We start from the raw sequence: 42,232 nt of genomic DNA, 5'->3' as shown, positions 1-42,232 counted from the left end.
GCGTTCCTTTCAACGCTTGTGCTGTTTGGCCCCCTGAACATAGCAATTAGCTCTCTTCCATATACCCGTTCTAAACCTTGAACTTGTTCTAATCCAGGTAATCCTTAAGCTTGCGGCTGCGGCTGGGATGGCGAAGCTTCCGCAGCGCTTTGGCTTCAATCTGTCTAATCCTTTCACGGGTCACCCCGAATTCCTGTCCCACTTCTTCCAGGGTGCGGGCTCTGCCGTCATCAAGTCCGAAACGCAGCCGCAGCACTTTTTCTTCCCGGTGGGTAAGCGTCTCTAACACCTCTTCCAGCTGCTCCTTCAAGAGGATGAAGGAAGCCGCTTCCGCAGGCGCCGGAGCATCCTCGTCTTCGATGAAATCCCCGAGGTGGCTGTCTTCTTCCTCGCCGATCGGCGTTTCCAGGGAAACCGGCTCCTGGGCTATTTTCAGTATTTCCCTTACGCGCTCGACAGGAATGTCCATTTCAGAGGCTATTTCCTCAGGGGAAGGGTCCCGGCCCAACTCCTGAAGGAGCTGGCGGGATACGCGAATAAGCTTGTTGATTGTTTCCACCATGTGAACAGGTATGCGGATCGTTCTGGCCTGGTCGGCAATAGCCCTGGTTATAGCCTGCCGGATCCACCAGGTGGCGTATGTGCTGAACTTGTAGCCTTTCCGGTAATCGAATTTTTCCACGGCTTTGATCAACCCCAGATTACCTTCCTGGATCAGGTCAAGAAACAGCATGCCGCGTCCCACATAACGCTTGGCAATGCTGACCACCAGTCTAAGATTGGCCTCAGCCAGCCGGCGTTTGGCTTCCTCATCGCCCTGTTCCATGCGTTTGGCTAGCTCCACTTCTTCTTCTGCGGACAGCAAGGGAACCCTCCCGATCTCCTTGAGATACATGCGAACAGGGTCATCTATTCCTACACCTTCCGGAACGGAAAGATCAATCTCAATTTCTCCCTCTCCCTCACCGTCAACCGGCGGTTCTTCCATATCCACCGGTTCCACAGGTTCTTCAAGAACCTCAATGTCGCCGGGATCGGGTACAACATCTATGCCCATGGCATTCAACTGTTCATAAATATCATCTATTTGTTCAGGAGTGATATCAACACCCTGCAATGCGGACATTATTTCGCCATAAGTCAATACTCCACGGCTTTTCCCTTTTTGAATAAGTTCTTTTACTCCTTCAATTTTCACTTGTTCGATTTCTTTTTCAGTCTTCATAACTAAATCCCTCCCTTCCGCAGGGTCGTTGCCAGGCTGTGTTTTTCCTTTACCATCTGCTGTATTTCAACCATCAATTCCAGGGATTTACTGACATCGCCCATTTTTTCGAACTGGGACATGCGGCTGTTGTTTTCTGCTATCTTCCTGTTAAGCAGTTCGGTTTTCAAAAGCACCAGGCAGTCCTTAAACACTCTCTCCCAACCTTCAGGGACCTCATCTGCCAACAGAATTCCCGATAAAGCATCCCGGGAAGCGCTGTTTTCCAGCAGGCTCATTAAATCGTCCGCTTTTATATTATGACCAGCCTGGAAGATTAAATAATTGTTTTGATAAATTTCTTTCAACAATTGATCGCTGAAGAGTTCTTTTCCTCCCCATTTTTCTATTTCCGTCATGGTTTGAGGGTTTTCCAGGGAAATCCTGATCAGGAACCTTTGGGCCTTTTCCCGGGCAGACAGCGGTCGAGCCTGCCGGGCACTGTTTTGGAGAGCAGGGCTGTCTTGGGAAAATGTTTTCCTTATTTCGGCATGAATCGCTGTTTCCGGGAAGACAAGCCGTTCGCTTACCATCTGGATAAAAGCCTGGCGCGCAACAGGGCTTTGCGTTTTCATGATGTCGGGAATAAGAGACTGCACAATCCTGACTTTGCCCGGTACAGTCTGGGCATCACACCGCTCAATCAATTTGCTCAATTTATATTCCAAAAGGGGCTGGGCTCGTTCAACAAGCTCTGTAAAGCTTCCCTTCCCCTCTTCTTTAATAAATTCATCCGGATCCTTCGCTCCCGGAACGGATATGACCGAAACCTGGCACCCTTGTTCCTGCAAGATATCAAGACCCCGGAGCGTTGCCTTTTCGCCGGCCTGGTCCGCATCAAAACAGATGACTGCCTGGTAGCTGTAACGCATCAACAACCGGGCCTGCTCAACGGTTAAGGCTGTACCCAGCGTGCCCACTGCATTGTATATCTCATTTTGATGCGCTGTTATAACATCCATGTACCCTTCCATAATTACGGACTTGTCTTGGTTGCGGATGGCTCCCCTGGCCAAATTCAAGCCGTACAGGTGCTTGCCTTTCGAAAAAAGGGGTGTTTCCGGAGAATTAAGATACTTCGGCTGGGAATCGTCCAAAACACGGCCGCCAAAGCCAACAACCCTTCCGGCTTCATCCGTAATGGGATAAATGATGCGGTGGCGGAAGCGGTCAACAGTTCCGCCTTTTTGCGTCTTTACGGCAAGTCCCAACAGCAGGAGTTCCTGTTCCGAACACCCTTGCTCCAACAAAAAACGGCTGAGTTCATCCCAACCGGGAGGCGCGTACCCAAGCGCAAATTTTTCCAGGGTATTTTTGTTAAGTCCCCTATTTTTCAGGTATGATAAGGCTTCCGCCCCTGTTTTATCGTACAGCTTTCCGGAATAAAACCGGGCTGCTAGTTCATTGATATGATAGTACCTTTTTTTTAATGATTCCTGTTTCTTTTTTTCCGGAGAAACGGCAGAGACCGGGATCAGGAGGCCGTAACGTTTGGCCAGAAAGGAAACCGCTTCCAGGAAACTCATGGCGCTCTTCTCCATGAGAAAGGTAAAAACATTTCCGCCCTTTCCGCAGCCAAAGCAATGAAAGATCTGTTTCTGAGGAGAGACAACAAAAGAAGGAGTTTTCTCCGCATGGAATGGACACAACCCGATAAAGTTTTGGCCCTGTTTTTTTAGCGGCACGAATTCCCTTATTATCTCCACAATATCCGCCCGGTGGCGCAGGTCATCAATAAATTCCTGGGGGATCTGGCCCATGACCTTTTTCACCACCTTATAACGCGTTTGTTCTTTTTTTCTTCATTTACAACCTTTTTTCCTGCTTTTTCGAAAAGATTTCAGACCAGGTCTAATTAAGATACAGCGTTTTTCATTGCAAATATTTATGATTTATTCGTTAAAAAAATTAAATTTCCTCTTTTTTTAGCCACATTTTTATACATATTATTTATTGTTTATTATTTAATCTTTCTATTTATGGCATTGTTTCCCACTATAACCTTTACTTAACGCTCGCCTGCGGCAGGACTTTATCCTTAAACAGCAGCACACAGTAATTGTCCGTCATCCCGGAAATATAATCGGCCACGCCCTGCTCAAGCCCTTCTTCTTCCGCAATTTCCCTGTACAGGCCGGGCAGTTCATCCGGATTTTCCATATAATAGCTGAATAAATACTCCACAATGTGGGCGGCACCATGCCTTTGCTTCTGGCAGTATGGCCCTTTATACACCGTTTCAAACATAAACCTGCGCAATCCCTGGAGAGCCCTGTTTATTTCAGGGCTCAGGCTGACTTTTATTTCGCCCCGGGCCAAATTTGACCTCGTAGTAAGGACGAGGTCTTTTACCAGGGTTCCGACTCTTTCGCTGTGGCTGTATCCCAATATATCCAGGAACTCTTTGGGTATATCATCCAAAGTGAGTACGGAGGCCCTGATGCTGTCATCTATATCGTGCTGGACATAGGCAATTTTGTCGGCATACCGCACGACCTGCCCCTCCAGGGTCTTACAGGCGCTCTCTCCCCTCCCAAACCCGCTGTGATGTGCTATCCCGTCCAGCACCTCCTGGCTGAGGTTTAAACCGGGTCCCGCCCTGCCCTGTTCGATCCGGGTCAGTACGCGAACACTGTTTAAATTGTGTTTAAAACCGCCGGGCAAAAGCCTGTCCAAAACCTCCTCGCCAGTGTGAGCAAACGGCGTATGTCCGACATCATGGCCGAGGGCAATGGCTTCAATCAAATCAAGATTCAGCCGCAGCGCTTTGCCCGCAGTTTGAGAAATCTGGTTCACTTCCAGGGTATGAGTCAGCCTTGTCCTGTAGTGGTCGTTGCCCATGGCAATAAAAACCTGTGTTTTATGTTTCAAGCGGCGAAAAGACTTGGAATGAATTATGCGGTCCCTGTCCCTCATGAAGCAGGTCCGGATGGGATCAGGTTCCTCGGGCCGTTGGCGGCCCACCGACCTGGAAGCGAGCATGGCATAAGGACTGAGAGCTGTTTCTTCGAAGGCTTCGATTTCCTGGCGAATGGACATTTCTTCGCTCCTACTCTCGCAGTACCCTGGTTTCTCGGGCAACTTCAAAAATCCTTTTAGCCAGGACCGCAATCCTTTCCAGCGCCTGCTTATCCTCCTGGGCCGGGCGCTGGGCGGCAACCCCGAAATGACCGCAGTCATGACCAGCATGACCCGGACCTACGATTGTCATACCCTGTACAAGCATCATTTCCTGGATGACTCTTATTGTAAGTTCTTGCCCGCCGAAACGGGATGCTCCTACGGCCACAGCTCCGCCGGCAACGTTTAGCAGCTTCTTTTCCGCACGAAGCCGGCGGGTCTGGTCCCAAAAAGCCTTCAACTGGCCGGTTATACTGCCGAAATAAACCGGCGAGCCGACCAGCATGCCGTCTGCTTCACTTAACAGGTTGAGCGCATCCTCAAAAGAAGTCCCGGCCATGCAGGTCCCCTGGCACGGCGTGGAACAAACAGTACAAAAAGGAACCGCCAGGTCTTTTAAAACCTCGGCTGCGTGAATAATTTCCGTTTTTGCTCCCAGCCTTGCGGCCTGTTCCAGCCCTTTGTTCAATAAAAAAGCGGTGGATCCCTCTTTGTTGGGACTTCCGTTAATACCTACGATCAGCATTGTCGGCGACCCCTTGCGGGGCCTTTCACCTTCCTCTTTCTTTTTCTTCATTAATTTTAATATTAGTTTTCATCCTGTTACTTTACATTAATACTCCTTAAATAATGAAAATCCTCTTTTTTCTTAACCAACGAATTTCGACATTTATGACGGATTTAAGCAAAATAAGGCCTGTAGGCTCCTGGCACCCAAACGGAATGATGTTTGCCCATTAATATTAACGCAGTATATAAACACAACAAGAACGGGGGCGTCTCACAATAAAACTTTGGAGCCGCCCCCTTCTCATGGAATCATAAACTTCCCTGACTAGCCGTGCCTTATTTGGGCCTGGGCCGCCGCTATCATAATAGACCAATCACCGTTTTTTACATTATGGAACACTTTTTGTTTTCTATTTCCTCCATTATATTAATTTTCATTTATAAAAATACTATTACATGCATTAAGGACTTCTGTAGCTATTGTTACTGCCTTTTTTGCATCCTCACATGAAGCTTCCGGCCAATCTCCGGGATAACGGGATTCCACGCTCCATTCAGTTAACCATGTTAAATCAAAACTTTCAAACTTTGCACTTACTTTTTTAGGTAATGTCTCTGATAAAGCATCAAGGTCATGAGTTCTTATTACATCCAATCCTTTTAACACTAAAATTGCTTTCAGAGCTTTTTCAGCACTTTGTTGAGCTAAAAAACAAACGGTCCGGGGAGCCACGTCATCATGCGAAAGTAATATTGATGCTGCCTGTAAATCGTTTTTCGCATATTCAAACCACCGTAATGCCAGTTGTCTATTGGTCAATTCGCTCATAAACGACCCTCCCCTCCTTTAATGCGGTTCCATAAATATATCCTGGCAAATCTTTTTTTTGCTCAATCTCTTCTTTTGAGGCAACTATAACGTCTTTAGGAATACCAAATCCCTTTAATTCTCTTCTCATAGCTACTTGGATATCTCTTTTTGAGCCTTTATAAGAGGTGATTACCAAAAAATCAATATCGCTATCTTTGGTGGCTTCATTCCGTGCCCAAGAGCCAAAAACAATAATTTTTTCCGGTGAAAAGGCATTTACAATTCTCTCAGCCATGGATTGAACAATATGCTTAGTAATCATTTATACAATCACCCACATTCTGTTTCATTGTAAAATTATACCACATGAATGTTGTTATCTCAACATCCAAGCAGGGACTAGACAAGGTGTCGCGGACAAATCGCACCAATCCCCGCATGCCCAATATACGGACCGCGTCTACCAGGTAAATAGAATTATGGGCCAGAACATTTAAGAGATGCCCAAGACGCATTAAGTAGTCACCCCTGAAATATTTCTAAAAGAATTTTCTCAGAACATTGACATACACAACTCTATAAAAACTGACCCAGGGCGAAAAATGCTATATGATACACAGCACTGTTTCCATCCATCTAGCGCTCGGCACAACCAAATCCTAGCTCCCCGAATTGAAAAAGAGAGGGTACTATCTCTTAGTTTACTAATAGACAATGCCCTCTCTCTTTTTTACAAAACTTCTTACAGCCTTCATAGGTAAGGCCTTACCCAACTATTCTAAGCCTTACTTGATTGGTCTTGGGTTGATAACCTGGGCCTGGGCAGCCGCCAGCCTGGCGACGGGCACCCGGAACGGCGAACAGCTCACATAGTTCAGACCGGCCAGGTGGCAAAACTCGATAGAATTCGGTTCGCCGCCGTGTTCCCCGCAGATGCCGATTTCCAGCCCCGGTTTTTTCTCGCGGCCCTTCTTTACAGCCATTTCCATCAACTGCCCCACCCCTTCCCGGTCCAGGACAATGAAGGGGTTGTTTTTCAGGATTTTTTTCTCAAGGTAATCGTTCATGAACTTGCCCTCCGCGTCGTCGCGGCTGAAACCCAGGGTAGTCTGGGTCAAGTCGTTTGTCCCAAAGGAGAAAAAGTCGGCCACCTCCGCCACTTTATCGGCCGTCAGGCAGGCACGGGGCAGTTCGATCATAGTGCCCACGGTAAAGTGAAATTCCACCTTGTATTCGCTCATAACCTGGCGGGCCACCTCCTCAATTTCCCCGCGCAGGAGAGCCAGCTCGTTCTTGTCTATCACCAGGGGTATCTCCACTTCAGGCCAGACCTTATATCCTTCCTTCACCAGCCGGGCTGCAGCCTGGAAAATGGCGCGTGCCTGCATCCGGTAAATCTCGGGATACGAAACGCCAAGCCGGCAGCCGCGGTGGCCGAGCATGGGATTGAATTCGCGCAGGGACCTGGCCCTGGTGAGAACCGTCTGCAGAGCCATGATCCTTTCCGGATCGGCTTTGACCATCTTAAGCTCGCCGATTTCAGTAATGAGCTCCTCCACATCGGGTAAAAATTCGTGCAGCGGGGGATCCAGAAGCCGGATGGTGACAGGGAGACCGTTCATTACCTTGAGGATGCCGTAAAAATCCTCCTCCTGCATGGGCAAGAGTTTGGCCAGGGCTTTTTCACGGTCTTCTATATTATCCGCCATGATCATCTCCTGAACAACGGGAACGCGGTCCGGAGCCATAAACATGTGCTCCGTGCGGCAGAGCCCAATCCCCTCAGCCCCAAATTCCCTGGCCTTGGCAGCGTCCGGGGGATTGTCGGCGTTGGCCCTCACCTTAAGCCTTTTTATCTCATCGGCCCAGGAGAGTATTTCCTGGAACTCGGGGCTCAGTTCGGGGTCAATCAGCTTGACCTGCCCCAGCATCACTTTTCCGGTGCTGCCGTCAAGGGAAATGATGTCGCCTTCCCTGATAACCTGCCCGTCAACTTTGATTTCGCCAGCCTCATAATCTATTTTCAGGGCCTCGCAGCCGCAGACACAGCATTTGCCCATGCCGCGCGCCACCACAGCCGCATGGCTGGTCATACCGCCGCGGCTGGTGAGAATGCCCTGCGCCGCCACGATTCCGTGAATATCGTCGGGCGTTGTCTCCGTCCTCACCAGGATGACTTTTTTCCCTTCTTTGGCCTGGCCTTCCGCCCTGTCGGCATCCAGCACAACATGGCCTGAAGCGGCTCCGGGAGAAGCAGGAAGTCCCTTGGCAATCACTTTCACCTCCGAGGCCGGGTCGATCCTCCTGTGCAGCAGCTGGTCAAGGGAAGAAGGTTCGATGCGCATGATCGCCTCTTCCTTGCTGATAATCCCTTCATTCACCATATCCACGGCAATTTTTACCGCCGCGCCGGCTGTCCTTTTCCCGGTCCGCGTCTGGAGCATGTACAGCTTGCCGCGTTCTATGGTAAACTCAATATCCTGCACGTCGCGGTAATGCGTTTCCAGGATGCTGCAGATTCGTGTGAACTGGCTGTATATTTGCGGGTTTTCCCGGCTCAGTTGTTCAATCGATTGAGGTGTGCGTATCCCGGCGACCACATCCTCACCCTGGGCATTCATGAGGAACTCGCCGTAAAGCTTCTTCTCGCCGGTGGACGGATTGCGGGTGAACGCCACCCCCGTCCCCGAATCGTCGCCCATGTTCCCGAAGACCATGGCCTGCACGTTCACCGCCGTGCCCAGATCTTGCGGGATGTTGTTTATCTTGCGGTACACCTCGGCCCGGGGATTGAACCAGGAATTAAAGACAGCGCGGATGGCCATCAAGAGCTGTTCCCTTGGTTGTTGGGGAAAGCTCTGACCTTTGGTCCTCCTGACAATACTTTTGTAATCTTCGATCAGTTTTTCCAGCGCCTCCGGCGTCAGGTCCTTATCCACCTTAACGCCTGCTTCTTCCTTTCTCTTTTCGAGGGCGGTTTCGAACTGAAAGTGCTCTACGCCCATCACCACATCGGCAAACATCTGGATAAAGCGCCGGTAGCTGTCAAGGGCGAACCGCCTGTTCTGCGTGGCGCGGCTCAAGCCTTCCACTGTCTCATCGTTCAAACCAAGGTTGAGGATTGTATCCATCATCCCCGGCATTGACACAGGAGCACCCGAGCGGACAGAAACCAGAAGCGGGTCATGCAGGTCGCCGAACTTCTTCCCGGCCTGCTCTTCCACTGCGGCCAGCTTTTCCCACAACTCCTCTTCCAAGCCGGCAGGAAACGTTTTGCCCGCCTTAAAAAACTCTATGCAGGCCTTGGTGGTAATTGTCAAACCCGGCGGCACCGGCAGGCCGATATTCGTCATCTCCGCAAGGTTGGCCCCTTTTCCCCCCAGGAGATTTTTCATGCCGGCGCTTCCTTCTCTGAATAAATACACATACTTACTTTCTTTCACTTTGTTCCCCCCTGTAATATATCTGTAGGATGCGGCTGGCCGTCTCTTCCACGGCCTTATTGGAGACATCTATGACCGGGCACCCTATTTTGCTCATGATTTTCTCCGCGTACTCGATTTCTTTCAGTATCCTTTCCATGCTCGCATAGTCGGCGCTCGGCGCGAGTCCCAGCGATTTAAGCCTTTCCTGGCGTATGGGGTTAAGTATCTCTGGTTTTACAGTCAATCCCACTATCTTGCGGGGCGGGATGCTGAACAGTTCTTCCGGCGGCGAGACCTCCGGCACCAGCGGAACGTTGGCCGCCCTGATTCTCTTGTGGGCCAGGTACATGCAAAGCGGGGTCTTGGAAGTCCTGGAAATGCCGATAAGCACGATATCGGCGTAAAGGATGCCCCGCGGGTCTTTCCCGTCGTCATATTTGACCGCGAACTCTATGGCTTCCACCCTGCTGAAATAGTCCTCATCAAGCTTGTGCAGCAGCCCGGGTTCCAAGCGGGGCGGCGTTTGGGACAGCCTGGAAAAGGCATCAAGCATCGGCCCTAAGACATCCACCGCTAAAATATTGTATTCACGTGCTTTATCCAGCAGGCACTGGCGCAGCCTTGGCAAAACCAAGGTAAAAGCGATCATGGCGTTCTGCCCGGCCATTTCCGCTAAAATTTCCGCAATATGCTCTTCATCATTGACATAGGGGATCCTTTTTATTTCCACCTGCCCCGAATTGAACTGGCTGGCTGCGGCCTTCGCCACAAATTCGGCCGTCTCTCCCAAGGAATCAGAAATCACATATATTGTTGGCAGTGTTATAACATTTCCCCTCCTTCCATAAATTTACCCTGCCCTAATTCAACAAAAGCCCTGGTTATAGTGGTTTTTGTAATTCTGCCAATCACTTCAAATCCTTGCCGTCCCTCATTATAAGCAGGGCGGACCACCGGCAAAGAGTCTATCTCGTGGTCGACCATTTTCTTGGCCGCGGCCCACAGCGATTCTTCCGGTGTGGTCATGACGATATTGGGCATCCTGGTCATAACGACAGAAACCGGGACTTTTTGAATTTCAACCTGTCCCAGTGACACCTTCAGCAGGTCCTTGCGAGACACAACCCCTTCCAGCAGCCCGCCTTCGCTTACCACAAACAGGCTGCCGACATCCATCACAAAAAGGGTCACAATTGCGTCATAGACTGTTGATATTTCGCTGACAACAGCAGGAACCGCTTTCATGTCCTTAACCTTTATCTTGTTTATTTCTTCATACAGCCTGGAAGCAAGTCCTTTCCCCGAATAAGAATAACCCACCCGGGGCCTGGCTTCCAGCAGCCCGGCTCTGGTCAGCACGGTCAAATCCGGCCGCAGCGTTGCCTTCACATAACCGAGAATATCCGCAATCTCTTCTCCCTTAATCGGCCCATGTTCTTTCACGATCCTGACGATTTGCTCCTGCCGGTCTGTGAGCCGTATGGCTATCACCCCCAATATTGGGACACATCTTTGCTCTTTATATAATATACTATTTAAACCAGTTCCTGCAATAATGATATACTATTTATTTTTTTTATTTTATTAAGCTGTCACTAAAGGGAGGGCGCTATCCTGCTCAAATCCCCCACGCCGCGAGTGAGCTCCACAACTTTGTGCAGCAAGGCCAGGCGGTTATTGCGGACTTTTTCGTCGTCAACCATCACCAGCACCGCGTTGAAGAACCTGTCAACCGGCCCAGACAGGGGAGACAAAAGCCGGATAATCTCCACGAATTCCCGCTGTTTTTCCAGCCCCGGCAGCTTTTTCTCCACCTCTTGCAGGACCGCATATAGTTCTTTTTCCGCCTTATCAGCCAGGTGCTGCGGCTGTATGGGGCAAGCCGCCGTTTTCCTGGTGAGATTATAAGCCCTGGTAAAGGAGGTCAGCATTTCTCTGAAGCCAGGATCGTCCTTTGTCCTGCTGAGCGCTTCTGCCCTGGCCTTTACGGTAAGAAAATTGCTGTAGTCGACTCCCAGCACCGCCTCAATCACATCGTAACGGTGCCCTTCGTCACCTAGGATGTTTTTCAGGCGGGCCTGGAAAAACTCCCTGACTCTTTCGCGCATCTCTTCTCCCAATTCCCGATCAGGCAAAACCCCCCGGTAGTTTTCCAGCGCTTGGCCAATCAGATCATCCAAATTGAGTTCAAAACTGTGCCCAATAATTATATGGCATATGCCCATAGCTTGGCGCCTTAAGGCATAGGGGTCCTGCGACCCGGTCGGTTCAATCCCGATAGCAAAACAACCGGCAATAGTATCTATCTTATCAGCCAGGCTTACCAGGGCCCCCTCCACGCTCTGCGGTATGGCGTCACCCGCGAAACGCGGCTGGTAGTGCTCCATAATGGCGCGGGCAACCTCTTTTCTTTCCCCTGAAAGAACGGCATAATACTGTCCCATTATCCCCTGCAGTTCCGGAAATTCGTAAACCATGCTTGTAACCAGGTCAGCCTTGGCCAGTTGAGCCGCCCTCAGCGCGTTTTGCCCTGTTTCCGTGGTAAGCCCTAAGGCCTTGATATATGCCCCCACGCTGTTTATGATCCTTTCGACCTTTTGGGCAACCGTGCCCAGGCTCTCCTGGAAAACTATTTTTTCCAGGCGGGGAAGATACTGTTCCAATTTAACTTTCCTGTCATCATCCCAGAAAAAACGGGCGTCAGCCAGCCGGGCCCTGAGCACTTTTTCGTTTCCCGCGCTTACAATCTCCAGGTGAGCATCGTTCCCGTCGCGCACGGTTATGAAATGATTTAAAAGTTCTCCGCCGCTCCCTCTTACCGGAAAATAGCGCTGGTGTTCTTTCATGGGTGTTATAACTACTTCTTCCGGCATTGAAAGGTATTCTCGGTCAAAGCTTCCGGTCAGGGCCGTCGGCCATTCAAGCAAGTAAGTAATCTCCTCCAGCAGTTCTTCATCCATTTCCACCCTTCCTCCCACACGCTCCGCCGCTTCTTTTATCTGCCGCCAGCATTCTTCTCGCCGCAGCTTTGGCTCAACCATCACAAACCCTTCTTTTAGTTGTTCCACATAAGTCAAAGGATCGATAATCTCTATGCTTCCCCTTCCCAGGAAACGATGGCCCCTGGTAGTGCGTCCCGCCGTAAGTCCTTCCATTTCAAACGGGATGACTTCCCTGTCCAAAAGGGAAACCAGCCAGTGGATAGGTCGGGCAAAACGCATCTCTTTGTCCGCCCAGCGCATGGACTTTGGAAAACTCAGGCCTCTAATTAACTGAAGCGCTATCTCCGGCAGGACCTCTCTTGCTGCTCTCCCTTCAACCTGGCGCAAAGCAAAAACATACTCGCCGCTGCCTGTATTTTTTAAGATGAGCTTATCCAGGGAAACTCCCTGGCTGCGAGCGAAACCTTCAGCCGCCCTGGTTGGTTGCCCGTCCGGTCCAAACGCGGCTTTACGGGAGGGTCCCTTAACTTCTTCCTGCAGGTCTTCCCCCTTTTCCGCCAGGTCATAAACGAGCAGTGTTATACGCCTGGGCGTTCCCAGGGTGTGAATCTGTCCATACTTCAACCGGTACTCTCCAAACTTAATTGCCGCAAGTTCTTCCAGCTGGGCAAGCGTGCCGGGCATAAACCTGGCTGGTATTTCTTCAGTGCCTATTTCCAGCAAGTAATTGGCCATGGTTTTACGCCTCCTCCTTGGGAACGTTTAAACTATCCCCAGTGCTTTGTCGCGCGTTTTTAAGCAGTGGAAATCCGAGACATTCTCTTTGCCTGACGTAGGCCTGGGCACAGGCCCTGGCCATATTCCTGACCCGGGCGATAAACCCCGTTCTTTCCGTCACGCTGATCGCTCCCCTGGCATCCAGGAGATTGAAAGTGTGCGAGCACTTCAACACGTAATCGTAAGCAGGCTGCACCAGCCCTTCTTCGATAACGCGCAGCGCCTCTCTTTCAAAGGCATCGAAAAGGTTAAACAGCATAGCCGTATCGGCCACTTCAAAGTTGTAGCGGGAGTAATCAACCTCGCCCTGGTGATGTATATCCCCGTAAGTAATCCCGTTGACCCATTCAATATCAAAAACGCTCTCCTTTTCCTGGATGAACATGGCGATGCGCTCCAGGCCGTAAGTGATCTCTCCGGAAACAGGACGGCAGTCGATACCGCCGCACTGCTGGAAGTAGGTGAACTGGGTAATCTCCATCCCGTCCAGCCACACTTCCCAGCCCAGTCCCCAGGCGCCCAGGGTTGGTGATTCCCAGTTGTCTTCAACAAACCTGAGGTCGTGTTTCAACATGTCAATACCCAGCGCCTTTAAGCTTTCCAGGTATAGTTCCTGGATATTGTCCGGCGACGGTTTAAGAATCACCTGGTACTGGTAGTAATGCTGCAGGCGGTTGGGATTTTCCCCGTAGCGGCCGTCAGTCGGCCTCCGCGACGGCTCAACATAAGCGACGTTCCAGGGTTCGGGGCCAAGCACCCTCAAAAAGGTCGCCGGGTTCATGGTTCCCGCCCCTTTCTCCAGGTCGTAAGGCTGCTGGATAATGCAGCCCCGTTCACCCCAGAACTTGTTCAGGTTCAGTATGATGTCCTGAAAATACATGAATTCTCACACTCCTTTGCTTGAAACTATAAATTTTCCCAGCGCGCGGGTGTACAGCAGACCAAATTCTGTTAAGCTTAAAAGTCCCGTCCCTGCAGCTTCTTTGACAGCTGCAGGGACGGGACTCAAATTCCCGCGGTTCCACCCTGCTTGGCCGGCCGCCATAAGCGGTCGCCCCCTTTTTTTAAAAACCAGGCTCCAGGGCGCCTCATTTCTCCGTACCCAAGCCGGGCTTTCACCCTTCCCCGGCTCGCTTTGTTCAGGCAGATGGAGAATTCTCCCGTTCACAGCCCTTATGGAATTATGGATCAACAGCGATATTAATTTACCAGAGGTTCGTTAATTTGTCAATCCGTCAATTCCCTTTTTTTCCCTGCCCTAGCTAACGCTTGTCTGTTTTTTGCTTTTCCCTGCCGTCATCGTCCAAAAAACTCAGGTCGTGCCTCTCCACCTTGCCGTCGGGGCGAACAATTTCCAGGCTGTAGTTGTTGACAAGGGCGGCTACCGTACCTACCGCCACTATAAACAGCAGGGGAGGGATCAGGATTGCCCCGCCAACCCCGAGGGCGCCAATGGTGGCCGGGATTTCAAAAACAATTTTGTCCCCTTTTTTCAGCCTCACCTTGGTAACGTTGCCCTTCCTGATAATATCCCTGATGTAATCGGCAAGCTGTCTTCCCTTTTCGTCAAGCCTGTCATCCCACTTCTTGCTGTTTTTTTCCAGATAAATCAAAGCCTGCACCACATCCCCGCCGTTTGCGTCAAGGGCGTCTTTGGCCTGCTGGTATGTGACACCCATCCTTTCCCGTAAAAGGTCGATTTTGCTCAGTTCGTCCATAGTCCCACCTCCAAAATTTATTCTTCACCACATTAATATTTCCCTTTTTGCAGCGGCTTACCCTCTTTTAGTCCGCTTCCCGCATCATCTCTTTCAAAACCGGTGCAGATTTAAGGGGACGTTCCAACAGCAGGGCCAGGAACTCGTCCACCGCCTGCCCTAGGACTCCCAACCCCTGCGCAGACAGCTTTAGCCGGCCGATTTTGCTCAAATCCATCCGCAAAAGCTGCTGCCAAACAGCAAGGGCCTCATTCGAAAAACAGCACTGTTTCACCGCGGGCTTGGCCTGGCTGCATTCCCGGCACAGGATTCCGCCGAGTTGGGGAGCAAAGAGGACGTGAGAAGCCCCACCGGCCGGGCATCCGCAGGAAACGCACTTTTCCAGGCACGGCGTGTAGCCGAGCCGCGACAAAAGCTTTATTTCCAACCCCCTCACGGTGAGCTTGCGGGGCAAAAGGCACAGGGCATGAAACCCGGAAAGCGCCAGGTTAAACAGTTCCTGGTCTTTTTCGCCCTCTTCAATCATCGCGTCAAGCAGTTCGCTCCAGTACGAGGCCGCCGCCATCGCCGACATGTCTTCATGCAGGAGGACGAAAGCCTCCAGGCACTGGCTTTGGGTAACAACATCCAGGTTCCGGCCCTCGTAAAGGAGCATATCGTTATGGGTAAAGGCCTGAACACCGCCCCGCAGGCGGCTGTTCGGCTTGCGGACGCCCTTGGCGATAGCCGAAACCTTACCTTTTTCCCTGGTCAAAAGAGTAAGGAGGCTGTCTGCCTCCATGTATTTCCTTGCTCGCAAAACCAGCGCTTCTGTATGATAAAGAGCCACCATCTTTCACCCCAGTTCGCGCTTCTTTCTAAATATCCGGTTTGAAAACGCGGGGGAATCCTTCCTTATTTCCCGGAAAATGAGATAAGCGCCAATACGGCCGGTAGCCTGAAAAAAGTTCCAGAATACTTCCTGATAAGGCATAGCCAAATTCCTTTCCGATGTCTTGTGAGTATTCTTTTTTTATTTTTTCTCCCCGCATCGCCAGTATACTTATTTATATTTGCCAAACCAGCCTGTTATTGTCTTTAGAGCTTTCTTATTAGTTTTTATTATATCATAATCTTTTTATTTTAAAAAACAATATTCCACCGGCCGGCCGGCCGACCAACTATGCCGGTATATCCCCTCTCATTGCAGCCGGTTTCACAAAAGGTGGGATATAAGCAGTGTGGCCAGGGTGGAGTAGATGACAAGCCCGGTTATGTCAATGGCGGTAGAGATGAAGGGAGCCGACGCCACCGCCGGATCTATTCCTATCCGGCGAAAAAAAAGCGGGACGATTGTGCCCATTGTAGCGGCAGTAAACATGTTCCCCAGCATGGCCAGTCCCACAACCAGGCCGAGCATTGGTTTGCTCTGCCACCAGGAAGCCACTATGCCGACAATGAAACCTAACACGGCGCCGATTGCCAGCCCCGTCAAGGCCTCCCTCAAAATGACGCGCATTATGTCTCCAGACCTGATCTGGCCAGTGGCTATTCCGCGCACCGTGACGGTGGACGACTGCGTTCCCACATTGCCTCCCATCCCTGTCAGGAGGGGAATGAAGAAAGCCAGGGCTACCACGGCGCTTATTTCACCCGAAAAATGGCTGAGAACCTTTCCTGAGACCAGCCCTCCCAGCATAGTGATAAACAGCCATGGCAGCCTGGCTTTGAGCGATGCCCTGATCCTCAAAAAAAAGTCTTCCTCCTCTTCCTCTTCGACTTCGCCCGGAGCGCCGGCCAAGCGGTAAATATCTTCCGAAGCCTCCTCATTAATAACATCGATCACGTCGTCAAAAGTGATAATGCCCAGCAGGGATTTGTCATGGTCCACCACCGGCACCGCCAGGAAATCGTATCTGGAGACGATACGGGCCACTTCTTCCTGGTCCATATCCACCGGAACGCTTATCACATTACGGCGCATGATATCGCGGATAAGAGAATCCGGGGAAGCGATGATCAATTCCCTTAAGGAAATGACGCCTACCAGCTGGTTTTTCGTATTGATTACATACACGTAATAAACCGTTTCCGCATCGGGAGCTGTCTCGCGAAGCTCCTCAATGGCCTTTGCCGCTGTTATGTCTTCCCTGATGGCCACATACTCGAAAGTCATCAGGCCGCCGGCCGTATCTTCCCTGTACTTCATCAGCTCCCTGACATCCTGCTGGTCTTCCGTTTCCAGGAGTTCGAGATAGCGGGCCTGTTCAGTGTCGGAAAGCTCGCTTAAAAGGTCGGCAGCGTCGTCGGAAGACATCTCCTCCAGTATTTCGGATACCCTTTCTTCATGGAGGTTGCCCAGGAGTTCGCCCCCCAGCTCAGGATCCAGCTCATTGATTACCAGGGCCGCCGTCTCATTATCCAGGAGCGAAACAACCCAGCGCTGTTCCGTGGTTTCCAACTCCTCAAGAACCTCGGCAATATCGGCAACCTGCAGGTCGGCCAGGAGTTCCCGGGCCGCTTTTTCTTCCTGTTGAGCCGCATACATGCTTATTTTACTAGCAACGGTCTTTAGTTCTTTGAACATCCTGCTCCCTCCTTTTACCTTACCAGTTTTTGCCAGGAACAATAAATTAACCGGTATCAGTAATATATTATAATTATGATTATCATGCGCAGAAAACTTATTGACAGTAAAAATACAAGGTGTTATTTTAATGTTAGGTTATGCTAACTTTTGAGGTGGTCATAAAATGCCTGGTGCACCAGTTATTTCCAATGCGCTCGAGGACTACCTCGAGACCATTCTGAACCTTTCCGAGCAAAAAAGCGCGGTAAGGACCACAGACCTTGCCGTCCACATGCAGGTGGCCAAACCAACCGTCACCGAAACAGTAAAATCCCTGGTCAATCACGGTTTGCTCCGTCACGAAAAATACGGTCCCCTCGAATTGACGGAAAAAGGGCGCCAGAAGGCCCTAAAGATTAGATACCGGCACACCATCCTGAAAAAATTCCTAACCGACATCCTGGGGGTAAAACCTGAAACGGCTAACAGGGAAGCCTGCCTGATGGAGCATGCCATCAGTCCCGATACGGCTGACAAGCTGGCCCAATTTTTGGAAAATATTTGCAATAACGCAATTGAAAAAAAGTATTAGTATAACCAGTTCAGAAAGGATGATTCGTCTTGGCGGGAAATCTGACTCTGCGCAATCTGCCGCCCGGCCAGTCGGCAACAGTGGTTAAAATCAATGGGACAGGCGCGCTGCGCCGGCGAATAATGGAGATGGGCATTGTGCCGGGAAGCGTTATCAATGTGGTCCGCTACGCTCCCCTCGGAGACCCTCTGGAAATAAAGCTCAAGGGCTGTCTCCTCTCGCTCCGGAAAGAAGAGGCCGAACTGGTGGAAATAACCAAAGAGAATTAAAGAATAAAAGAATAAAAGAATTAGAGGTCAATTATCTATGAAGAAAAACATCACCATCGCCCTGGCGGGGAACCCGAACTCGGGGAAAACCACAATCTTCAACAACCTGACCGGTTCCCGGCAGCGAGTGGGAAATTATCCCGGCGTGACCGTGGAAAAGAAAGAAGGTAAAACCAGTTGCGGCGACACCGAGATAACCGTAATAGACCTGCCGGGGACGTACAGCCTGACGGCCTATTCTCCCGAAGAAGTGGTGGCCCGCCATGAGCTGCTGGAAGGAAACATCGACGTTATTGTCAACATCGTGGACGCCACCAATACCGAACGAAATCTCAACCTGTCCGTTCAGTTGAAAGAGCTGGGACTGCCTATGATCATAGCCCTGAACATGGTCGATATGGCGGACAAAGAGGGAATAGTATTCGACTATGACCTCCTCTCTTCGCTTATGGGAGCGCAGGTCATCCCGGTGGTGGGAACAAGAAACGAAGGAACCAGGGAACTTCTGGAGGCAGCCGTCCAGGCGGCCAGCGAACAAAAAAATCCTGCGGACAAACCCTTGCGTTATGACGACCGCATAGAAAAACAGATACTCCTGATCCAGGGGCTCATCCCCCCCGGTCTTTATGCCGGAAAAGAAAGAGGCGATGCCCTCCGGCGCTGGTCGGCAATAAAACTCCTTGAACATGACAGGGAGGTCATGAAGAAAATAGAAGCACTGCCGGAAAGCGGCAGGATAAGCGAACAAGTTGAAAAAAGCCGCCAGTTCCTGGCACAGCTTTACAACCAGGACCCCGAATCGCTGATCATTAACGGGCGCTACGCCTTTGTGCGAGGGGCCTGTCGTGAAGCCCAGAAGTTGACCCGCGAGGTCAGGGAGTCGCTCACGGACATTATCGACAGGGTCCTTCTCCACCGCGTGCTGGGAATCCCAGTATTCCTGGGGATGATGTGGCTCCTTTTCCAGTTCACCTTTGCCCTGGGAGCAGTGCCTATGGAATGGCTCGATGCGGGTTTTGTCAAGTTAAGCCTGCTCCTTGAAGACTTGCTTCCCGGAGGACTGCTCAAGTCGCTGCTGGTTGACGGCCTGATTGGCGGTGTCGGAGGGGTCGTCGTCTTTTTGCCCAATATTCTAATGCTTTACCTGGGGATCGCCCTGCTGGAAGGAACAGGATACATGGCCCGCACCGCTTTTGTTACCGACAAGTTCATGCACCTGGTGGGCCTGCACGGCAAGTCGTTCATCCCCATGCTGCTGGGTTTCGGTTGCTCGATTCCCGCCGTTATGGCCACCCGCACCCTGGAAGACAGCCGCGACAGGCTGGTGACGATACTGGTGGTTCCTTTAATGAGCTGCGGGGCGCGTCTCCCTGTCTATACCCTGCTTTCTGCTGCCTTTTTCGATAAAAGCAGGGCTGGCTCGATCCTTTTTTCCATTTATCTCATAGGAATCGTCCTGGCCGTGATCACGGCAAAAATCCTGCGCTCTTGGGTATTACCCGGAGAATCCGAGCCGTTTGTGATGGAACTCCCGGCCTACCGCATGCCTACGCTGAAAAGCGTTCTTGCGCAAATGTGGTTGAGGACCCGCCTCTATTTAAAAAAAGCAGGTACCCTCATACTGCTGGCCTCACTGTTGATGTGGTTCCTGTTCACCTTCCCTCTTGCGGGAAACAGCGGCAGCAGCCACACCAGCCCCGCCGTTCAGCTTGAACACAGCTATGCCGGGATGGCGGGACGCGTTCTGGAACCCCTGTTGAAACCCATTGGCTTCGACTGGAAAACAGGTATCGCCCTTATTTCAGGCTTTGCGGCCAAAGAAGTGATCGTGAGTACCCTGGGCGCCCTTTACAGCATTGAAGACACGGAATCCCTCTCCACAGCCGGTGAGGAACCGGTCAGGACCTTTGCCGAACGTGCGCGGCTCCAATCAGGGTTCACACCTTTAAACGCGTACGTGCTGATGCTGTTTGTCCTGATTTACGTGCCCTGCCTGGCCACCATCGCCGTGATCAGGCGAGAGACAAATACCTGGAAATGGCCGCTTTTTTCCATCGGTTACACGCTCGCGCTGGCATGGCTGATCTGCTTTTTGGTCTACCGGGCCGGTCTCCTGCTGGGCTTGGGAGTATAACACAGCGCAGCGCTGATGACAGCGGTAAAAGGCACGGCCATTACCATGCCGAGGCTGCCTGCCAGCGCGCGGATAACCTCGGTAGCGATTAAGTCCAGGTTGATATATTTCAGGTAAGGAATAGCGTTGGCCAGCAGCAGCAACATCAATGTAAGGGCGCTGCCGGTGTAGGCCAGGACAAGCGTGTTGGCCATCGTGCCGATAATGTCCCTGCCTATATTAAGCCCGCTCCTTGTTAACTGCACAAAAGAAAGGTCAGGATCAACCTCGTGTATTTCATTGACGCTGGAGGCAATGGACATGGCCACATCCATTACCGCCCCCAGCGCGCCGATCACTATTCCCGCGAAGAGCAGGCCCGAAAAGTCAAGTTTTCCCTCGGCAAAAGTGTAAAAGAACAACCTGCTCTCTTCGGAGCCCATCCCGTTAACCTTTGTTAACGCAATAATATGGCGGGCCAAAAGACCGCCAAAAAGCACTCCCACCATCGTGCCGGCAATCGCCGCCAGGGACTTGCGGGTTAAACCCGCAATCAAAAGAAGCGTGATGATGGTAATTCCCCCACTGACGAACAGCGTGACGGCAAGAGGATTCCTGCCGGCCAATAAGGCCGGCAGCATTATTTTGAGAATGGCCCAGCCCGTTATGAGAAGCGAAACGACCGTCTTCAGCCCCTGCCTGGCTCCAACCAGCAGTATGCCGGCGATAAACAGGGCAAACAGGTAGTATAAGTATTTTTCGCGTGAAAGGTTGGCTATATAGGCGTTTTTTAATACATAGTCCTCAACTTCCAGGCTGAGAACGACCTCGTCTCCCGGGTAAACAAGAAAATCATACGCCGGGTTACCGCCGTAATAATGCTCGGTGTCAATACAGCGCCCCCGGTAAGGGCCGCTGGTGATTTGCACCCTGACGGACCACTGTCTTTCGTCGGGCAAGCTCTTTTCTTCAGCCTGCAGCTCGATCTCTTTCGCCTCCAGAACAACTCCTTTAGCCATCGTTTCAGGTTCGCCCGTTCGCTCGTACCGCAGGGTTTTGCCATAAATTGAACCTGAAACGATTAACACCGCACAAATGAAGTAAGCCAGCGCGCGCCGCATTCTTACACGTCCTTTTAGCAGTTAATTACCAGTCTTTGTAGCCCAGCTCGCGCAGGCTTTTTTCCTTGCTGCGCCAGCCGGCTTTAACCTTCACCCAGAGTTCCAGGTAAACCCTGTTGCCAAAAAGCCTCTCCAGGTCAAAACGGGCTCTGCTGCCGATAAATTTAAGCATTTCGCCCTTTTTGCCGATCAGGATGCCTTTCTGGGACTCCCGTTCCACGTAAATTACGGCCCCAATATATAAAAGTCCCTCACTCCGTCGCTCCATTTGTTCCACTTCGACCGCAGTGGAATGGGGGACCTCCTCCCTGGTGGCTTCAATCACCTTTTCCCTTATAAACTCCGCTGCCAGAACCCGCTCCGGCTGGTCGGTGACAGCCTCGCCGGGATAATAGCGCGGGCCGGGAGGAATCCGTTCGATGGTTGTTTTCAGAAGAGAATCGATGCTCTCGCCCTTTAAAGCTGAAACAGGCACGATTTCCTGCCATTCTCCCTTTTTTTGATAGAAATCGATCAGGGGGAGCAGCCGGGGCTTATCCAGCAAGTCAATTTTATTAAGCAGCAAAAAGACCGGCGTTTTTACGTGTTTGAGCTTTTCCATGATAAAGGCATCCCCGCCGCCAAAAGGGACGGAGACATCAATAAGGTAATAGATCACATCAACTTCATTGAGGGTGTTCATGGACACCCTGACCATGTGCTCGCCGAGCCTGTCCTTTGGCTTGTGAATACCAGGAGTATCAAGGAAAACCATCTGCCAGCCTTCTCCCGTCAAAATCCCCAGTATTTTATTTCTCGTTGTCTGCGGTTTATCGGACGTTATGGCAATCTTATGGCCTACCAGGTTGTTCAGCAAAGTGGACTTGCCGGCATTGGGCCGGCCGATCAAAGCAATGAATCCCGAACGGTGCCCCTCACTCACAGTGCCTTCCCTCCCCCAGGTCAGGCTTGCCAAAGGCGAGGGGCAGCAGTTCCTTCAAGCTCGTTACCTTTGTTGTCCCTTTATTGTTGGCCAGGACAACCGTCATTTCAGGCGAAAACTCGGCCAGCGCCTGCCGGCAGGCGCCGCACGGCGCGGCAGGCTCTTCAAGCCCTGTAACTACAGCGATGGCCTGAAATGAATAAACCCCCTCGCCAACAGCCCTGGCCAGGGCCGACCTTTCTGCGCAGAGGGTAAGTCCATAGGAAGCGTTTTCCACGTTGCACCCTGTGAAGACCCGGCCGTCAAAGCCCAAAAGGGCTGCCCCCACTTTAAAACCCGAATAAGGCGCATACGCCCTCTCCCTGGCTTCCTGCGCAGCCTGAACAAGTTTGCCGTAATCCATCTCAGCGCTCACCTCAATACTCGACACGTGTTCCTTTTGGCACCACCTCGATCCAGGTGGGGCCCTCCATCAAAGCGATCGTTTTGCCTTTCAAATCCGTGTACCTGGCATGACCTCCAGGGTTTTTCTGCCACAAACCCTTGATGACTTTGCCGTCGCTGAATACCAGGGCCTGGCCTGACCCGTGCATGATCAACTGGAGCCGCCCGTCGCCGTCTATATACTGGTAAGGCACGTACTGGACAATGACATTGGCTCCGGTAAGCTGTTCTCCCTTGGCTGTGAGGTGCGGTTTTTCCTCCATATAGCGTTCAAATACCCTCTTTTCCTTATTGAATACGTACCGGACAAGGCTTTTCCTGTTCGCGTAAAAAATAGTCACATCGCTGATGCTCTCACCTGTCATCTCGGTATCCGGTTTAAAAGTGGGATGCTGCGGCGGCGGCGTTCCCAGGTCGTACTTTAACGCTTTGGCCGAGCGGCGCAGGCTGTCGGAACTGGCATAAAGGTTATGAGGCTTGGGTCGGTCGGGAACGCGCCAGAACGCTGCCGCCGCCTCGCTGTTGCCGTATATCTCGTCAAGGTTTTCAATCCCTTCTCTGTCGATCGTCTCCAGCGCGTCCGGCGAGCCGCCGGCATGAACGAGAATGCTGTTATATTCCCTGGCCAGGTCAACAATATAAGACCTGGCGCTGCGAATCGGCCCTACAAGTTCCTGGTTCTCGCCGCTGATAATGGCTAAGAGCCGCGTCAGCCCGCCTTCCACCGGAAGCTCAATGATAATGTCCGCCTGCTCCAAACCAGACTGCGGCCTGGCTTCCGGAGCATTGTCTATAACCACCGCCAGGGCGCGCTGCCTTTTTTTGTCGTTCCAGCCGGGATACGGGACAACCGGTTCTTTTATTTTTTCGGCATTAGGCTTGGACCTGGTAAAATGGTCCAGCGTTATCCCGTTATTTATCTGGTCTCTCAATAAATAAAAGGCCAGGGCCCCCAGGGCCATGCTCACCAACAAACAAATCACGGCTCTTCTTAGATTCAAATATTTACCTCTCATCTTCCTACCCCTTAAGACACCTTTTTATGACCAAAGGTTTAATCCACTTTTTTCAGGCGCAGTTTAACGATCCGCCGTCCAGCGACCTTCTCCACCACCACATGCAGGTTGTCTATCTCAACCTTCTGGCCTTCCTGCGGGGGCCTTCCTAAGATGTGAAAAACCAGCCCGCTGATGGTATCAAACTCGTCATCGGGCAGATCCAGTTCCAGCAGTTCATTAATATCACAAATGGAAGTCCGGGCATCTACGAGCAGCGTCCCGTCGGCCAGGACCTCGATGTTCTTTTCTTCCTTGTCGAATTCATCCTGGATTTCGCCGACAATCTCTTCGATCACATCCTCAATAGTCACCAGGCCGGCCGTCCCCCCGTACTCATCAAGCACAATGGCCATGTGCACCTTTTCCTTGCGCAGCTCGGCAAAAAGGTCCCTCACCTTCTTGCTTTCCGGAACATAGTAGGCAAGCCTCATCAACTGGCGGATCGGGGGCATTTTATCGGGCCCTTCGAGCAGCGGTTTAAGCAGGTCTTTGGCGTATATTACGCCGATGATGTTGTCCACTGTATTTTCATAAACGGGGATGCGGGAATGACCCAGCTCAACCACCAGTTTGATTACGGCATCGGGGGTCTCGTCGACACTGACAGCGGCAATATCGATGCGCGGCACCATTATCTCCCTCACGAGAGTATCATCGAACTCAAAAATGCTGTCGATCATTTCCCGCTCGTCCTCGTCAAGCAGGCCCTCTTCCTGTCCCACGTTCACCAGCATTCTTATTTCTTCTTCCGTCACCAGCGGGTTCTCCGGCAGCTTGCCTCCAAAGGGCTTAAGCAAAAAACCGGTAATAGAGTTCAATAGGCGAACCACGGGGTAAAAAACCACCCCTAAAAAATTGACAAACCTGCCTGCACCGAGAACGAATTCTTCCGCTCGCCGGGAGGCCAGGGTTTTAGGGGTTATTTCCCCAAATACCAAAACCAGCACAGTCATGACCCCGGTAGCGATCCCGGCCCCGCTTTTGCCGAACAGACCGATCGCCAGCATGGTGGCAAGAGCCGTGGCCGCGATATTGACAATGTTGTTGCCCACCAGGACCGTCGAAATTAACCGGTTGGGCTGCTCAAGAAGTCGCCTGGCCGCAGCGGCCTTTTTGTTCCCTTCTTCCGCCAGGTGCCTGATCTTGATTTTATTGGCCGAAAAAAAAGCCGTTTCCGTTGCCGAAAAAAACGCTGACAGGGAAAGCAAAAGCAACAGGGAAAAAATTAACACCACCTGTGAAACCGACAAAACCTTTCCCTCCTAAAAGAAAAAGATAACAGCGCCCACGATAACCGACCAAAGAGCGGCCAGCAGGACAGCTCCTGCAGCCACGTCTTTAGCCTTTTGCGCCAGGGGATGATAGGTTTTGCTGTGCAAATCCACAACCGCCTCAACAGCCGTATTGATCATTTCCGACACCATGACCAGGGCAATCGTCAGGAAAAGAACCGCCCACTTCCAGGCTTCGAGCTTGAAATAAGCGGCTAACCCTACCGCGAACAGCGCAGCCGCCAGGTGAACTTTCATGTTTCTTTCCGTCCTGGCAACCGCAAGTATTCCCTTCGCGGCATGACCAAACTTTTTACAAATGCTTTCTTCCTTTTTCATGGCTTAATCCCTTGATAATTTTAGCGTCTGCAGAATCTTTTCTTCCCATTCGCGCATCCTGGCCGCCTGCCCTTCATCCTGGTGATCAAAGCCAAGGAGGTGAAGCAGTCCGTGAACCGTCAGATAACCGATTTCTCTTTCCAAGCTGTGGCCGTATTCTCCCGCCTGTGCGCTGGCCCGTTCCAGGGAAATGACGATTTCCCCCAGCAAACGCGTGTTTTCCACCTCGTCAAAAACAACTCCTTCTTCTCCGAACGGTTCGGCAAAAGCAAAAGAAAGAACATCGGTAGGTCTGTCAACATGGCGGTACTCACTGTTAAGCTTCCTGACCGCCTGGTCGTCAAGAAGAGTTATACTCACTTCCGTATTTTCAGGAAGTTTAAACACTCCGGCGACCTCTTGACCGGCACGGCGGATTATTTCCCTAATTCTCCCCGTCACTTTCACCTGCCGCTGCCGATTGCCTATCAGTATCCGCATCCGGCCTTTTCTCCCCTTCCATTTTCTCCAGGACGCTGTCCGGGTACTCTATCCGGTTGTGGAAAATACCGTTCAGGATACGGGTAAACGCGCCGGAAATCAGGTCAAGGTCTTTGAAGGTAAGAGCCGATTCGTCCAACTGCCCGTCCTGGAGCCGTTCCTTGATAATTTTCCTGACCAACCCCTCGATTTTTTCGGGTGTAACTGCCGTCATGGAACGAACAGCTGCTTCAACATTGTCAGCCAGCATAACTATTGCCGCTTCCTTTGACTGCGGCTTGGGAGCGTCATAACGAAAATCGCTTTCTTTAACATTATCAGCGTTCCCCATTTCCAGAGCTTTATGATAAAAAAAGGTAACCAGGCTGGTCCCGTGATGCTGGGCAATAATGTCCATGATAACGGGAGGCATCCCGTACTTGTTCGCCAGTTCCAACCCGTCCTTGACATGAGCGGTAATAATCAGCGTGCTCAAAGCTGGGGTGAGTTTTTGATGGGCGTTATCCCCGCCCAGCTGGTTTTCGATGAAAAAATAAGGTCTTTTCAGTTTACCAATATCATGGTAATAGGCTCCGACCCTCACAAGCAAAGAATCGGCTCCCACTATGTCGGCCGCAGCTTCGCCCAGGTTCCCCACCAGAATACTGTGGTGGTACGTGCCCGGCGCTTCCATCAGGAGTTTTTTCAACAGCGGCTGGTTGGGATTGGCCAGTTCCATCAGCCGCACGCTGGTGGTGACTTTAAACCCCTGCTCAAAAAAAGGCAGGCTGCCGTATGCAAAAATGGCGGAAAAAAAGCCGCTCATGATCCCCAGGAGCATACCTGTCAATAAAAGCTGCCAGGAGTGACTGCTCATCAAACCCAGGGCAAAGATGCAAACCATATCGGCCGCAGCTACATACAATCCCGCCCTTACCCAGTCCAGGCGCTGGCTGAACCGCGACACGCTGTATACACCGACAAGGCCCCCCACAAAGGCATTGATGGCATAGAACAGCTGGTTGTCATTCAAAATCCCCACAAAACCGCTGAGAATCACCGTGGTAAATACCGCCAGCTTGTTGTCCATGAGGATGGTTATCAGCATCGACCCCGCAGCCACCGGCACAAGGTAACCGACCAGCGCGGAAACTTCCGGCTGTGCGCTGATCCTGACGGAAACAATAAGTTTTGCCAGAAGTATCATGATAAACACAATAAGGCTCAACAAAACGATGCTGTTATTCTTGGCGTAAATGTCTTTTCGGAAATACTTCAAGAAAAGCGCTGTCAAAACCATATTCAGAATAAGAAGGATGGAGATTCCTCCCAAGGCAATATACGGCGAGGTTGTTTTCTGGTAACCCAGGGCCTCAAGAATTTCAACCTGTTCATCCGTTACGACCTCTCCCTCGCCGACAATTTTTTGTCCTTTCCGGATCGTGACAAGCACGGGGCCTTCGCTTTCAGCCGCTTCTTCCTTGGCTTTCATAGTGGCGGCTTCGTCATATTTATAGTTTGGCAAAAGCTCGACCTTTTGGAAAACGGCTTTAATCAGGTCCCTGTAAGGGGCATTGTAGTTCAGCAATTCTATCTGGTTGAGAATCTTCGTTCTTTTCTCTTCAACCTCAAAGTCCCTGACCCCCATCTGCCAGTTGGTGCGCAAGAGATTCAGGGCTTCCGCTTTCAGCGCCTTCATGGTGTCCTGTTCCATGTACAAAAGTATATTTGCGGCCATATCGCTCAAGTTATACTCTCTTTTCAGCAGCCGGATTTTTTCTTTAGTGTCGATATTATCGCGCCTTACAATTCTCTGATACTCGTTAAACACCTGTTCAATGCTGTCTTCCATGTCTTTCATTACTTTCCTGTCAAGCACATAAACCTCACCCACGCTGTCCCTGGCAGCCTGTTTTCTCTCTGCCGTCTTCTTGGGATCTTCAAAGGTGAGGGTTTGCGGCGCCTTGATCGTGCTGGGCGAAACCTGGCCCGCCTTGATTACCTGCTCTTTGGGCATGTAATGAACGGCAAACACAGCCATTACACCGAGAAAGAAAAGGGCCAACCAGAGGAACTGCTTTATTTTGTCGCTCCCCCAGAACCTGCTCGTTCTTGTTAACAGCCCTTTTGTTTTAGCGGTTATGATAATCTCCTCCTTAGAAAACCTTGTCGTTGCCGGTTTCCTCAAGTCGCTGGTACTCTTCGTAGGCGTTGATTATCTTCTGGACGACAGGGTGCCTCACCACGTCCGCCTGGGTGAGATACTGAAAACTGATCCCCTCGATCCCTTTAAGGATCTTTTGCACAATTACCAGCCCGGAGTTGGAATTCCTGGGCAAATCGACCTGCGTTATATCTCCGGTTATCACCGCTTTTGAGCCAAAGCCGATCCGGGTTAAGAACATCTTCATCTGTTCCGGCGTTGTATTCTGCGCCTCGTCCAGGATAATGAACGAATCGTCCAGTGTCCTGCCCCGCATATAAGCCAGCGGCGCGATCTCAATAATCGCTTTGTCCACATAGCGCTGGGTGGTATCAATGCCCAGAACGTCATAAAGCCCGTCATAAAGAGGTCGCAGGTAAGGATTGACTTTTTCCTGCAGGTCACCGGGTAAAAAACCGAGCTTTTCGCCGGCCTCCACAGCCGGTCGCGTAAGGATAATCCGGTTTACCTCCTTGTTTTTGAGAGCGGAAACGGCCATCACCACGGCCAGGTAAGTTTTTCCCGTGCCGGCGGGACCTATCCCGAAAACTATATCGTTCATCTTGATGGCCTGGACATACTGGTACTGCCCCGCGGTTTTTGCTTTTATCTGCCTTCCCCTGGCCGTAACCTGGATGACCTGGTTTAAGACCTCGTCCAGGCCGCTCCCCTTGCCGTCCATCACGGCCCGCAGGCAGTAATTGATGTCCGGAACAGTAATCGCGTTTCCCATCCGCACCTGCTCAAGCAGGCAAGAAATAACTTCCTCCGCAAGTTCAACTTCTCCGGGGTTACCCGAAAGGTAAATCTCGCCGCCCCTGGCCAAAATTTTTGCGCTTAAATTATTTTCCAAAAACTTCAGGTTTTCATCCTGCAGTCCGTAAAGGACTGCTGCTTCCTGGTTGGTAAGATTAAAGTGCGCTTCTTTCCTGGCAGTCAACTAGCCGATAACCCCCTTAGCATACATATGCGCAAATCTCATAACCTCTCCTTAAATAAGTATTATATCAAGTATTATATCTTATTTAGGACCCGCATACCATTTATTGTTTTGCCGTTTTGGCCGAATCACCGGTATGCGCCAATGTCTTCCATTGTCTCCATGGTTAACCTGGCCCTCACCAGGCCGGCTTCCCCGGTATTAACCGGCTCGTGCGTTTCTGAAATGATCCTGCAGTCAGGAGGGAGTTCTTCCAGAACACCCTTCCTGGCCCTTCTCACCGCTTCCAGGTAAGCACCTTCAATTCCCCACTCGCAGACCTCGTGTTTTTGTTCCAAATAGGTGATAGTTATTAATTCGACAGGTCCTCCGGGAATCCTGCCCGCCGCTATTGTTTCCACCCGCCTGATCATACGGTAGCGTTCAAACGGTATCTCACGGGGACCTTTAATTTTGATTTCCCGTCCCCTGTACCTTAAGTTAACGGCAGTAACCTCAGCTCCCGTATCCCTGTACCTTTCTTCCCTCACCGGGCATTCTCCCACCGCGGTGTGCCGCACGCGGGCCCTCACCAGGCCGCGTGCCCGCACCTTTTGCGACTCTCCGGCCGGGGTGACGCGGCCGTCCTGATTAACCTGAATCTTTGGGTAGGTAATCCCTAAGATCAGGACCTGGCCTTTGTTAACAACATCGCCTTCTTTGACCAGGGAAGTGCCCGTCAGTATGAGCAGTTCTTCGATTTTCCCGTCCCGGCGGGCGACGAGATCGGCCGGCTTATTTTCATCTTCGCCCGGTATGAGCGTTTTTTCCGCCACTTCGATAATGACCCTGGTTCCCTCGATCCGGATACCTGCCCAGGCCAGTTCCGGTATATCGGCAAGCAGCCCGTCCTTGATTTTCTCCCTGTCAAAAACCGACTTCGGCATGCCGATCCTGACGCCCCGGCTGGTTATAGACTGCCTTATCCTTTCTGTTTTCACCTTCTTATTCCCGGTTATTTCAATAAACCAGACAAAAGAACTCAGAATGTACAATCCAACGCAAAAAAGTAAAAAACCCGCCGCCAGGACTTTTCGTCTTTTAACCCTCATGAAAAAAAAGGGCAGCCCTCTTTTGCCCACGATTTTCAAACGGCAGCGCGAACGTCTCGCCATGCTGCGCATGGCCTTAAAGCCGCCCAGCCGCACCTTGAGCAGGTAGCGGCCTTCCCCCGCGCGGCAAATGTCCCAGAGCTGCAGTCCCCTGCTCATGGCCATATTGATAACCCTCTCGGGATGTTCACCCCAGAGGGCAACTTCCAGGTAGCCGTTAAAAAACGCGTGCCAGCGCATGACCGCCTCCCCCTACCGCTTGCATCTGACTGCCCGCACTGTGCCGTCCAGGTGAATTTCGTCCCGCGTGATGACACGAATTACCAGGTCCTTGCCGTTGATTTCAATTTCCCCAAGACTCACGGAAACGCGTACAGAGTCCGGATTGTACTCGATAATGCCCCGGTGGTTTTCTATATACAGCTGGACATCGCCAACCATTGTTATTTTGGGCAGGTCATAGACCACGTCTTTTGGCAGTTCCAAAACTCCGGTCAGCTGGTTCCGGAGCAGCCCGCCGTATCTCTTGATCCCCAAAAGCGATCACCCCGTTTCCTATTCATTTTATGCCCCTCAAAAGGCAAACAGAACAACACCCCCCGCCGGTGAAAACAAGACGGGAGGCGAACAAAATCAATGCATGTGCACGCGGCCGTAATCATCCGCAAACCTTATAATGTCGTCTTCCTCAAGGTACTCTCCAATCTGCACTTCTATAATCTCAAGATCTATCCTGAAAGAATATAAATTCTAACCGAAACCTTCAGGGTGTTTTTGATGCCAACGCCATGCCGAATAGATTATTCCCTCCAGGCTTGTATACAACGGTTCCCAACCCAGTTCCCGCCTGATCTTTTCCGAACTCGCCACAAGCACCGCCGGGTCTCCGGCCCGGCGAGGGTCTATTTCGTATTTAATCTTCTCCCCCGTAACCTTTTCAGCAGTCTCAATAACCTCTTTTACCGAAAAACCTCTCCCGTTGCCCAGATTATAAACCGAAGAAGGCTTCCCCTCTTCCAAGGCTTCCAAAGCCAGGACATGAGCCAAGGCCAGGTCATTGACATGAATGTAATCCCTGATGCATGTACCGTCAGGAGTCGGGTAATCATCGCCAAAAACCTGAAGCCGCAGCCTTTTTCCCATGGCTGTCTGCATGATCAGCGGAATAAGGTGTGTTTCAGGGTCGTGGTCTTCGCCAAGCTCGCCGCTCTCATCAGCGCCGCAGGCATTAAAGTAGCGCAAGGAAACATATTGCACGCCATATTTATCAAGATAATAACTCAAAAGTTCTTCAACTATTAGTTTTGTTTTTCCGTAAACACTGGTAGGTCTTTTAGGGCTGTCCTCGGAAATCGGGATTTCGTCCGGTTCTCCATACACGGCAGCCGTGGAAGAGAAGACTATTTTCTTCACTTGGTTATTCAACATGGTATTTAGAAGCCTGGCGGTGCCGTCGACATTGTTGTAATAATATTTCCGCGGTTCTTTCATGGACTCGCCCACCAGGCTGTAAGCGGCAAAATGGACAACGCTCGTCACGCCGTAATCGCGAATGGTCTTTTGAAGCAAATCCGTATCCAGGACATTGCCTACAACCAGGGGAACATTACCCACCGCATCACGATGCCCCTTTTCCAAGCTGTCGTACACGACAACATCGTAACCCTTGTTAACCAGCAGCTTCACTGTGTGGGAACCGATATACCCCGCTCCGCCGGTGACCAGAACAGACAATTCAAACACCCCACTTCATTCTCATATTCTGGATATTCCTTTTTTACGTCAAATTGCTGGCTGCTTTTTTCTTAAACAACTCCTGGACATAGCCCAAGAGATAATACAATACATCTATTTTCAAGAGAAACCCTGCAATAAAATAAACGGTAATACCTGCCAAGACATCTATTCCCAGTCTTATTGCCAGAATAAATTTGTTCACATCATACAGGTACAAAGCCGAATCTAGCCTTTTTACGCACAGTCCCATGGCCATAGAAGCGAAAATGACTTTAATGATTAAACCGGTCAACCCGCGGTTAAGTCCTTTGACCCTCCTGGTTAAAAAAATCCCCAGGAAAAGAGCATTGACAATACATGCCGCCGCATTCGCCAGCGCTAACCCGAGATGCTTGCCCATACCCACAAAAATTGCAGACAGCGCTATGTTTACACCAACCGCCAGGACAGTGACCTTAACCGGGGTCATTGTATCCTGTAAAGCATAATAACCTCTGCTCAATACCGGCACCAAGCACTGTCCTACCAACCCCAAAGAAAGAAAAAGCAGCGCCCCTGAAGTCATTTCCACCGCCTTATCGCCAAAAGCTCCCCGCTTATAAAGGAGTTCAACGATCGGATAGCGGAGCACCATCAAACCGACGGCGGCCGGCGCTGTTATAAAAATAACCGTCTTAATGCCCTTGTTAAGCTTTTCCGCAAACCGGCGCAGCTGTTTAACAACCGCCGCTCTGCTGAGAGACGGGAAAAGCGCCGTGCCTATGGCCATAACAAATATGCCTTCAGGAAGAAGCGTCAATTTTTTCGCATAGTTAATAGCCGATATGGACCCCTCAGGCAGGATCGAACCAAAGAAGAAAATAATCAGGGTATTTAACTGCGCCGCGCCGCCGCTGAAAAAAACCGGCAGCATGAGACCAAAAACCTTCCATAGTGATGGATCGCTAAAACCAGGCAGTGAAAATTTAAACTTCGCCTTTTTTAACGATAATAATAACATTAAAGCCGCCGCCGAAGCTCCCAGCAAAACTCCTAGCGCCAGCCCGTATATTCCGTAATCAAGGGCTATGGTATAAGCGGAAACAATGATAAACACATTTAAAACAACCGGCACCAGGGACGGCGGCCCAAACACATTGTGAGAATTTAGAATTCCCATGAAAAAGCTGCTGAGCGCGAAAAAAATAATGGACGGAAATATTATCAAGGTTAAATTTGAGGCGAGCCGAGCTGTTTCCTGGTTGAAGCCGGGAGCGAATACGCCGATAATTATATCCGCATACAGCAGCGCGAAATACACCAGAATAACCAGGCCTGTTGTCGCTATTAACAAAACTGCGCTCAACAGTCGAGTTGCTTCCCTTTTTCGCCCTGTAAACAAATACTCCAGGTAGATCGGTACAACAACCACCACCAGGGCAGTATTAAAAACGCCGTACAATAAGTACGGAATATTGAAGACTACCAGAAAGGCGTCGGTAACCCCTGTCGCTCCAAATTTTTGAGCTATAACCACCTCTCTGACAAAACCTAAAATTTTTGAAATTACAGTAACAGCCGCAATCATAAAAGCAGCTTTTCCAACATTGCCAGCCCTTTCATAATTCATGTCCCTGAACTCCTGTGCATCTATTTTTGCAAACGGCTGTCGCTTCTTTTTGAAGTTTTTCACTGTATTCTCTGGAAAACCTGTAAGTCAGCCAGGACGGGAACAGTAAAAAGACAGCATATATTATCAATGAACTGCCGCCTAACCTTGGCATTAGAAATATCATATAAATAACCACGCTGTAAGCAACATTGTACCCCGCGGCTTTAACCATGTCGGCTTTTGAGCATAAAAAACCGACCACAAAAAAAACCAGAACAATGCCGACCCAGGATAATGCAAAATACGCTTCAGCAATTAAAGAACTGGCGTAAGCGCCTCCCCGTTCATACAAACTTGGGTGAAAAGTATACGAGTACCACTCCGATAAGGTCATCAGCTTTGATGGCCAAAGGGCCCTGGGTATAACCACCATGAAATCGGCCAGTATTATCCAGGGTTGTATGCCGTTTTGGTCCGTATATGAAATTATGTCACTAAGGATCATTGACGTATACCTGCCCTCAAAACTGTCCAGCATAATCCATTGGGAATTATAGCTCGTGCCGATGTACTCAAAGGTTTCCAGCAAACCATGGGCATCATAGAAACCTCTCACCTGTCCAAAAATCATTAAAAACGCGTACGCTGCGGAAGCCAAAACAAACATTATGAGCTTTTTATTTTTTATATGTTCGTATTTGATAATAAGTATTCCAATGAATAACAGCAGCAATTGTTTGCGCTTCATTAACACAAATAAATAAAAGGCGGTATAAACCATGATGGAAATAAAGCAAACCAGGGCCAGGCTTTTTTTCTTCATCCCTTGATTGGCCTGCATACACATAAGAATTCCCAGAGGCAGCCAGTCAAAAAAGACAACCAAATAACCCTTGCCCCGGGTTAATAAATAATTGTCCCGGTACTGCATAATCTGGCCCAGGTTTTCCGAATAAAAGTATAGATGAGCTGCCGTTCCGGCAAGCATGAAAACGACCCCGAATAACACCAGCTTCTCATGACTAAACCGCTTTTCGGAATAGATTTCCTTTAATGGAATCAGTTTATTGAACATATGACCGATAAGAACAAACAACGCCGCAACAAAAACAGCGTTCCTCGCTTTATCATCCGCGCCGTTCGCCAAATTACTCCAGTGATATGTAAATAATACGATCAGTAAAAGAATTACAGGTATGCTGATCAAGGACCTTCCTGTTCTTTCCATGGCAACACCTTTACGCTGTTAATATTTTTCTCAACGAACTTAATAGATTTTTCCTGTTTTCATTAATTCTTTCATCTATAATCCTTAGGGAATCATGATTGCAGTCAACGGCCGACAGCACATCCGAAGCCCTGGACTTTTCGTAATTTAAACATACGCCGGGTATACCCAGCGACTGGTAAATGCCAGGCATTTTAGGTCCCCACATCTCTCTATACAAAGCAACGGCTTTCGTGCCAGCCGACAGGGCCAGTATGCAGGCATGCAGCCGAAAAGATACCACGAATTCGGCTTTGCTATAAATTGCGCGCAAGACAAGCGGATCAAATTCCTTAACCAGCTTAACTTGTTGACAATTTAATTGGCTTATATAATCAACAGTAATTTTTTCGTCCATTTTTGTCTGAACGACGAAAACAACTTTGAGATTGCGTTCAAGCAAGCATCCGGTCAGCTCATTTATAAACCTGATGAGTCCTTGAATTTCATTATTATTTAAAAGAGCGGCGTCTCCTAATGTGCTGGCCCTTAATATAACTGCGACAAATTTTGTTGTACATTGTATTGTATCCATTATTGAGCCGGCTTTTTCATCATCATACTTATTGATATAGAAAGCTAAATCCAAATTGTTTTCCAATCTCAGTTCAGGGAACTTCCCGCGTAGATTTTCCCCGGAGATGAAATCTCTGAGCCATATATGAGACGAACCGGCCAGCAGACCCTTTAGCACTTTTTGGCCAAAATAAGAGGTGGTGGGCGGCATGGATTGAGGAAACAATATATACGGCTTGCCCATTTTTTTAGCTAAAAAGAGAGGATAACATATTCCCAAAAGCCTGATATCTTCCTTTAACCCACGAGAAAATAAAAGATTCCCGCCGTTGAAAACAATTAAATCGGCACGGTCAACACAACTAATTAAGTTTTCCTGGCTTGCCGGGTACAAAATATGAGGCAAATAAAGCCGGGCGCCTTGGGTATAAGACCTCAACCTCTGAAGCGAAGACTGCCTGTGCCGGTCATAGCCAACCGGATAGGGAATTAATCTAACATTGTCGTATCTTCCCTCAAGCATTTCTTTTGTTTTGTAGAAAGCGGGATGAGTAATATCGAAACGGCTTACAACCTCAATCTCAAATTCGCCGGCATCGTTTAGAACATCTATCGCTCCGTAGTTTAGGGCCATATCTCCCCCGTTATCCGGCCCATGGCCGTAAACCAGCAACAACTTTTTCATGCCTCAACCCCCAACCAGAGAATTGTATATATCATAATATTCTTTACTTACCTTGCTGGATTCCAGCTTATTCAGATAAGACGCGTACCCGCTTTCAGAAACCGTTTTTTTCAGCTGCCGGTCTAATAATATTGACTTCACCAGGCGGGCATACTCGGCGGCATCATGTTCCTTGGCCACAAGCCCGTTAACCCTGTGCACGACAAGCCCCTCCAGCTGTTTTATGGGCGATGCCACGACCGGGACAGAATTAAGAAAGCACTCAACTATAACATTGGGCAAGGCTTCCGGGTGCATAGTGGGAAACAGGAAACAATCGCTGGCCGCCAAGTATTTTTCCGGATCGTAAATAAACCCGGTAAAAACCACCTTGTCCTTTATTTTTGAAGACTCCTCGCGAAGATAATTGACATAATCCTCCGGTCCACTCCCTATAATTAATCCCAGGCAGTTTATTCCCTCACTCAATAATATTTCAACAGTTTTGATGAAAACATCTACCTGCTTTGAAGGGATCAACCTGCCGGCAAAACACAGGATATAATCGCTGCGCATTGTTTTTAATAAGTTCTCTCTTAATATTTGGACAGTTTCTTGGTCCGGTTTTTTCGCTTCGACAATGTTGGGGATAATTGAATACTTGCGGGGCTTGAACCCATGCACCTGTTTATAGTGTTCCGCCTGAAACTCAGTTAAAAAATTGACATGGTCTATTCCTTGGGCTATTAATTTGCCGAACAGCCTGGCGATAATGCCTCCTCTTAATTCTTTTCGGGTATGGTGAACGGTAACCGTTACTTTATAGTCAAAGGCGCTCTTTGCCGACAAAACCAGCAATGCTGTGTACAGTCCCATGCAATGAACGACGTCGGGCCTGAATTCTTGCAAACACCTTATCAAGCTTAGATAATAATTCAAACTGAACGCGCTGCCGGCATCATACCGGTAGTTAATAAACCCGGAATAACTTTCACTGCATGATGGGCCTAACATGCCCACCTCAACCCCGTAATCTTTCGTCAGTTTATCTGCCAGTCTCCAGGCGGCCTTCACCCCGCCCCCTATAACACCACGATTTTCTAGTGGAAAAAAAACCTTCACTTGCTTATCTCCCCATCTGTTTATTGATTGTTTTCAAAAGCCCGAACCCGGGTTTGTATTTTCAGGCTGTTGGCAGCACCGCGGATAGAAACAATTATTGCCTGGTGTTTTTTTAAGACACCGTAATTTGTCGAATACGGCAGTTCCGCCGTGCATACCGTTATCTGGTCCTTCGTGAAGAATTCTACTTGTATCTCGTTTCCTTTCGTTGTAATCACCTGGGCTGAATTCCCAAACAATTCAATTCTATTACCCGGTTCAATATGCAGTAATAAATAAGCTTTACTGCTACCGTGAATCTCATCTATGAGTTGAATGTTGTCCAAAGAATCATTTGTTTTCATTATGCGCTTATGTAAGACTTTGCAAGTGCCGTATTCGATTAACGCTTCAAAACGATTTAAAGACTCATCATGTTTTATTGAAAGGATAGCGGCTTTTTGCAGCCATCTAAATATCTTGTACTGCCTGCTCTGGTCATGTTTGGGTATGGCCACGGTGTTATGGGCAAATGTTCCCCGGAAATACCGCCTTAACGCGCGAACGTTATTGTACTGAAAAGTGCCTGAATCAACAAAAACATCTTCTCCCTTAAAACTGTATTCAAGGTGCAATAAATCAGCATGAGCATGGTAGAGATGCGGGCCGCACTTGATCAATAAAAAGCTGTCGTCGGCCCCCCAACCTGTTCGTTTAATATAATAACCCCCTTGGGGAAACGCCTTGCAGGTTCCTTTAGGGTCGTAAGGTTGGCTGTCCGGCAGTTCAAGTTTAGGAGCGCTTCTTAATACATGAATTCCCCCGTCATCCGAATGCGCATCCCTTTTGCCAGGCAACCGGCAAACCATGCCGTTGTCGTTATCCCCAATATTGGGCCAGCTGCCGTTCGGTTTTTTAGTCCACTGAATAAACTCTCCTGCCCTCTCGATTACTCTTTGCGAAGATTCCTTAAACGAAACGCCGATCTTTTTCAATAAAATGTTTACTAAAATAATAAACTGCAAAGAGAATTTGTGGTAATTGATGGACTGTTCAAAATTAACCCCGTCGTCATAAAATTGTTTAGATATTAACATTTCCAAATCATGCCGGTAATCTATCCATTCCGCTTTATTAAAAAGTATTCCCAGTATGGTAAGGGCTGACACTTCACCCAGCAAATGATTGTTCGGAATGCAGGCGCGGCTGTAGAACAAATGTTGCTCAATATGAACCCCGTGGTGATACAACACCTTAAGAAATTCATCCCAAAAATCGTCCTTGGCAGGTTTTCTTATCCAGTAGCTTAACGCCCAGGAGATCGCTCGAACAGCGATTTCAAGGTTGCTGCACCAATTCAGGCCTTTTTCCGGCGGATTCGCGGCCATCCATTTGGAAATATACTCACGGAATTTCATGTCCGCCAGCAAAGCGTAATCTTCAAAATGAAAAGCCAGTGCCCATACCGGTAAAAACTGGTGCCTGTTCACTTCCCAAATATACTTGGGGTCTTCCTGCAGTTTTGATATGTCTATTTTCCACCAGTACCGGTTCTGGTATCCCGAATCCATATGCTTATATAGTTTTATACCTGATTCATAACCAAAAATGCAGGCATTACCTTTTACTAACGTTGAAGCAAGGTATTCCTTTGTCTCCTCGCCTAATTTTTTCGGAAGCCGAAATTCAACATTATTAACACAAATATTCGCAGGCGGAAGGTATTTAAATTTCAGAACATATAAATTGGTTATAGAAAACGCTTTATCCTTAATCCTTGCCGGCAGCTCTCTTTTCATCGTTTTGATAATTTCCGGAAACATCTTTTTCACGTCCCATCAAACCTACGCAGTCAAAATATTTTTTCTTGGCAATAGTCTTAAGCACATCACCCGTTCTGAATGCGCTGTGGTTAACGGAAATCACCACGTATTGAGAGACTTCAATCAATTCGTGAACGGGGAGGTTAACCATCCCTTCAATCACTTTATTTCTTACGTGCGGTTCGGACACACACACTTTAAAGCCCTTACCCAGCAGCTCGCGCGCAATTTTTAAGGAAGGGCTTTCTCGTAAATCGTCAATGTCCGGTTTATAGCTTAAACCAAGTATTCCGATTACAGGTTTAACCCCTTTAAGCTCGCTTTCTATTGAGTGGATTATTTTTCTGGCCAGCCAGTATGGTTTGCTGTCATTTACTTTTCTCGCCGTACTAATAAGTCTTGACTTGCCGGGCGCTTTTTCCACGATAAACCAGGGATCGACAGCCAAGCAATGACCGCCGACGCCGGTGCCGGGGGACAATATTTTCACCCGCGGGTGTCTGTTGGCCAGTTCGATTAACTCGTTGACATCAACCTGCAGTTCATCGCAAATAATCGATAACTCGTTGGCCAGGGCAATATTAACATCCCTGTATGTGTTCTCGACCAGTTTGCAAAGCTCGGCCACTACAGGTTTTGTTATCAATATGCTGCCGTTTTTTACCACTTTGGAATAAACCGCTTTTAACAAATGGGCTGCTTCTATGCTGTCAGTACCGATTATCCGGTCATTATTCTCAAATTCATAAACGATTTTCCCGGGCAAGACCCTTTCCGGGCAATGAGCAATAAATATGTCCCGGTTGGGTACAAACCCCTTATCGCGTGTTATTCTTTCTATCCACTTCGTAGTTCCGGGAGGTACGGTGGATTCCAAAATAATAATATTTCCGTTTTTCAATATCGGCAGGATCATCTCCACAGCTTTTTTCACATGCGATAAATCTGCCCTTTTGTTCTCATCAATCGGAGTCGGAACGCAAATAATATAAATGTCTGCCGGTACCAGCTCGCCTGTCGGCACCAACCTGCCTGAAAACAGGGCTTTTTTAAAGAGTTCCTCCAGATCCGGTTCTACAATGTGTATTACTCCCCTGTTTAATGATTCTATTATCTCTTTGTTTATGTCATATCCATAAACTTTAAACCCGGCATTGGCAAATAACGTTGCAGTGGGAATTCCGATATAACCCAGCCCAACAACAGAAATCTCAATGTTTTTTAAACCTTGATACATAAAATTTCCCCCTCGTAACTGGTCACTGTTCAACCGATAACTTCTTTTACATATAGAGCAAGGTCGTTCATAATAAACTCCCGGATCTGATTCTCCCGGACGTACTTTTGACCGTTCATCCCGAACTCTAAACAGCGGCGCTCGTCCATTTGCAGCTCCCTTATAGCACCGGCTAATTGTTCATGGTCTTCCGGAGAGATGACCAAACCCGCCTTGGCCTTCCTTACGGCCTCGGCAGCTACACCTTCTCCCCCGTAAATTACTGCTTTACCCGCCGCCATGTATTCCCATATTTTGGAGGGCTGCGTCCTGCCAAACACAGGGTCATTTCTCAACTGGGCATACAAGACGTTCGCCGACTTGTAGTAGCCGGCTACTTCCTCAAAGCTAAGGTAACCGGTAAACCTTACGTTTTGTAACTTTTTTTCTCCGGCCAGTTTTTCCAGAGCATTCCTTTCCGCCCCGTCGCCGGCAATTATAAAATCGACGTCCGGCAGAATATGTGCTGCCTGAAGCAAAGTTTTCAAGCCTTGGGGCAACCCAATCAACCCGGCATACACTACGGTAAATCTCCCAAGTTTTTGTCCCTTTGCTCGTTGGATTATCTCAAAATGTTCGCTGCTAACTCCATTGGGGATACATTTTATTCGCTGTGTGTTTAACTTTTCCATAAAGTAACCGGCCTGCCCCTCGGTTGTCGTTATAATGGCGTCAACATTTTTACCTGTAAAAACCATCGCCTTTTCCAGAATCCTGCCTAAACCCAACCTGTCTTTTTTCAGTGCCCGGACATAAAGCCAAGTCAGGTCCCGGACTTCCCAAACAATACGCTTTCGCATCAACCGGGCCAGCAACAAAAAAGCCAAACCATTAAACATGTAGGGCGACGACGCGTAAATCAAATCCGTCCGCATTTTTATGTAACTGGCAGCCGCCCTGAAAATAAAAACCATTTCCGCAAGCAAACGCAGCACAAGTTTGTCTTTTGATACAATCCAGGGTTTAACCCTGACGACTTTTACCCCGCCTTCCCAGCTCAAGGCGGCACTTTTTTTTTCATAGCCGCTGTATATTTTGCCTTGCGGGTAATTGGGGGCCTGGGTGATGACGCAGGTGCGAAAGCCTTGTTGGACAAATGTCTGGGCCAGGGCCTGCGCTCTCTTCGCGGCCGCATTTGTTTCGGGAAAATAATGAGGAATAACGATAGTCACAGATTTCACTTGCTTTGATTCGCCCAACTGCCGTTCCTCCCGTTATGTAAAATCAATACGCGCCTCTCCTGCCCAGCACAACCCCAACTGTCCTTATTAAAATCGTTACATCAAGCCACAGCGACCAGTTTTTTACATACCATGAATCCAGCAGGACCCTCTCTCCATAATCCACATCATTCCTGCCGCTCACCTGCCATAAACCGGTTACGCCGGGGGGAACGGTTATATAATCCTCAAAATACTGACCGTATTTTTCTATCTCCTTGGCAATTATAGGTCGAGGACCGACAAGGCTCATTTGTCCAGCTATAACGTTCAGAATCTGCGGAAGTTCATCCAAGCTGGTCTTTCTCAAAATTCTACCCGTCATGGTAATTCTTGGATCGTTGCGTAATTTGAAATCTTTTTCCCATTCCTGCCTGGCCTGAGGATTCTCAACAAGTAACTTCTCCAGAACTTCTCCAGAATTTTCAACCATGGTCCTGAATTTGATGCACTTAAACATTTTGCCGCCCTTACCGATACGATCATGGTTAAAGAAAACTTTTCCCGGCGAGTCAAGTTTTATAGCCGCAGCAATAAGCAGCATTGCCGGGGCAGCCAAAACCAAAACAATACTGCCTACCAACAGATCAAACGTTCTTTTTAACACCCGGTTCCATCTGGAAGCAAGATTGTTTTTCATAGATAAAAACAATGTTTTTTCATCAAAAAGGCAGCTGATTTCAGTGTCAGGCATGGGCACTCCAAAGAGATCGGGAACCAGGAGAACGCTTGCCGGTATTTGCCGCAGCCGGTTTATCAGCTTAACCAGCGCTTCACTGCTCATGCCCGGAACGGCAACGACCACATCGCGCACCCCGCTCTTTTCCAGTACAACTTCCACATCGGTGAACGTTCCTAAAACCGGTATGAATGATCCATTATATGCTGGGGATTCCTTACTTCCGGCATGTTCGAGCAAGCTGCCGACAAGCCTGTAACCCATGGTTTTCTCCCGCGCGAACCCTCTTGCCAGGATCATAATTGTTTTTTCATTTCCCAGCGCTAGTACCGGCTTAACCCAAAAACCCGCTTTATTCAAACAGTTTTTAATAAAGTATCTGCCCAGCGGCTGAAAAATCATAACAAAAAAGTAAGTGAGT

The 42,232-nt window shown here is 49.5% G+C and carries 39 protein-coding genes (1 of these 39 running past the window's edge); 3 read left to right on the top strand and 36 right to left on the bottom strand.

Features of this window, described 5'->3' with window-relative positions:
* Positions 1-88 precede the first annotated feature (88 nt).
* The 15 genes from rpoD to mgtE form a co-directional block, all read right to left on the bottom strand.
* Positions 89-1,225 carry an RNA polymerase sigma factor RpoD gene (gene rpoD / locus NUV48_04490; protein MCR4441397.1) on the bottom strand — a complete coding sequence of 379 codons (1,137 nt, stop codon included), beginning with the start codon at positions 1,223-1,225 and terminating at the stop codon, positions 89-91.
* A gap of 2 nt (positions 1,226-1,227) precedes the next feature.
* On the bottom strand, positions 1,228-3,024 hold the full coding sequence (gene dnaG, locus NUV48_04485; GenBank protein MCR4441396.1) for a DNA primase: 1,797 nt from the start codon (positions 3,022-3,024) through the stop codon (positions 1,228-1,230).
* A gap of 244 nt (positions 3,025-3,268) precedes the next feature.
* The gene (locus NUV48_04480; GenBank protein MCR4441395.1) at positions 3,269-4,303 is read right to left on the bottom strand and encodes a deoxyguanosinetriphosphate triphosphohydrolase; all 1,035 of its coding nucleotides are present in this window, start codon (positions 4,301-4,303) and stop codon (positions 3,269-3,271) included.
* A 10-nt stretch (positions 4,304-4,313) separates the two neighbouring features.
* Positions 4,314-4,910 (bottom strand): flavodoxin family protein, encoded by a 597-nt coding sequence (locus NUV48_04475; protein MCR4441394.1) that lies wholly within the window; start codon positions 4,908-4,910, stop codon positions 4,314-4,316.
* A 411-nt stretch (positions 4,911-5,321) separates the two neighbouring features.
* Entirely contained in the window at positions 5,322-5,723 is a 402-nt protein-coding gene (locus NUV48_04470; protein MCR4441393.1) for a HEPN domain-containing protein, read from the bottom strand.
* The gene (locus NUV48_04465; GenBank protein ID MCR4441392.1) at positions 5,704-6,027 is read right to left on the bottom strand and encodes a nucleotidyltransferase domain-containing protein; all 324 of its coding nucleotides are present in this window, start codon (positions 6,025-6,027) and stop codon (positions 5,704-5,706) included. Before NUV48_04465 ends, NUV48_04470 begins: the two co-directional genes overlap by 20 nt.
* 463 nt (positions 6,028-6,490) lie before the next feature.
* Complete coding sequence (gene ppdK / locus NUV48_04460) at positions 6,491-9,148, bottom strand: pyruvate, phosphate dikinase (GenBank protein MCR4441391.1); 2,658 nt, start codon at positions 9,146-9,148, stop codon at positions 6,491-6,493.
* A complete protein-coding gene (locus NUV48_04455) occupies positions 9,135-9,980 on the bottom strand; it encodes a kinase/pyrophosphorylase (GenBank protein MCR4441390.1) in 846 nt (281 codons plus the stop codon). Before NUV48_04455 ends, ppdK begins: the two co-directional genes overlap by 14 nt.
* Positions 9,953-10,612: a CBS domain-containing protein gene (locus tag NUV48_04450; GenBank protein MCR4441389.1), complete on the bottom strand. Its 660-nt coding sequence runs from the start codon at positions 10,610-10,612 to the stop codon at positions 9,953-9,955. Before NUV48_04450 ends, NUV48_04455 begins: the two co-directional genes overlap by 28 nt.
* A 113-nt stretch (positions 10,613-10,725) precedes the next feature.
* Positions 10,726-12,807, bottom strand: coding sequence for a glycine--tRNA ligase subunit beta (gene glyS, locus NUV48_04445; protein ID MCR4441388.1), 2,082 nt, complete (start codon positions 12,805-12,807; stop codon positions 10,726-10,728).
* A 4-nt stretch (positions 12,808-12,811) separates the two neighbouring features.
* Positions 12,812-13,729, bottom strand: a complete 918-nt coding sequence (gene glyQ, locus NUV48_04440; GenBank protein MCR4441387.1) for a glycine--tRNA ligase subunit alpha — start codon at positions 13,727-13,729, stop codon at positions 12,812-12,814.
* A gap of 6 nt (positions 13,730-13,735) precedes the next feature.
* Positions 13,736-13,894 (bottom strand): hypothetical protein, encoded by a 159-nt coding sequence (locus NUV48_04435; GenBank protein ID MCR4441386.1) that lies wholly within the window; start codon positions 13,892-13,894, stop codon positions 13,736-13,738.
* Between the two features lie 217 nt (positions 13,895-14,111).
* Complete coding sequence (locus NUV48_04430) at positions 14,112-14,567, bottom strand: DUF4342 domain-containing protein (GenBank protein ID MCR4441385.1); 456 nt, start codon at positions 14,565-14,567, stop codon at positions 14,112-14,114.
* Between the two features lie 67 nt (positions 14,568-14,634).
* Positions 14,635-15,399: a DNA repair protein RecO gene (gene recO / locus NUV48_04425; protein ID MCR4441384.1), complete on the bottom strand. Its 765-nt coding sequence runs from the start codon at positions 15,397-15,399 to the stop codon at positions 14,635-14,637.
* Positions 15,400-15,762: 363 nt separating this feature from the next.
* Positions 15,763-17,133, bottom strand: a complete 1,371-nt coding sequence (gene mgtE, locus NUV48_04420; GenBank protein ID MCR4441383.1) for a magnesium transporter — start codon at positions 17,131-17,133, stop codon at positions 15,763-15,765.
* A gap of 166 nt (positions 17,134-17,299) precedes the next feature.
* Here mgtE and NUV48_04415 point away from each other — a divergent pair, with 166 nt between their 5' ends.
* The 3 genes from NUV48_04415 to feoB are packed head-to-tail and all read left to right on the top strand — an operon-like array spanning position 17,300 to position 20,110.
* On the top strand, positions 17,300-17,707 hold the full coding sequence (locus tag NUV48_04415) for a metal-dependent transcriptional regulator (protein ID MCR4441382.1): 408 nt from the start codon (positions 17,300-17,302) through the stop codon (positions 17,705-17,707).
* Positions 17,708-17,736: 29 nt separating this feature from the next.
* On the top strand, positions 17,737-17,976 hold the full coding sequence (locus tag NUV48_04410; protein ID MCR4441381.1) for a ferrous iron transport protein A: 240 nt from the start codon (positions 17,737-17,739) through the stop codon (positions 17,974-17,976).
* Positions 17,977-18,013: 37 nt separating this feature from the next.
* Positions 18,014-20,110, top strand: a complete 2,097-nt coding sequence (feoB, locus tag NUV48_04405; GenBank protein ID MCR4441380.1) for a ferrous iron transport protein B — start codon at positions 18,014-18,016, stop codon at positions 20,108-20,110.
* Here feoB and NUV48_04400 read toward each other — a convergent pair.
* The 21 genes from NUV48_04400 to wbaP form a co-directional block, all read right to left on the bottom strand.
* Positions 20,074-21,210: a YibE/F family protein gene (locus tag NUV48_04400; GenBank protein ID MCR4441379.1), complete on the bottom strand. Its 1,137-nt coding sequence runs from the start codon at positions 21,208-21,210 to the stop codon at positions 20,074-20,076. The two genes, feoB and NUV48_04400, sit on opposite strands and share 37 nt — an antisense overlap.
* Before the next feature lie 25 nt (positions 21,211-21,235).
* Positions 21,236-22,132: a GTPase Era gene (gene era, locus NUV48_04395; protein MCR4441378.1), complete on the bottom strand. Its 897-nt coding sequence runs from the start codon at positions 22,130-22,132 to the stop codon at positions 21,236-21,238.
* Positions 22,125-22,535: a cytidine deaminase gene (cdd, locus tag NUV48_04390; protein MCR4441377.1), complete on the bottom strand. Its 411-nt coding sequence runs from the start codon at positions 22,533-22,535 to the stop codon at positions 22,125-22,127. The genes era and cdd overlap by 8 nt, the downstream gene beginning before the upstream one ends.
* Before the next feature lie 13 nt (positions 22,536-22,548).
* Positions 22,549-23,592 (bottom strand): DUF3048 domain-containing protein, encoded by a 1,044-nt coding sequence (locus NUV48_04385; GenBank protein ID MCR4441376.1) that lies wholly within the window; start codon positions 23,590-23,592, stop codon positions 22,549-22,551.
* A 38-nt stretch (positions 23,593-23,630) separates the two neighbouring features.
* The gene (locus tag NUV48_04380; protein MCR4441375.1) at positions 23,631-24,884 is read right to left on the bottom strand and encodes a hemolysin family protein; all 1,254 of its coding nucleotides are present in this window, start codon (positions 24,882-24,884) and stop codon (positions 23,631-23,633) included.
* Between the two features lie 12 nt (positions 24,885-24,896).
* A complete protein-coding gene (locus NUV48_04375; GenBank protein MCR4441374.1) occupies positions 24,897-25,244 on the bottom strand; it encodes a diacylglycerol kinase family protein in 348 nt (115 codons plus the stop codon).
* A 3-nt stretch (positions 25,245-25,247) separates the two neighbouring features.
* Complete coding sequence (gene ybeY / locus NUV48_04370; protein ID MCR4441373.1) at positions 25,248-25,724, bottom strand: rRNA maturation RNase YbeY; 477 nt, start codon at positions 25,722-25,724, stop codon at positions 25,248-25,250.
* Positions 25,669-27,891, bottom strand: a complete 2,223-nt coding sequence (locus NUV48_04365; protein MCR4441372.1) for an HDIG domain-containing protein — start codon at positions 27,889-27,891, stop codon at positions 25,669-25,671. Before NUV48_04365 ends, ybeY begins: the two co-directional genes overlap by 56 nt.
* Positions 27,860-28,846, bottom strand: coding sequence for a PhoH family protein (locus NUV48_04360; protein MCR4441371.1), 987 nt, complete (start codon positions 28,844-28,846; stop codon positions 27,860-27,862). Before NUV48_04360 ends, NUV48_04365 begins: the two co-directional genes overlap by 32 nt.
* A gap of 128 nt (positions 28,847-28,974) precedes the next feature.
* A complete protein-coding gene (yqfD, locus tag NUV48_04355) occupies positions 28,975-30,177 on the bottom strand; it encodes a sporulation protein YqfD (protein ID MCR4441370.1) in 1,203 nt (400 codons plus the stop codon).
* A gap of 12 nt (positions 30,178-30,189) precedes the next feature.
* Positions 30,190-30,474: a sporulation protein YqfC gene (gene yqfC, locus NUV48_04350; protein ID MCR4441369.1), complete on the bottom strand. Its 285-nt coding sequence runs from the start codon at positions 30,472-30,474 to the stop codon at positions 30,190-30,192.
* 96 nt (positions 30,475-30,570) lie between these two features.
* Positions 30,571-30,669, bottom strand: coding sequence for a hypothetical protein (locus NUV48_04345; GenBank protein MCR4441368.1), 99 nt, complete (start codon positions 30,667-30,669; stop codon positions 30,571-30,573).
* A gap of 18 nt (positions 30,670-30,687) precedes the next feature.
* The gene (gene galE / locus NUV48_04340; GenBank protein ID MCR4441367.1) at positions 30,688-31,671 is read right to left on the bottom strand and encodes a UDP-glucose 4-epimerase GalE; all 984 of its coding nucleotides are present in this window, start codon (positions 31,669-31,671) and stop codon (positions 30,688-30,690) included.
* Positions 31,672-31,714: 43 nt separating this feature from the next.
* Complete coding sequence (gene murJ, locus NUV48_04335; GenBank protein ID MCR4441366.1) at positions 31,715-33,283, bottom strand: murein biosynthesis integral membrane protein MurJ; 1,569 nt, start codon at positions 33,281-33,283, stop codon at positions 31,715-31,717.
* Entirely contained in the window at positions 33,273-34,493 is a 1,221-nt protein-coding gene (locus tag NUV48_04330; protein ID MCR4441365.1) for an O-antigen polysaccharide polymerase Wzy family protein, read from the bottom strand. Before NUV48_04330 ends, murJ begins: the two co-directional genes overlap by 11 nt.
* Positions 34,494-34,503: 10 nt before the next feature.
* Positions 34,504-35,733, bottom strand: coding sequence for a polysaccharide pyruvyl transferase family protein (locus NUV48_04325; protein ID MCR4441364.1), 1,230 nt, complete (start codon positions 35,731-35,733; stop codon positions 34,504-34,506).
* Positions 35,734-35,736: 3 nt separating this feature from the next.
* The gene (locus NUV48_04320; GenBank protein MCR4441363.1) at positions 35,737-36,786 is read right to left on the bottom strand and encodes a glycosyltransferase family 4 protein; all 1,050 of its coding nucleotides are present in this window, start codon (positions 36,784-36,786) and stop codon (positions 35,737-35,739) included.
* Between the two features lie 68 nt (positions 36,787-36,854).
* Positions 36,855-38,612, bottom strand: a complete 1,758-nt coding sequence (locus NUV48_04315) for a heparinase II/III family protein (protein ID MCR4441362.1) — start codon at positions 38,610-38,612, stop codon at positions 36,855-36,857.
* A complete protein-coding gene (locus NUV48_04310; protein ID MCR4441361.1) occupies positions 38,584-39,873 on the bottom strand; it encodes a nucleotide sugar dehydrogenase in 1,290 nt (429 codons plus the stop codon). The genes NUV48_04315 and NUV48_04310 overlap by 29 nt, the downstream gene beginning before the upstream one ends.
* Positions 39,874-39,902: 29 nt before the next feature.
* Positions 39,903-41,111: a glycosyltransferase family 4 protein gene (locus NUV48_04305; protein ID MCR4441360.1), complete on the bottom strand. Its 1,209-nt coding sequence runs from the start codon at positions 41,109-41,111 to the stop codon at positions 39,903-39,905.
* A 25-nt stretch (positions 41,112-41,136) separates the two neighbouring features.
* Positions 41,137-42,232: the 3' portion of an undecaprenyl-phosphate galactose phosphotransferase WbaP gene (gene wbaP / locus NUV48_04300; GenBank protein MCR4441359.1), read on the bottom strand. 299 nt of this gene lie beyond the right edge of the window; the window shows 1,096 of its 1,395 coding nt (coding positions 300-1,395); the start codon falls outside the window, past its right edge; its stop codon occupies positions 41,137-41,139.

This window comes from Peptococcaceae bacterium (genome assembly GCA_024655825.1).
GTDB lineage: Bacteria > Bacillota > Peptococcia > DRI-13 > PHAD01 > JANLFJ01.
The sequence above is the reverse complement of the archived record's forward strand: the minus strand, read 5'-3'. Positions and strand labels throughout refer to the sequence as shown.

What these genes read in the sequence shown, in the direction of transcription:
- rpoD (MCR4441397.1), bottom strand. Translation starts at nt 1,225, where the DNA reads ATGAAGACTGAAAAAGAAATCGAACAAGTGAAAATTGAAGGAGTAAAA.
- dnaG (MCR4441396.1), bottom strand. Translation starts at nt 3,024, where the DNA reads ATGGGCCAGATCCCCCAGGAATTTATTGATGACCTGCGCCACCGGGCG.
- NUV48_04480 (MCR4441395.1), bottom strand. Translation starts at nt 4,303, where the DNA reads ATGTCCATTCGCCAGGAAATCGAAGCCTTCGAAGAAACAGCTCTCAGT.
- NUV48_04475 (MCR4441394.1), bottom strand. Translation starts at nt 4,910, where the DNA reads ATGCTGATCGTAGGTATTAACGGAAGTCCCAACAAAGAGGGATCCACC.
- NUV48_04470 (MCR4441393.1), bottom strand. Translation starts at nt 5,723, where the DNA reads ATGAGCGAATTGACCAATAGACAACTGGCATTACGGTGGTTTGAATAT.
- NUV48_04465 (MCR4441392.1), bottom strand. Translation starts at nt 6,027, where the DNA reads ATGATTACTAAGCATATTGTTCAATCCATGGCTGAGAGAATTGTAAAT.
- glyS (MCR4441388.1), bottom strand. Translation starts at nt 12,807, where the DNA reads ATGGCCAATTACTTGCTGGAAATAGGCACTGAAGAAATACCAGCCAGG.
- glyQ (MCR4441387.1), bottom strand. Translation starts at nt 13,729, where the DNA reads ATGTATTTTCAGGACATCATACTGAACCTGAACAAGTTCTGGGGTGAA.
- NUV48_04435 (MCR4441386.1), bottom strand. Translation starts at nt 13,894, where the DNA reads ATGGCGGCCGGCCAAGCAGGGTGGAACCGCGGGAATTTGAGTCCCGTC.
- NUV48_04430 (MCR4441385.1), bottom strand. Translation starts at nt 14,567, where the DNA reads ATGGACGAACTGAGCAAAATCGACCTTTTACGGGAAAGGATGGGTGTC.
- recO (MCR4441384.1), bottom strand. Translation starts at nt 15,399, where the DNA reads ATGGTGGCTCTTTATCATACAGAAGCGCTGGTTTTGCGAGCAAGGAAA.
- mgtE (MCR4441383.1), bottom strand. Translation starts at nt 17,133, where the DNA reads ATGTTCAAAGAACTAAAGACCGTTGCTAGTAAAATAAGCATGTATGCG.
- NUV48_04415 (MCR4441382.1), top strand. Translation starts at nt 17,300, where the DNA reads ATGCCTGGTGCACCAGTTATTTCCAATGCGCTCGAGGACTACCTCGAG.
- feoB (MCR4441380.1), top strand. Translation starts at nt 18,014, where the DNA reads ATGAAGAAAAACATCACCATCGCCCTGGCGGGGAACCCGAACTCGGGG.
- NUV48_04400 (MCR4441379.1), bottom strand. Translation starts at nt 21,210, where the DNA reads ATGCGGCGCGCGCTGGCTTACTTCATTTGTGCGGTGTTAATCGTTTCA.
- cdd (MCR4441377.1), bottom strand. Translation starts at nt 22,535, where the DNA reads ATGGATTACGGCAAACTTGTTCAGGCTGCGCAGGAAGCCAGGGAGAGG.
- NUV48_04385 (MCR4441376.1), bottom strand. Translation starts at nt 23,592, where the DNA reads ATGAGAGGTAAATATTTGAATCTAAGAAGAGCCGTGATTTGTTTGTTG.
- NUV48_04375 (MCR4441374.1), bottom strand. Translation starts at nt 25,244, where the DNA reads ATGAAAAAGGAAGAAAGCATTTGTAAAAAGTTTGGTCATGCCGCGAAG.
- ybeY (MCR4441373.1), bottom strand. Translation starts at nt 25,724, where the DNA reads ATGCGGATACTGATAGGCAATCGGCAGCGGCAGGTGAAAGTGACGGGG.
- yqfD (MCR4441370.1), bottom strand. Translation starts at nt 30,177, where the DNA reads ATGCGCTGGCACGCGTTTTTTAACGGCTACCTGGAAGTTGCCCTCTGG.
- murJ (MCR4441366.1), bottom strand. Translation starts at nt 33,283, where the DNA reads ATGAATTATGAAAGGGCTGGCAATGTTGGAAAAGCTGCTTTTATGATT.
- NUV48_04330 (MCR4441365.1), bottom strand. Translation starts at nt 34,493, where the DNA reads ATGGAAAGAACAGGAAGGTCCTTGATCAGCATACCTGTAATTCTTTTA.
- NUV48_04325 (MCR4441364.1), bottom strand. Translation starts at nt 35,733, where the DNA reads ATGAAAAAGTTGTTGCTGGTTTACGGCCATGGGCCGGATAACGGGGGA.
- NUV48_04315 (MCR4441362.1), bottom strand. Translation starts at nt 38,612, where the DNA reads ATGAAAAGAGAGCTGCCGGCAAGGATTAAGGATAAAGCGTTTTCTATA.
- NUV48_04310 (MCR4441361.1), bottom strand. Translation starts at nt 39,873, where the DNA reads ATGTATCAAGGTTTAAAAAACATTGAGATTTCTGTTGTTGGGCTGGGT.